Genomic DNA, 53,048 nt, shown 5'->3' with positions numbered 1-53,048 from the left:
GCAACGAGGCAACGAGGCAACGAGGCAACGAGGCAACGAGGCAACGAGGCAACGAGGCAACGAGGCAACGAGGCAACGAGGCAACGAGGCAACGATCGTCCGGCCACATCAGCCGCACAACACCACCCACGCCCCCACCGCGCCCGCCCTGCACGCCGACGCCGCGCACGTCGGCCCACCACTAACCCCGCCCCACCACATGCCCCGCCCACCACATGGCCCACCCAACCCAAGGGGGCCATCCCCGCTCCAGCCTACCAGCGGAAACGCGAAGTTGATCTTCGAACGCCCGGCCTGTGGACAACCGGCGACGGAGCGCGGGCTCTGTGGACAACGGCGGAAGGGCAACGACACAAGGCCGCCACCCAAGATAAGGTGGCGGCCCCGAGAAGGCCCTGAACTACAGCCGAACCGACACGAACTGCTTGCCGGCGGCGTTCTCCAACCGAACGGAGGCGATGTCCGCGGGATCGACCAACGCGCTGGCGTCCACGGTGGACTCCCCGGCGGTGACCTTCCACCCGGCGGCGATGGTCTGCCGCCCGTCCCGACCCACCAGCACCAACTCGCACTGGGTCCCGACGGGAACCCCACTCACGGCGGCGGAGATGTGCGACCACCCGGAGGTCTCGGCGAAGGACACGGCCAACGCGGCGCCGGTGCCGGCATCGGTGGCCTGAGCGCGAACGGGCCCGACGGAATCACCGGATCGTCCGACGGCCACACCGGTGGTGAGGGCGACACCGACGACAACGGCGGCGGCGGACGCCAGGAAGGCGCCGCGACGACGGCGTTTGGCGGCGGACTCGGTGCGGATCTGACGAAGGGCCCGCTGCAGCACCAGGTCGCCATCGGGCGGGGGACCGTTCAGCACGGTGTCGACGATGCGCTGGAACTCATGGAACTCGGCGACCTCGTCGCTGCACTGCAGGCACGTCTGGAGGTGCCGCTCCAGCAGCAACGATCGATCCTCGTCCAGGGTGCCGGCGAGGTAGCGCTCCACATCAGGGTTTTTCATGACACCGACCGTTCCAATCCCGCTTCGACCCCAGGGAGAAATCCGCGCAGCGCGCGAAGTGCGTGGTAGCACCGGGACTTCACGGTCCCGAGCGGAATGCCCAACGCCTGGGCGGCCTCGCTGGCCGTGCCGCCGAGCAGGTAGATCTGCTCCAGGACGTCACGGTGTTCGGCGGACAGCCGGCCCAGCGCGGCGCCGACGATCATGGTGTTGACGACGCCTTCGGCGTGGTCGCGGGAGACGGCGACGTCGACGGGCGGCTCGGCGACTTCCTGCGGCCGGGAGGCGCGGGCGCGAGCCTTGTCCGTCACGAGATTGCGCACCACGGTCAAGAGCCAGCCGCGAACGGACCCCTTGCCGTTGACCAGGCTGTCGGGATGCTGCCAGGCCCGCACCAACGCCTCCTGCACGACGTCCTCCGCCGCGGCGCGGTCCCCGGTCAGCCGATACGCGTACGCCACCATGGCCCCGCCGTGCTCGCGGTACAGCGAACGCAGCAACGCCTCGTCGGCCACGTCGTGGCGGGCGCGCCTGCTCAGCCCTGCCATCAGCACCACCTTCCGTGTCACCCCCGTGCACCGACCGGAAATCCCGATCGGGCTCATCGAGAAACACGGCCACCCGGCACGGTCGGCCGACCGCGGGGCGACTCCAACCGCCGACGGCTGCCCGATCGGACACACCGTCCACAGTGGAGGGCGGCCGGGTCCGTGCGACGCCCTGCACACCGCGCGGGCCCGGCCTACGTGACACACGAGCGAACCGCCGAACGGGTTCAACGGAATTTCGCCTTGAACCACCCGAGTCGCCCGACCGTGTTTGCGGCAACCCCACCCGACGACTCACGGAGTGCAGAGCCATGCGGCTGAGCAAGCTGATCCTCTCCTCGTCCCTCCTGGTCACGGCCATGATCACGATGACCGCGTGTGGTGTGCAGGGCACGCCGCAGGCCGTGGACATCAAGCCGGTTGAGAAGGTGGTGACGCTGCCGAACCCACCCGCGGTCCCACCGCCGACGGTGGCCAAGACGCAGAAACTGGTGCAGATCCTCAGCGGCGCGCCCGAGCAGCCGATGCAGCAGAACGCCAACGACATCGAGGTCAGGGCGACCACGTCCGAGCAGATCGGCACGTTCCTGACCGATGGCAACGGCATGACGCTGTACATGTTCACCAATGACGGCAACAAGAAGCCCACGTGTTACGGCGCGTGTGCGAAGACGTGGCCGCCGCTGCTGATCGCCTCGCCCGGCAAGATCTACCCGACCGGTGTCGACCCGCAGGCGATCGGTTACGTCGAACGGACCGAGGGCACCTGCCAGGTCACGGTCAACGGCCAGCCGGTGTACTACTTCTCCGGCGACAAGGCGCCCGGCGACATCAACGGCCAGGGCGTGAAGGGCACGTGGTTCGCGGTCAGCCCGACCGGCGGCCAGACTCCCCCGCTTCCGGGCAAGTAGATCAGCAGTGCCGGCCCGAGTTGATGCAGGCCACGACCGTGGCCATCAGCGAATCCGGCATGGCGTCGACGAACATCGCGTGATCGGTCACGGAGCTGTAGTGCTCCTCCGGGAAGGCGTCGATCGCGTAGTGCAGGCCGGGCGCCAGCGTGTAGGCCACCTCGATGTGCAGCTCCGGCACCGGGAAGGTGCCGACCCGGCAGCCGCCGCCGGGCTCCGGGAACACCAGGTGCCCGCGGTGGTCGGCGCTGTCGGTGCTGGTGCCGTTCCAACAGTTCGGGAAGTCGAACACGCGAATGGTCTGCTGCCCGGAGCCGCACTGCGGATAGTCCTTGGTGATCCGGTCCCGCGCCCCGGAGCAGGTCCACTGCACGTGTTCGGTGTTGGCGAGGCCTTCGGTGGTGCCATGCGGGTTTCCCGTGGTGCCACGCAGGAATCGGGGCATGGCGATGACACTGCTGACCGGGCTGCCGCGGTATTCGACCAGCACCGAGGTCGGCACGGCGATGGTGCTGTGGTTCATGGACATGCCGTCCATGCCGTCCATCTGCGTCAACGCCGACGGCAGCATCAGCACGGGCCAGTAGTAGGTGGACTTGTCGCCGAACTGGCACGTGGTCTCGCCCGCGGCCAGGCTGTCGTCGGTGGACAGCGCGTTGGTCGACTTGTTGCCCACGTAGTCGTGCACGTGGTGGGCGCCGCCGACGACACCGGGTTGGGCGACCAGATTGTCGGAGTTGTACATCCGCTCCTGGTTGCGCCCGCAGTCGACGTGCCAACTGCCGGGCGAGCCGGTCGAGGTGTACGCCACCGGCGTCGGTGCCGGGTTGGCGTCGGCGATGTCGATGTAGGTCGCCCCGGCCGGCGCGCTGAGCGCGCGATAGGTGACGACCCCGCCGGCGACCAGCGCCAGGCACAGCACGGGCAGCACCACCCGCCAGAGCCGCTTGCGCCCTCGAATCACGGTCGCAGCATCACAAACGGTCGTGCCGGCGGACAAATCAGGTCCATGAACGGGCAGACGTACGCGTCCGTTCGGCCGAATCAGATGTTGGCCGAAAGGAATTCGCGTAGCGGCGGGTTGACCGCGTCCGGGTCGGTGAGGCTGAGGAAGTGCGCGCCGCCCTCGACCAGCACGAGCGGCTCCGCCTTGGGCACCGCTCCGGCGCGGCGGAGCCGCCGACCTCGGGCTCAGCCGCGCCACGCTCTACCGGCGCATCGGCAACCACGATGAGCTCGTCGGCATGGTGCTGGCCGAACAGACCGAACACACCTTCCGGCGCTGCCTCGACGGCGTCTGCGCCGAGGGCCTCGATCGCGTGCGGGTGGTCTTCGAGCGCTTCATGTACGCCGTGATCGGCGCCGAGCCGTTGCGGGCGTTCATCGAGCGTGACCCGCTGCTGTTCACCGGATCGTGCTCGCCCCCGGCCTGGTCGAGCAGCGCGCGACCACGCTGTTCGCCAAGCTGTTGGTCGAGTCCGGCGTGTGCTTCGCGGTGCCGACGGGCGTGCTGGCACAGGCGATCGTCCGCATCGGCGACTCGTTCATGTACAGCCATCTGCTCGGCGGGCACGAGCCGGAGACCGACAATGTGATCTCGCTGGTCAACCTCCTGCTGGATTCGGCGTCGCGGTGAGGGCCTCCAGCGCGCTGGCCTGCGTGCGCCAGTCGACGGCGTTCGGGGCGCCGCCGGCCCAGCGCAGGCCGAGGTGGTTGAGCGGGTCGCGATCGTTGGCCCACAAGGAGTTCGCCTGGGTTTGCAGGTACGGCTGGTAGCCGACCTCGGCCAGGTAGCGGACGAGGATTCCCTTGAACTGCTTCTGGTTGTCGTCGCAGTTCGGCTCGCATGACTCGGTCAGCACACCCGGACCGACGGCGTTGCCCAGGCGCGTCGCCGCATCCAGCCAACGCCGGTCACCGGTGGCGCGGTAGAGCTCGTCGAAGCCGCCGATGGCCAGGCCTTGGTTGTACGTCCAGACGGTCTGTCCATTGTTGCGGCAGTCGGCGGTCAGGCCGTCGTTGACCTGGTTGTTCCCGTTGATCAGGCCGCTGCCCAGGTACCAGTTCCCTGCTGTCACGGCCCGCTGGCCCCAGACCGTGTCGCCGGGCGTGTCCACGTGCAGCGCGGCGGCCAGCCTCAGATAGAGGCCGCTCGTCACGGCGTTCTTGTACGTCCGCTCGCGGTTCCACCAGACGCCGCCTCCGCACGTCCCGGTGTCCCAGAAACCGTTGACGTAGTTGGCAATTGTCGTCGCCTCGGTCAGGTAACGGGAGTCGTGGGTGTAGTCGTAGGCGGCGATCCAGGCCAGGCCCCACCATGCCGAGTCGTCGATCGCCCGGCTGATGAAGTCGCCCTCGATCGGGTCACTCGATTTGACGCCGGCCGGGAACACGCCCTTGTTCACGTCGAAGGTGCGCCCGACAACCCAGTCGTAGTCGTGGTTTCCGGCCTGCCGGGCGTAGTCGATCAACGCCGTCAGCGTGGCCGCCGAGTTCCACCAGCTGCTGGGCCACCACGCCTGGTAGGCGTCGTAGGAGTACATCAGCGCATCGGCCGCCGCCCCGGCCCGTGTCGGCGCCGGGCGAGCCCATGCCGTGCAGCTTCCGTTGGTGTGACTGGCTTCCCGTCCACAAGCCCGTACAACACCGCCGTACAGCTTGGCTCTGGGATCCCGCGTGGCGAACATCGCGGTACGGCCCGATGTCGTGCGTCCGAGCGACGATCCGTCCGGCCAGCTCGCGCCTTCGTTCCAGCTGCGGTCCAGCCAGACCTCGTCGCCGGGCCCGTTGTTCTCGATCGTCGCCCACGCCATGTCGTTGGCATCGGTGTGCAGGCGGACCGTGCGGCCGTAGATCGTCGTCGGCGCGACCGGCTGCACGTCACCGTTCTGTTGGCTGCTGCCATCACAGGCTTTGTCGCAAACGTTGGGGTACAGCCAATCCGTGCAGGCCACCCCGTTCGCGTCGCCGCAGGCCCTGATCACGCCGCGGCGATGCCCCACCGGGTCGTAGACGTTGTACATCAGCGTTCTGGTGCCGGTCCAGCTGCTCGGTATGGCGGCCTTGCCCAGCAGCCCCTCCCACGTCCGGCCGCCGTCCCAGGACCGGTCCAGCCACACCGAGTCGCCCGTCGTGCCCAGATCGATGCTGGCCCAGGCCATCCCGTCCGGCTCCGACACGTGCAGCTGGACCTTGCGGCCGTTGATGTTCTTGTCCGGCAGGGGAAACGTCTCCCGCTGGGCCCTCGACGGGTCGAGGGTGTCGCAGGACGTGGCGCACACCGTCGTCGCCGCCGCGGCCGGAACCGGCGGCAGCGCCAGGACGATCAGGAGAAGCGGCAGGAGCCTGATCACCCTTCGCAGGGTGACAGCGCTCCCACCGTCCGGCCACCCCCACCCCCGATTCTGGCTCGAACCGGACAAGCACCCGACCTGTGTGAAAGGACCATTCCTCGCGTTGAACGAGAGGAATGGTCCTTTCCCAGCATCAGGCCCTTGACTAGCGGCCGGGCAGGCGGTAGTCCGGGCCCAGGGCGGCGCCGCGGTCGGGCTTGTACAGGTCGAAGCCCCGCGAGTCGCACTGGAGGCCGCCGTTGATACAGTGCTTGACCAGCGCGGCCAGCGTGGGCGGGTCCCAGGCGTTGAAGAAGTCGTAGTGCCAGGAGTAGCCGCGGCCGCTGGCCAGGTGCACCTGCGACATGTCGCCGCTGACCGGGAACGCGATCTTGAACTCCAGCATCGGCACCGGCACCGGGTGGTCGGCCGGGCAGGTCAGCGTGACCCGGTCCGGATAGGCCATGTGGCTCTTGTGATCCGCCGAGTCCAGGTGCACGCCGTCCCAGCAACTCGGGGCCTGGTAACGGATGTTGGCCTGGGTGCCGTCAGTGCAGTAGGACGGGAAGTCCCAGTTGTGGAAGCTGTCGCCGCACTCCCAGCCCTCGATGGCGCCGGGCGCGTGCTGGAACTGGTCCTGGGTGGCCATCATGTCGCCGACCACGAACTTCAGTCCCTGCGGGAAGGGCTGGACCTTGGTGTAGTCCAGGATCCCGGACTTGTAGTAGACGACCTGCGACCAGGTGGACAGGATCGGCTGGTTTCCGTTGTACAGCGTGGGGAACCAGTACGCGGACAGGTCGTCGGGCGCCAGGCACGTGGTGGCCCCGGTGCCGGCGGCCAGCAGCGAGTTCAGGGTGGTCGCCGCGTTGGTCGTGGTGTTGCCCAGGAACGTGTGGTCGTGCGACGCCCCCGGCTGGTTCGGGAAGACGATGGGATCGTCCGGCTGGTGGTGGGTGATCGTGCAGTCGGCCTGGAACTCGTGGTGGGTCACGACGTCGTCGGCCTGAGCGACCGACGCCAGCGCGACCACCAGTGCCGCGGCGAGGAGCAGGGCCTTGCGGGACACGGGCTTCTCCCTACTGGTAGATGCCGAACTCGAACAGCGAATAGCCGTACGCGGTGCCGCGCTGGGTGCCGGTCAGCCGGACGAACCGGCCGGAGCCGCTCACATCGAAGTCCTCGACGCCCCCAGCGCCCGTGGTGGTGCCGTGGATCGTGGTCCAGTTCGAGGTGCCGTCCGGCGACACCTGGATCGTGTACGCCTTGCCGTACGCGGACTCCCAGACCAGTTGGATGTGGTGGATCGCGGTCGTCTGGCCGAGGTCGACCTGGATCCACTGTGGATCGCTCCAGTCGGTGGCCCACCGCGTCCCGGTGTTGCCGTCGACGGCGTTGCTCGGCGGGAAGGGCGCGCCGTTTCCCGTTGCCTGGTAACTGGAAGCGGTCGTCGGCTTGCCCCGGGCCACGTTGACACCGTTGACCGGCGGCACCGTCACGTTGACCGACTTCGTCTCGACGGCGACGTTGCCATGGCCGTCATAAGCGTACACGTACACCTTCCAGACGCCGAGTTGGTTGGGCGCGGTGACGTTGAAGGAGTTCGTACCGGTCTGGGTGAAGTCGGCGTAGCGCAAGGTGGTGTTGTTGTCGACGTATTTGCTGCTGTACATGAGGTTGTAGCGCACTGACCCCGTCACGTTGACGCTCACGGCGAACTGCTTGCCGGCGCTGACGGTCTGTGGCACGGACATTTCCGTGATCACCGGGCCGGCCGGGGTCGCCGGCGAGCCGCCGTAGCTCTGGGCGACCTGGTAGTAGGTCGGGAACTTCCAGCCGCCCGGTTCAAGGTTGAACCAGATGCCGCCGAAGTCGTTCTCGTTGCCGTAGTTGAACAACGTGGCGCCCAGCGATACGCCGGTGTGGCCCTGGACGCAGTTCCAGGCGCTGGCATAGCCGGCGACCTTCTGCTGGTCGGACGGTTCGGTCGGCACCCCGTTGGCGTCGTTGGGAACCTCCCACTCGCCGGCCTCACCGGACTCGGTGACGATGTACGGCTTGGTGTAGCCACCGTTGATCCAGTCCTGCTTGACGTTGCAGACCGCGCCGTAGGAGTTGACCGCGTACAGGTCCAGCGACGGCGTGTTGGCCTTGTAGTACGGCCAAGCGCCGGTCCAGGCGTCGGTCGAGGTCACCGGGTGGTTCGGGTCGGCCGCGTGGATCGCCTGCGCCACCCGCTCGACGTAGCGGGCGTAGGCGTTGCGCTCCGCCTCCAGCTGCGTGCCGGAATAGGTGTTCTGCAACGTCAGCAGGACCTCGTTGCCGACGTCCCACATCAGCACGCCCGGATGGTTCTTGTAGGCGTTGACCTGCTGCACGATCGCGTTGAGCGTGCTGTCCTCGTACGCCGTGTCGTTGGCGAAATCGGTGCCCTGGTTGAGCCAGAACCCATTGATCACCTTGATGCCGTTGGCGGCAGCGCGATCCAGCAGCGGCTGACTCGAGGCATCGGTGCCCCAGGTCCGGACCGTGTTGACGCCGAGTTCCTTGAGATCCTGCATGTGCGCGTCGGCCGTCGCGCTCTGCGGGCCGAAGGTGACTCCCTTGATGTAGTACGGGTTTCCGTTCACCGACAGGCCCCAGTTGCCCTGGCCGCCGGTCACCTTGACCACGCTGCCGCCGTTCGGCACCGGCGGTGTCGTCAGCGGCGGCGGGGTGGCACCGGTGCTGGTGTAGACGCCGACGGAGCCGATGCTCAGCACGCCGCCCGACGACGTCTGCGGGCTCGGGGACGTGCAGCCGCACACCGTGTTCGGGTAGCCGCCGCCGATCGCCAGGTCGAACACGAGGTAGAACCCGTGATCGACGGCGGCCTGCCAGGTGCTGACCCCGACCTGGCTTTCCCTGACCTGCCAGACCTGTTGGCCGTCGATGGTGAACCGGATCTGCTCGTCGCTCAGCGTCCGGTCGATCACCTCGGCGTAGGTGTGGTACGCGGTCTGGCAGTCGCCGCACGTCCCGAGGCCGCTGGTCATGCCGTTGTACTCGCCGCAGTTGCCGCCCGGGACCGTGCCGCAGTGCAGGGTTTCCGACGACTGCGCGCGACCGTTGACGCCTTCCATGATGTCGGCCTCACCGACCGCCGGCCACGCACCGGGATTGCCGCGGTTGGCCGATCCGTAGGCGCGGAAGGCCGGCCAGTAGCCGAGCGCGTTGGACACGTTGGGCTGCTTGATGGAGGCCGTGATCATCAGCTGGCCGCCGGCCGGCGCGGCGAAGTCGGTGCGTTGCGACTCGATGCGGCCGGACGTCCAGTTGCCGCCGTTGTTCAGGGCGGTCAGGTTGACGTGGCCGTTGCCGTCGAGGGCGACGTTGGCCGGTGTGTTCGTCTCGACCTCGCCGCTGGACGGATTCGGGCCGTTGGCCGTGATCCAGTTCCCGGCGTTGGGCGCGCTACCGGCCGCGCCCGGGAAGTTGTCGGTCCAGACCGGGTTCCACTGCGGGCCGCCCGGCTGGTCCGTGCCCCCGCCGTAGACCTGGAACTCCCACAGCGAGAAGCCGTAGCCGCCGACCCGCTTGATGCCGTGCATCCGCACGTATCGGCCGGCGCCGCTCACGGGCAGCGTCTGCTGGCCGCCGGTTCCCGTTGTCGTCGAGTAGACGGCGTGCCAGCCGGTGGTGGCGTTGTCCGACACCAGGATCTCGAAGGAGGTCGCGTAGGCCGCTTCCCACTGCAGGGTCACCTGGCTGATCGCCTGGGACGAGCCGAGGTCGACCTGGAGCCACTGATCGTCGTTCCAGGCGCTGGCCCAGCGCGTGCCGGTGTTGCCGTCGACCGCGTTGGCGGCCGCGTAGCCGTCCCCCTCGGTCGACGAGGCCGTTGTCGGTCTTCCTTGGGACAGCAGCGTTGTCGCCGCATGGGCGGTGGGCGGGACGAGCACCGGTGCGCACAGGCCGAGCACGAGCAGCAGCGCACAGGAGAGAGCCTTCATCGGTTCTCCAGGGGTACGTCGTGGCAGCGGACCGAGTAGCCCCTCTGGCGGGAGAGCGCTCTCCGAACTGGTACGCAGTTTTACCCGAGGTTCACAGGCCCGTCAAGAGAGCGCTCTCCCGGTGCGGCGCCCAGCGTCGACCGCGTCCGGCGTCGGTCAGGAGGAGCCGCGGACCACCAGCGCCGGCTCGAAGATCACCGAGGTCACCCGCTGGCCTTCGCCGTCCATGCGCTCCAGCACCAGTCGGGCCATCTCGGCCGCCATGTCCTCCACCGGCTGCCGGATCGTGGTCAGCTGCGGCCGGCTGCTCAGCGCCGCGCCGCTGTCGTCGAAGCCGACCACCGAGACGTCTTCGGGTACGCGTTTGCCGTGCTTGCGCAGCACGTCGAGGGCACCCATGGCCATCAGGTCATTGGCCACGAACAGGCCGTCGAACCGCTGCTCGGCCAGCAGCTTCTCGGTGGCCCGCTCCCCGCCCGTCTGCGTGAAGTCGCCTTCCGCGCTGGGCACGAAGGCCTGGCCGTGCCGGGCCATCGTCGACCGGAAGCCGGCCAGCCGGTCCTGCCCCGCCGGCGTGTCCAGCGGGCCACTGATCGTCGCCACCTGCTTGCAGCCTCGGGCCATCAGGTGCTCCGCCGCCAGCCGGGCGCCGTCCTCGTGCGCCACGTCCACGTAGCTGATCGGCGTCGGCCGCACCGGCCGGGCGAACATCACCGTCGGCACGTCCGCGTCCGTCAGCTGACCCGGCAGCGGGTCCCTCGGGTCTATCGAGATCAGCAGCACCCCGTCGAACCGGTCCTGCCGCAGCCGGTTCATCAGCTGCGCCCGGGCCTTCTCCGAGTCCACCAGCATCAGCACCGGGCTCACGTCCATCGGGCCCAGCACCCTCAGCACTCCGCTGACCACCCGCCCGAAGAACGGGTCCGCGAACACCCCGCCCGGAAACGCGTCCGTGTGCTTGTTCGGCTCCGACACCACCAGCGCCACCGCGCCCGTCCTGCGCGTCACCAGCGACCGGGCCGCCCGGTTCGGCACGTACCCCGTCTGCTCGATCGCGCGCTCCACCGCCTCGCGCAGCTCCGGGTCCACGTTCCGGATGCCGTTCACCACCCTGGACACCGTCGCCCGCGACACCCCCGCCACCTTCGCCACATGCTCCAGCGTCGGCGGCGCCTGATCGGTGCTCATGCAGCATTTGTAGCACGCTCAGAGAGCGCTCTCCCTGCGAACAACCCGCCCCACCTGCGCTCGCACCTCTCCCACCCTCGCCGCCGGCCTCCGCCCACCCTCGCGGGCCTCCCCCGCGCCCCACCTCAGCCTTTCCCCAGTCACCCGCCGGCCTCCGCTCCGGTCCCATTCCCCGCCGCCGGCCCTGCCCCATTCCCCACACCCTTCCCCATTCCCCACTGCCCCAACGCAACCTTCCGGTTCTCGCCGCCGTCTCTACCTTCGACCAGGGCGCGTGGGTGGTCGGACGGGAGGTCGCAGTTGATTCGAGCGGACCGTGAACTGCTCGCCGAGCTCATGAGCGTCAACGACGCCGTGCCTGGGATAACACTGGCCATGCTCGACGGATCCTTCAGCCGCCAGCAGCATGCGGAGTTCGGCGCGCGACTGGTGGCCCTGGGCAACGCCCTTTCCGCCCGTGGCCATCAGCAGGCGGCCGTCGTGGTCGACGGCAGCGTCGTCTAGCGGCGGGAGCGGGCACCGCCATGCCCGCGAACACACCCTCGGCCGCGGTCGACACCGCGCGGAGGTGCGACGAATGCCGGTCCGTAGGTGCCGTCCTCGGTTGCCGGCCGCCGAAGGTCGCCCCGCACCGGTCTCCCCATGGGAGCATCGGTGGATGGGGAGCTTTCGGTCGCTCGACGGCCTCCGGCTGGCCGGGACCATCACCGTGCCATCGTCCGGCGAGCCTCGGCGGGCGGTTGTGCTGGCTCACAGCGAAGGGCTCGATCGGGACGAGAACGGCCTTTTTCCGCTGCTGGCCGAGGAATTGGCGGCCGAGGGTGTGGCGACGCTGCGGTTTGACCACCGCGGGCACGGGGCCAGCGAGGGCAGCCAGGAGGAACGGACCCTCACTGAGCATTTGAACGATCTTCGCGCCGCCGTCGAGCACGTCCGGACGGAGACCAGTGCCCGTCGAGTGTCGCTGCTGGGCACCCGGTTCAGCGGTGGACTAGCGGCTTTCTACGCGGCGCGACGCCCGACGGAGTTGGACCGTCTGGTGCTGCTGACGCCCCAACTGAACTTCAAGGGCGACTACATCGACCAGAACCCGAACTGGTCCGGCGGCCGCCTGGTGTCACCGCGGCTGGCCGACGTCGGCTACCTGGAACACGGGCCCGGCGTGCGGCACGGCCGGGCCTTCCTGAATGAGGCGTTCTGGGTGCGCCCCAGCTTCGTGTTCGGGGAGATCCTGCCGCCCACACTCATCGTGCACGGGACCAAGGACGCCCGGGTTCCCGTGGAGTCCTCCCGCGCCGCCGCGCGGCGGCTCAAGGCCGATGACGTGCTGGTGGAGATCGACGGCACGTGCGAGGAGAACGAGGATTTCGTGGCGGAGCGGGTGGTGGAGTGGATCACGTTCAGCGAGTGAACGGGACCAGCGACCTCGGCAGCAGCCGGGGCCGGGCGTGCTTGCCCCGGCGCGGCTTCAGCGCCACCTTGTTGATCACCTCGACCGTCGCCCGCACGGTCTGCCCGCGGTTCAGGCCCTCGGGCTTCGGCCGCACGAGTCCCACCAGCGCCGACCCGGCCACGGCCAGCAGGTACACCACCGCGGCCACGGTGATCACCACGGCGATCCCCACCGCCGTCAGCAGAAAAAAGACGATCATGAACGGCAGCAGTATCGGGTTGAGCGAGCGGTCCCGCCGGTAGTGGACGGAGTCTGCGTGCTTGTCGGCGCCCAGCTTCATGATTGCTCCCGGTGTGCGAATCAGATTCGGGTCTTGCTGGAGCAAATCGCAGGTAGTTTACATGAAAACCATCCACATCTCGCCGGTTCCGTTCCGTGTTCGACCATGCCTCCACTATCGACCTAGGAACGCCTCATGCAACGGGTCTCGTCGACACCGCCGGTAACCGCCCAGAGCGGTCACTTGATCATTCAACGAGCATCGCCCCAGCTCACCGCTACCTACACAATCCCCACGCCCGGCCACACCGCCGCCAACGTCACCCGCTTGGCGTAGTCAATATTGATGAAGCCACCCACAGTGCTCATCCCCGTGATCCACTTCCGCGACCACCCTCCGTGGGCGTCGAAGATCGCCCGGCAGCCGGCCGCGGCCGGTGGACGTCGCCCACACGCAGTCCACCCCGATCCACAGGCCGAAAAGCTCGACACCGATGCGACCGCAGCTCGAAATTCGCCGGATTCATCGCGACGAGCGATTTGTTCACCAGCCGGCGGGACGGAGATGCGGTAGCGATTGCGGGTGTTCCAGATCGAGCCGCGCGCCGATTTCCGCCGCAGCCGATCGGTGCTCACCAGCCTTGTGCATGTCAGCGTCGGCGAGCAATTCGGCGAGTTGGTGATGTGCCTGGGCCTGTTCATGGAGATGACCCGCGTGAACCGCGGCGGTGAGGCCCAGATCGCATTCCCGAACGGCCTCGGCAGTGCGGCCGAGAGCGGCGAGAGTTCGTCCGAGTTCGATCCGCGTGCGGGCCATGAGCCGGGTGCCCTCGCTGAGAATGGCCATCGCCGCGTGCAGTGATCCCAGAGCATCAGCGGCGTTCCCCGATACGAGTTGCGCCGTTCCGATGAGGATCAGCGTCTCGGCTTCGCCTTCCTGGTCGCCGATCCGCTGCCGCAGATCGAGGGCCTGGTTGAGGTGGACAAGCGCCTCGTCGGTGGCGCCGAGCGCGACAAGGCAACGGGCCAGCGCGGTGAGCACGTGGTCGTTCGGGCTGAGCTGGCCCAGTTCCTCGCAGCTGGTGTAGGCGGTCCGCAGATAGGCCAGCGCCGACTCGTGCTCGCCTTTCAGGTCGCGAACGACGCCGCGGGTCCAAAAGGTGATGATCTTGGCGTCGACGCCGAGCGGGGAAAGGCGCGCGAGTTCGGCGAGCTCGTCGAACGCGGCCTGCGCATGGCGGGCCGCCTGGGTGTGCTCGCCGCGTTGCAGGTGCATCAACCCGAGCAGGGCGAGCGTGTGTGCGTGGGTTTCGGTGTTCTCACGCTGTTTTGCCGATGCGGTCAGCAGATCGAAGGCACGCGAGGTGTGGCCGGCGGACCAGTGGGCCAGCGCCAGCAGGGTGCTCAGCAGACCCTCGCCGCCCTCGGCCGTCTCCCGCGCCGCGGCCAGGCCGTGCTCAAGCAGCTCGATCGGGTCGTCATCCGCGAGGTGGTGGCTCAGCACGTGCCAGAAGGAGATGGCCAACTGCCAGGCGTAGTTGCTGTGCCCCTCGGCCGCGGCACAGCGCGTCGCGGCCAACAGGTTGCCGCGCTCCGCCATCAGCCAGGCCCGAGCGGCCTCGGCCGACGGCCCGTCCTGTTCGAGGTGCTCAGCCGCTTCCGTCACGGCCGTCAGATAGTGGTCGAGCATCTTCTCGGTCATCCGGGGGTCGTCCGACAGGCCGCGGGCGTACTGCCGGAGCAGGTCGTGCTGGCGGTAGCGGCCGGGCACGGGTTCCTCGGCCAGGTGGACGTCGACCAGCCGCTGGAGGGCATCGTCGGCCGCGCCGAAGGGCAGGTCGGTCATCGCCGCGAGGACCGCGGTGTCGGCATCGGCGCCCGGATGCCGGGCCAGGGCGTAGAAGACCTGCTGATCGACCGGGGGCAGGTGCTCGTGCGACATCCGAAACGCCAGCGCCACCTCGCGGTCGGCGAACAGTTTCGGCAGCCGTCAGCGGGCGTCCGCGAGCTGCGCGGACAGGTGGGCGATGGGCCAGGTGGTCCGATGCGCGAGCCGGGCCCCGGACAGCCGCAGCGCGAGCGGCAGACCCGCGCACAGGCGAACGATGTGCGCCACGGCCGCGGGCTCGGCGGCCGCCCGATCCACGCCGACCAGGCGGGCGAAGAACGCCGTGGCCTCCTCATCCGGCAGGACGGCCAGCGACAGCGGGCGGGCCCCGGCGAGGTTGGGCAGCCGGGCCCGACTCGTCACGATCACGAGGCTGGGACCGGCCGGCACCAGCGGGGCCACCTGCGTCTCGTCCACCGCGTTGTCGAAGACGACCAGGAGCCGCAGCGCCGCAGCCTTGGCCCGCCACTGCGCCCTGGCGTCCCCGGTCGCCGCGATTCCCAGCTGTCCCAACAGAACGTCCTGGGCCTCGTCCGCGGTCAGCGGCGTCTTGCCCGCGCTGTGGCCCTGGAGATCGACGAACAGTGCACCGTCCGGAAACCGGTCGGCCAGCAGGTGGCCGGTGTGCACCGCGAAGGCGGTCTTGCCGACGCCGGCCATCCCGTCGACCGTGTAGACCGTGGCCCGGTCGTCGGCGGCGGCCACCAGGCGGGCGAGTTCGCTTTCCCGCCCGATGAAATCGGGAAGATCGCGGGGAAGGCAGTTGCGGCGCGTGGTCTCGCCCGTGTCGACGAACGACGCGGGCGGCAGGCGCGGCGCCACCCATCCAGCGGCGCTGGGCCGCACGTCGTCGGGCCAGTCGGCGAGGATTCGCCGGTGCACGTCCTGGAGCGCGGCGCCGGGTTCCGTGCCCAGTTCCTCGACCAGTCGGGCGCGGATCTGCCGGTAGCACTCCAGCGCGTCGGCGGCCCGCCCGGCCCGGTGCAGGGCGAGCATGTACTGACTCTGCACCCGCTCGTCCAGCGGGTGTTCCTCGGCCCGCCCGGCCAGTTCGACCACCAGCGTCTCGCCCTGCCCGGCGCGGAGACGGGCATCGACCAGATCGTGTTGCGCGGCCAGCCTTTCCCGTGCCAGTCGGGCGCGTTCGGCTTCGACCCACTCGCCGTCCAGGCCGGTCAACGCCTCCCCGCGCCACAGTTCCAGCGCCTGGGTCAGCAGCTCCGCGGCCCGTGTGTCGTCGGCGTCCCCTCGGGCGCGGTCACACAGGTCCCGGAACTCGTGCAGGTCCACCACCGGCGCCGCCGGGTCGGTCGTCAGGACATAGCCGCTCGACCGCCGCACGATGGCCATGGTGTGCACGCCGCCGAGTGCCCGTCGCAACCGGGAGATGTAGCTGTGCAACGTCGCCCGTCCCCGCGGCCGCGCGGCCGGGCCCCAGACTCGTTCCGCCAGGCGGTCGGTCGGCACCACCCGGCCGGCGTCCACCGCCAGCGCCGCCAGCATGCACCGTTGCCTCGCCGGGCCCAGTTCCACCGTCCGCCCGTCGACCTTGACGGCCACCTCCCCCAGCAGGCGCAACACGAACGGCAACCTCCTCCACGCGACAGCACCGGCGCGACTTGCCTCGTCTCCCTTGCTCACGGCAGGCCCTTTGACCAGTGTATTGCAGAAACTTTGCAAGCCCTCTGTCCATTCGTGAGCGCACCATTGTCGGCGCGCGCACAGCGCCTGTTCGGACGGCCTCCGCCGCATTCACAACGGCATCGATTCCCTTGGCGCACAACAACGAACCCCTCCGGCTAGCCCTGTGGGCCGCCCGGAGGGGTTCGTTGTCGTGTTCAGCCGGCCATCAACACGCGGCCGTCCAGCACTCGTGCCGCGGTCAGATCTTCTCCGACTTCCAGGGCGAGCAGCTGTCCGAGGTCGGCCAGGACTTGTCGACGCACACGCGCCAGATGATGGTGGTCCCGTCGCCCATGGGCAGGACACGGCTCACCGTCGCCCCGCACCCACTGGTGTTGTTGATCTTCTGGACATCGCCACCCTGGGTCTGCCACTGCGCGTAGACGGAGTCGTCGTCGCAGGCCGCATCCTTGACGTAGAGCGTGTTGCTGCTCGCGTACAGGGCCCCGTTGACGCCCGGCCACGACACCGCGCTGGCCGATGCGACCCCCGTGACGCCGAGCATCATGGCCGCCGAGGCCCCGACCGCCGCGACGATGGCTGCTTTGCGCATTGTTGTCCTCCCGTGTGCATTGAGATCCTGCTCAACGGCCCCCGAGCACCACTTCCCCCAGGACCGCTTCCCCACAATGCACACCCCACCCTGCACTCTTCTTGCACAAATCCTTGCCCCCCAGCCCCACACCCCCAACCCCACAAAATGCACCACCGATTAGCCCCCGTTGGAGGCCGCACCACTAAGCCCAGTCCGACGCAACCCCAATGGGGGGCGTGGGGGGCGAAGCCCTCCCACACCGGGGGTGTGGGGGTCGTCCCCCACAACAAAAGACGAGGGGCCTGCGTCCGCGCTTTCTGCGGACACAGGCCCCTCGATCCCGAGTGGAGCTGAGGGGAATCGAACCCCTGACCTTCTCGATGCGAACGAGACGCGCTACCAACTGTGCTACAGCCCCGTCGTACTTCGGCTTCCGCCTCGGTACGGGAAGAACTATAGCAGGAGGGTGGGGGGTGGTTTTGCCACCCCCCGGGTTCAGCCGGCGGCTCGGCGGTAGCCGCGGCGGTGGGGCAGGTCGAGGTCTTCGAAGGCCGGGTCCTCGTCGTCGATGTCGACGAGGGTGGTGCCGTTGAGGAGCGGTCCGGGGCGGTAGGGAGCCCGGGCGGGGGTGGAGCGCGGCGCTTCCTCGTACTCGGACAGGGCGGGTTCGACGGGGTCGGCGACGGGCGCGGGGGCCGGGTCGGCGGGGGCGTAGTCCTCGTCGACGTACTCGGCCTCGTCGTATTCGGTCTCGACGAATTCGGCTTCGTCGGCATCGCGGCCACGGATGCGGGCCTGCCGGCGTTCGCGGACTTCGGTCTCGATGCGGACCTGGCGGCGGAGGTAGGCGAGGTAGCCGACGAGCAGCAGGTCGACGCCGCCGTGGCCCCACCAGGCGATGGGCATGACGAGCCCGGCGAACAGGGCGCTGAGCACGGAGAGCACGAGCAGCAGCAGGACCATGCGCTGCCGGAAGGCGTACTTGGCCCGCGCGGTGCTGGCCGCGGCCTCGGGGTCGTAGCCGCCGCGGCCGGGTCGGTAGGCCCGTGGCGTGTCCTCGTAGTCGCGGTAGTCGTCGTCCGTGATCGCTGTCTCGGACTCGTCGACGCTCATGTCGATCTCCTCCTCAACATCCTCGGCTGCGCCGCCGTGCAGCACGCGGGCGGCCATCGCCGAGTCGGAGGTCTTGGCCACCTCCGCGCGCTTGCGCGCGATCATCGGGACAAGGACGACGAGCCATGCGACAACCAGGGCGACGATGATCAGTGAGCTGGGCATGTTCGTCACCTCCCCCGTCAGTTCGATGGGCGTGCGCTGTCCGCAGACGCCACGTTAGTCACAACAGTCACACGTGTCTCCGAGGCGCGCCGGGGATACACGGTTCCGCAAGTGTGGCGAAAAGCGCACGTTCGGGGGAACTCGATTACGCGCGCTGGGCGCGTCCGGCCGCGACCAAACGGTCTACCAGGCCATCCGTGACCTCTTCGGCCGTCAGGGCGAAGCAGATGTGGTCCCGCCAGCCGCCGGCCACGTCCAGATAGCGGCGGAACAGCCCTTCCTCGCGGAACCCGAGCTTGGTCAACACCCGGACGCTGGGGGTGTTCTCGGGACGCACGGTGGCCTCGATGCGGTGCAGGGCGGCGTGCCGGAAGCAGTGGTCGACGACGAGCGCGGTGGCGGCCGTGGCGACACCGCCGCCGGTGACCTCGCTGTCGACCCAGTAGCCGACCCATGCCGACCGCAGCGAGCCCCGCAGCACGTTGCCGACGGTGACCTGCCCGGCCAGCACGCCGTCAACCAGGATCATGAACGGCAGGGTCTGCCCCCGTCGGGCCAGGCCGCGCAGCGCGGACCACTGGCTGGGCCAGGCCAGCACGCCGTTGCGCTCCTCCCAGCTGCCGGGCGCGGTGGGCTCCCAGTTCTCCAGGTACGAGCGCTCGCGGATGCGGATACGGGACCAGGTGCTGGCGTCGAACAGCCGGGGCGGCCGCAGCTCGACGACGCCGGCCGGGACGGCCAGCGGACCTAGGCGCACCGGCCAGCCCGGGTGCCGACCGCCGCCGAATTCGGCGATCTCCATGGGCTCACCCACGCTGGGCGAGGAAGCACACCTGGATCTCCTCCCCGACGCCGACGTCGGTGACGTCCTCGTCGACGACGGCCAGGCAGTTGGCCTCGGCGAGCGACGCCAGCAGGTGCGAGCCGGACGTGCCCAGCGGTTGCAGCAGGAAGTCGTCGTTGTTGCTGTCGCGCAGCAGCTGCCCGCGCAGGAAGCCCCGGCGGCCCTTGGTGGACGTCAGCGGCGACAGCAGCCGCGCGGAGACCATCCGCCGGTACGGGTTGGCCTTGCCGAGCGCGGTGCGGATCAGCGGCCGCACGAACACCTCGAACACCACCAGGGCGCTCATCGGGTTGCTGGGCAGCAGGAAGGTCGGCACGGAGTCGGGTCCGAGCCGGCCGAAGCCCTGCGCGGAGCCGGGGTGCATGGCGACCCGGGTGGTGTCGAGGTCGCCGAGGTCGGCCAGGGCGGCCCGCACCTCGTCGCCGGTGCTGCCGCCGACCCCGCCGGCGATCACGACGATCTCGGACAGCAGCAGTCGTCCTTCGGCGATCTCACGCAGCCGTCGCGGGTCGCCGGGCACGATGCCGACCCGCGACACCTCGGCGCCGGCGTCCCGCGCGGCCGCGGCGAGCGCATAGGAGTTGACGTCGTAGACCTGGCCGGGGCCGGGCGTGCGGTCGACGTCGACCAGCTCATCGCCGACGCAGATGATCGACACCCGCGGCTTGGGGTGCACCAGCACCTTGTCCCGGCCCACGGCGGCCAGCAGGCCGACCTGGGCGGAGCCGATGGTGGTGCCGCTGCGCACGGCGACGTCGCCGGTCTGCACGTCCTCGCCGGTGCGCCGGACGAAGGCCGCCGACGGCACCGACATGGTCACGGTCACCTTGGCCGGGTGGCCGTCGGTGTAGCCGAGCGGAACCACGGCGTCGGCCAGGGTCGGCAGCGGCGCCCCGGTGGCGACCCGGACGGCCTGCCCGGGCTGCAGCCGGCGGGGCTGGCGGGATCCCGCGGGGATCTCCCCGACCACCGGCAGCGTGACCGGGTTGTCGTTGGCCGGCTGCACGTCGAGGCTGCGCACCGCGTAACCGTCGACCGCGGCCTGGTCGAAGCCGGGCAGGGCGCGTTCGGCCACGACCTCCTCGGCGCACAGCAGGCCCTGCGCCTCGGAGATCGCCACCCGAACGGGCGAGGGCCGGACCGCGGCCCCGAGTACCCGGGTGAGCTGCTCGTCTACTGACCTCATCGTGGTTCGCTCAAGCCTTCCCGATTCGACCCTCCAGCCAGGAGCGCAGGTCAGCGCCATACTCCGGGTGGTCGAGGGCGAAGTCCACCGCGGCACGCAGGAAACCACCCGGGTTTCCCAGGTCGTGCCGGCCGCCGCGGTGGACCACGACGTGCACGGGGTGACCTTCGTTGATCAGCATCGCGATCGCGTCGGTGATCTGCAACTCGCCGCCCGCGCCCGGGGCGATGCGCTTGATGGCGTCGAAAATCGCCCGGTCGAGCAGGTAGCGGCCGGCCGCGGCGAAGGTGGACGGGGCGTCCTGCGCCTGGGGCTTCTCCACCATTCCGACGACCTGCTTGACGTCGTCGTCGCCGGTGTCGCGCACGTCGAACACGCCGTAGGCGGAGATCTCCTCGCGGGGGATGTCGAACGCGCACAGCACGGTGCCGCCCAGCTTGGCCCGGACCTCGGACATCTTGGTCAGCACGCCGGTGGGCAGCACCAGGTCGTCGGGCAGCAGCACGGCGACGGCCTCGTCGGAGCCGTCGAGGTTGCCCTCGGCGCAGCCGATGGCGTGGCCGAGGCCGAGCGGCTTGTCCTGGATGGCGGTCTCGACGGTCAGCAGCTTGGTGGCCCGCTGCACCTTGGCCAGCAGCTCGGTCTTGCCGCGGGCCTCCAGCGTCTGCTCCAGCTCGGGCTGCGGCCGGAAGTAGTTGGCGACGGCGTCCTTGCCCGGCGACGTGACGATGACCAGCTTGGTGGCGCCCGCCTGCGCGGCCTCGGTGGCCACCAGCTCGATGCCGGGGGTGTCCACCACGGGCAGCAGTTCCTTGGGGACGGCCTTGGTCGTCGGCAGGAAGCGGGTGCCCAGGCCGGCAGCGGGCACGATGGCCGTGTGGAAGGCGCTTGGCGAGCTCATGGACGACAAGACTATCCGTCACTCTGCGAGGTGGGTCCGTGACACCGGTGGGGCGTGACTCAGAAAAGGATTCATGGCGGAAACGCCTGGTCAAAGCCCGTGCCGAGTTGTCAAGCGAGGTACGGGCGGCGGAGGCGCAAGCGCTTGCCGAGGCGATGTCGGCGGTGGGCTGGGCGGCCGCGACGGTGTGCGCCTATGTGCCGGTCGGCACCGAACCGGGCTCGGTGGCGTTGCTGGACGCGCTGCGGGCGGCGGGGCGGCGGGTGCTGCTGCCGATCGTCACGGGCAAGGAGCCGCTGGACTGGGGCGTCTACTTCGGGGCCGACCGCCTCGTGCCCGGCCCGTTCGGCCTGCGTGAGCCCACGGGGCTGCGGCTCGGGCCCGGCGCGATCGCCAACGCGGACGCGGTGCTGATCCCGGCGCTGGCGGTGGACCGGCGGGGCGTGCGGCTGGGGCGTGGCGCCGGGCACTACGACCGGTCGCTGGTCGGCGTCACGGCCCCGCGCATCGCGATCGTCCGGGAGGAGGAGTTCGTGGACCACCTGCCGGCGGAGCCCCATGACGTGCTGATGACAGCGGTCCTCACCCCATCGGGTGGTTTTGTGCGACTGTGACGATTCCCCTTGCTGTTTGCATGGTCACGCCGTCGTGTCGCATCATCGTCTTGGCACTCGCTGCACAGGAGTGCCAATACTGACTGCTCGCGGAGGAACCGTGCCGACCTACCAGTACGCGTGCACCGCATGTGGACACCGCTTCGACGCGGTTCAGTCCTTCAGCGACAGCGCGCTGTCCGAGTGCCCCGAGTGCGGCGGCAAGCTGCGCAAGCTGTTCGGCTCCGTGGGCGTGGTGTTCAAGGGCAGCGGCTTCTACCGCACCGACAGCCGCAACGGCTCGACCGCCACCTCGCCGGCCGCCGCCAGCAGCTCGGAGACGAAGTCCGAGACCAAGAGCGAGACCAAGTCGGAGTCGAAGCCGGCCGCGAAGGCGGCGGAGAGTACCTCATCCGCGCCGGCGAAGGCCGCCGCCAGCTGAGTTGTCCACAGGGAGCACCGGTTGTCCACAGGTCGTGGACAACCGGTGCTCTTGCTGTTCACGGCCACCTAGCGTGGATCGCATGGCCGTCAACCGCACAAGACTCCGCCGCCTGCTGACCACCTCCAGCTGGGCGCGCACCATCCTGTTCCGCCGCACCGCGGCGGTTCTGCTGGCCGTGCTGGCCGTCGTGCTGGCCGCGACGACGCTGCTGCACGGCCGTGAGAACACCGTCCCGGTGCTGGTCGCCGCCCGGGACGTGCCGTCGGGCGCCACGCTGACCCGTGACGACCTGCGAATACGCAGCCTGCCGGCGGCCTACGCGCCGGCGGGGGCCATCGGCGACGACGCGGCGGCCGTCGGGCGGGTGCTGGCCGGCGCGGCCAGGGCCGGCGAGACGATCACCGACGTACGGCTGGTCGGGCCGGAGAACACGCTGCTCGCCACCGGGAACCGGGATGCCGTCGCGGTTCCGGTGCGGCTGACCGACGCGGCCGTGGCCGACCTGTTGCGGCCCGGCAGCCGGGTGGACGTGGTGGGTGATCCGGGGGTGCTGGCGAACGACGCCGTTGTGGTTGTGGTCCGACCGAGCGAGGGTGTGTCGGCGAAGGGCCGCCTCGTGGTCGTGGCCCTGCCCCGACCGGTCGCGGCGAAGGTGGCGGCGGCGTCATTGACGCAACCGGTCACCGTTACCCTGCGCTGATCATTCGTCCCTCGGAGGAGTCGTCATGCTGAAGGGTTTCCGGGACTTCCTGTTCCGCGGCAACATCGTCGACCTCGCGGTCGCGGTGGTCATCGGCACCGCGTTCACCGCGCTGGTCACGGCGCTGGGCAGTGCCTTCATCAACCCGCTGGTCAAGGCCATCACCGGCGGCAAGATCGGTGGCACGTTCACCGTCGTCGGCGTGACCTTCGACTACGGCCTGTTTATCACCGCGCTGATCAACTTCATCATCGTGGCCGCGGTCGTGTACTTCCTGGTCGTGATTCCGGTGCAGCGCGTCACCAACCGCTTCAAGAAGCAGGAGGACGAGAAGCCGGCCGCGCCGACCGACATCGAGCTGCTGACCGAGATCCGCGACCTGCTCCGTTCCCAGCAGGGCCAGCGCTGAGAGCCGGCGCCGCCGGTCCTCCGGGGTGCGCTGGGGGACGCGCGCCGCTCGGGGCCGGCCGGTGCTAGCGATGGCGGTGACGGGGCGGCCGATGGTGGCGGTCCTCGTGGTGGGGCAGACGGCGATGGTGTTCCTCGCGATGGCCGGCCGGTGCCAGCGGTCCTGGCGTTGGGCAGACAGGTGTTCGCGGGCCTGGTGAAGGGGAAAGCGGTGCTGGCCGTCCGCACGGCGGCCGGCCGGCACTGGCGGACCTCGCGATGGCCGGCAGGTGCTCACGGACCTCGCGATGGCGTGGGCGTTGCTGGCGGATCTCACGCCGGCCATCCGGTCCTCGCGGACCAGGCGGTGTTAGGGGTCCTCGCAGGGCCGGGCAGTGCAAGAGGATCTCGCGATGGCAGCCGTTGCCGGCGGACCTCGCGGCGGCCACCCAGTCCTCGCGGCGGCCGGGCCGGGCTAGCGGTCCTCGTGGTGGGGCGGGCGGTTCTCCTCGTACCAGCGGTCGCCGCTGTCCGGGCGCGGCTCCGGGTCGCGCTCGTCGCTGGTGGTGTCGGGCAGGACGTCGCCGAAGACCTCGCCCAGGCGCTTCGGGTCGGGGCGGCGGGTGGGTTTGGGGTCTTCACGTGGCTGGCTCACCCGGACATCGTCCATCATGAACGGCAGAGGTTGTCAGCGAGCAGGAGACGGGGGCCGATGTGAGCTTCTTCGACAAGGCCAAGGACATGGCCAACGACCTGGCGGAAAAGGCCGCCCCGCTGCGGGACAAGGCCACTGAGGTGGTCAACGACCTGGCGGAGAAGGCGGAGCCGCTGCGCGAGAAGGCGGCGCCCTACCTGGAGCAGGCGGGCGAGGCGATCAACAAGGGCGCGGACGTCGCGGCGACCAAGATGGACGAGCTGACCGGCGGCAAGTTCAGCGAGGGCGTGCGCGCGGTCGGCGACAAGGTGGGCGAGCTGTTCAACGGCGACACCAAGAAGTGACCGGACGCGGTCGGGGCCCCGTGCACTGACGGGGCCCCGACCGGCCGGTGAAGCGCGGCGGGCCACCGACGCCCGCGTCGAGGAGGCGCGCGTCCGTGGCCCATAGGTTGACGTGACGGGCCCGCCGGACGGCGGACCCGGTCGGGTCAGTCGTCGAGGCTGGAGAGCTGCTCGATGACGTGCGGCACCAGCGCGGACAGGGTGGCCATGCCGTCGCGGACGGCGCCGCGGGAGCCGGCCAGGTTGACGACGAGGGTGCTGCCGGAGACGCCGACCAGGCCGCGGGAGATGCCGGCGTCCACGGCGCCGGCGGCGAGGCCGGACGAACGCAGGGCCTCGGCGATGCCCGAGATGGGGCGGTCCAGCACACCCTGGGTGGCGTCGGGCGTCTGGTCGCGCGGCGACACACCGGTGCCGCCGACCGTGACGACCAGGTCGACGCCGCCGATGACGGCGGTGTTGAGGGCGTTGCGGATGGCCACCACATCGCCGGACACCGCGACGACGCCGTCGACGATGAAGCCGGCCTCCTCCAACAGCTCGGTCACCAGCGGCCCGATGGTGTCCTCGTGCTCGCCGTGCACCACCGCGTCGTTGACGATCACGACGAGGGCACGGCCGAGACGCTGCGCACTGCGTTCCATGGCACCAACCTAGCGGTCGAGTGGATCTGACGGTTCTGTGACGTACCGGGTCGCGGACGACCGTGGCGGCGTCCGTGCCCATAACGTCGGGGACGTGCGAGTCCTCATCACCGGCGGGGCCGGCTTCATCGGTTCCCACGTCGCGGACGAACTGGCCGATCGCGGGCACGACGTCGTGCTGCTCGACGCGCTGCTGCCCAAGGCCCACGGCACGGCCGAGCCGCCGCTGTGGACGAAACGGCACGAGATCGTGCTGGGCGACGTGCGGGATGCCGAGCTGCTGGACAGCATGCTGTCCGGCGTGGACGTGGTGTGCCACCAGGCGGCGGTAGTCGGCCACGGCATCGATCCGTCCGACGCCCCGGAATACACCTCCCACAACGACTACGGCACCGCCGTGCTGCTCGCCGCCATGCACCGTGCGGGCCTGCGTCGATTGGTGCTGGCGTCGTCGATGGTCGTGTACGGCGAGGGCCGCTACGCCTGCCCCGAGCACGGCGTCGTGCGGCCGTTGCCGCGGCGGCAGTCCGATGTGGATGCCGGCAACTACGACCCGCGCTGCCCGTGCTGCGATGCCCTGCTGGATTGGCGCAAGGTGCCCGAAGAGGCGCCGCTGGACCCGCGCAGCACGTACGCCGCCACGAAGCTGGCGCAGGAGCATCTCGCCGCCGCGTGGGCCCGCCAGACCGGCGGCAACGTGTGGGCGCTGCGCTACCACAACGTCTACGGGCCGCGGATGCCGCGCGACACCCCGTACGCCGGCGTGGCCTCGCTGTTCCGGTCCGCGCTGCGCAACGGGCAGGCGCCGACCGTGCTGGAGGACGGCCGGCAGATGCGGGACTTCGTGCACGTCACCGATGTGGCGCTGATCAACGCCCTCGCCGTCGAGCAGCCGGCCCCGGACGGCGTGCTGGAGGCCGTCAACGTGTGCTCGGGCGACCCGCACACCGTGGGCGACCTCGCCACCGAGCTGGCCGCCGCCTGCGACGGCCCGGCGCCGCTGATCGTCGGCGGCGCCCGGCCGGCTGACGTGCGGCATGTCGTCGCCGATCCGGCGAAGGCGGCGGAGCTTCTCGGCTTCAAGGCCCAGGTGGCGTTCGCCGACGGCGTCGCCGACTTCGCCACCGCTCCCCTGCGCGACCCGGTGCGGAGTTAGCTCAGCCGGGCCAGCACGAGGACCGTCGTGCGGTGCACGCGCACTGCGCCGCCGAGGGTCTCGATGGCCGCGTGCACCTCGGACATCAGCGGCGCCAGGCGGTCGCCGAGACGCAGGTGGCTGCTGGTCGTGGCCGCGATGGCCACCCACTCGTCGGCGGTCCGCCGGGCGGACGACCGGTAGGTGCGCGTGCGCAACGGCATGAAGCCGCCCCGCACGAGTGGGTCGTCGTCGGGACGGACCGGAGTCCACGCGGCGGCCTGCCGCCAGGTCTGCGGATTCTCAGGGGCGAGCCGGCGGTAGACGCGGTCGAGGGCGTCGATCGCCTCGGGCTCCAGGACGTAGCTGTTCCAGAACCGGGCGACCTTGCCGCCGGGGCGGAGCAGCTCGGCGGCCCGCGGGACCGCGACGGCCGGGTCCACGAAATGCCAGGAGTCGGCGAAGGTCAGCAGGTCGAACCGCCGGTCACCGGCGTCCCAGGTCTCGAAGGCCCCGACCTCCACCTCGACGCCGTGGGCGCGCGCGACGGCCGCCATCCGCTCGTCGGATTCCAGGCCGAGCACGGTCAGGCCCCGTTCGGCCAGGGCCACCGTCGCCTTCCCGGTGCCGCAGCCGACGTCCAGCACCTCGCCGCCGAGGCGTTCGAGATCGTCGATCAGGTCCTCGGGCGGCGCGGGCCGATGGCGGTCGTACTCGGCGGCGACAGGCCCGAAAGGCAGGTCCCCCATGCCGGTCACGTTAGACGGCGATGGGCAGCTTCACCTCGAAGCGGCAGCCGGGGCCGTGGTTCTGGGCGGCGATCTCGCCACGGTGGGCCTCGACGAGCCCACGGGCGATGGCCAACCCGAGGCCCGCGCCGCCGTCGCCGGAGGGGGTGCGGGCGGCGCTGCCGCGGAAGGCGACGTCGAAGACGCGGTCAAGCTCGTGGTCGGGGATGCCGCCGCAGGCGTCGTCGACGCGGACCACTGCGTGGCCATCCTCGGCGTCGACGTGCACGGCGACGGTGCCGTCGACGGGGGTGTGGCGGATGGCGTTGGAGAGCAGGTTGCGGATCACCCGGGCCAGCTCGGGGTCGCTGCCCAGCACGACGGGCCACGTCTCGGCGTTGGCCTCCAGGCGCACGCCCTTGCGCGCGGCGACGGGGCCTTCGGCGGCGACGGCCTCGCTGATCACGTCGCCGAGCGGCACCGCGGACATGGTGAGACGCAGGGCGCCGGCGGTGATCTTGGAGAGCTCGAAGAGGTCGTCGACCATGCCGGACAGGCGCTGGGTCTCGGTGCTGATGCGGGAGGCATAGCCGGCGACGTCCTCGGGCGACGACACCACGCCGTCGGACAGGGCGTCGGCCATGGCGCGGATGCCGGCGAGTGGGGTGCGCAGGTCGTGGCTGATCCACGCGACCAGCTCCCGCCGGGACGCCTCGGCCGCCCGCTCACGGGACCGGGCCTCGCGCTCCCACACGGTCCGCTTGGCGATGCCCCGCCCGAGCAGTAAAGCGGCGGGCACGGTGACGATCGCGACCCACAGGAACACCAGCAGCGTGGTGTTGAGCATGGGCGTGAACATGAAACCGCTGACCCCGAGCACGCCGACGGCGGTGGCGGCCAGGGGCACCAGCACGAGAACGGTCATGGAGGTGGCCAGAGAGCGCTCTCCGAGCCACTGGAGCAGGACCAGGCCCAGCAGCGCGATCGGCAGCGTGAAGGCGATCGCGTAGGGGGCGATGTGCACGAGCTCGACCAGCATGGGCTACCTCATCCCGTCGAAGCGGTAGCCGACGCCCCACACCGTGACGATGCGCTTGGGGTTGGCCGGGTCCTCCTCGATCTTCTCGCGCAGCCGTCGCACGTGGACGGTCACGGTGGACTGGTCGCCGAAGTCCCAGCCCCACACCCGTTCCAGCAGCTGGGGTCGGCTGAAGGCCTGGCCCGGGCTGGCCATGAAGAACACCAGGAGGTCGAACTCCCGGGTGGTCAGGGCCAGCGGGGAGCCGTTCAGGGTGGCGCTGCGGGCGACCGTGTCCAGCCGCAGGCCGCCGTCCTCGATCACGCCCATCGCCGGCCCGGCCGACACACCCTTGGCCCGCCGCAGCACGGAGCCGACCCGCAGGGCCAGCTCGCGCGGGCTGAACGGCTTGGTCACGTAGTCGTCGGCGCCGAGCTGGAGGCCGACGACACGGTCCTCCTCCTCGCCGAGGGCGGTGAGCATGACGATCGGCACCGAATGCCGCTGCCGCAGCCGCCGGCACACCTCCAGGCCGTCGATGCCCGGCAGCATCAGGTCCAGCACGATGAGGTCCGGCAATCGCTTGGCCACCAGTTGGAGAGCGCTCTCTCCGTCCCCCGCGACCACGACTTCGTGCCCGTCGCGCTCCAGGTAGCGGCGCACCACGTCACGCACCGTCTCGTCGTCGTCGACGACCAGGACCAGTCCCGTCATGTCCTCACCAGTTCGTCAGCACCAGATGGTTGACCGCCAGCGCGGTCAACGCCTGCCCCGCCAGCCACCACCGGCGGGTCGACGCCGGCAGCAGCGCCGCCGCCGGCACCAGCCACACCGTGAACGGTAGCCAGATGCGTTCCACTTCCGCCTTGCTCAACCCGGTGACGTCGGCCAGCACGATGGCCAGCACGGCGGCGCCGGTGAGCAGCAGCAGCGGCGATCCTGGCAGCCGGCGCAGGCCGGCGATGGCCGCCGGGCCCGCCGCCAGCACCAATGCGGCCAGGTCGGCCCATACCCAGTAGGAGTACGGCCGCAGGGCCCCGATGCCCTGGTAGTAGCGCTCGACCACCAGGTGGTAGCCGTCGAACCACCAGAATCCGGCCGCCACGAAGGCGGCCATGACTGCGAGAGCCGCAACCAAAGCCACAACCAGTGCGGCCCAGCGCCGGGTCATGACCACTGCCGCCAGGGCTACGAGCCCGAACAGCAGCAGTCCGTACGACAGGAAAACGGAGTAGCCGAGCAGCAGGCCGCCGCCGACCCAGGCGGTCCAGTGCCGCTGCACCAGCAACGCGATGGCCATGGCGGTGACGCCGGCGAACAAGCCGTCGGCCGAGACGCCTACCCACACCGCGCCCGGCAGCAGGATGGAGAAAGGAACGACCGCGGCGGCCAGCTCGTGCTGGTCGAACGAGGCCTCGCGGCCGAGGAAACGCAGCGGTTCCCCGTGTCCCAGGGAGCGAATCGTCCACGGCACGGCGAGGGCGGTGAGGCTGCCGATGAGGATCACGGCGACGCCGGCCCATGCGCCGCCGCCCAGGCCGAGCCGGTCCAGCCACACGAAGATCAGCAGCGCGCCCGGCGGGTGCCCGGCGACGTGAGTGGTCCACGACTCGGGCTGGAAGTCGAGGATCCGTCCGCTGAACGACCGGAGCATCGCCCCGATGTCATGCACGCCCGGCACCTCGTGCAGGTACTCGTCCTGGGAGGTGAGCCGGTCGGCGATGCCGCGCTGCCAGCCGTCGACCAACGCGAGCGAGAAGGTCCAGGCGACCGCGAGCGGGTAGGCGAAGCGCAGCGGCGGTCGCCAGGCGATCACCGCGACGGCGACGATGATCGCCAACGGGGTGCCGATGCCGATGTGGGGCAGCCATTGCGCGAACAGCGGCGGTGCCGCCGAGAAGATGTTCGGCACGACGAGCCCGACCGCCGTGGCGATGCCCACGAACACCAGCGCCGCGCCGCCCACGACAAGATCAAGGCGCAAACCGATGCGTTGGGCCACGCCGGACACCGTAGCGCCTCGCGCGCGCCGAAACGCCCGTTCGAAAGAACTCCGTAAGACTTGGCGATCCGTCAGCTTTCGGTAATCACACAAGGGGTTCTGCCCGATCAGTCACGGACCTAACTTCGGCTGGGTGGATACCGTCGATGTGGTGCTGCCGTGTCTTGACGAGGCATTGGCGCTGCCGGCCGTGCTGAACGCGCTGCCGCCCGGATACCGCGCGATCGTCGTCGACAACGGGTCGTCGGACGGCTCGCCCGAGGTCGCGGCGGCGCACGGCGCCACTGTGGTGCGCGAGTCCCGGCGTGGTTACGGCGCCGCCGTGCACACCGGCCTTGAGCACGCGACCGCCGATATCGTCTGCTTTCTCGACGCCGATGGCTCCCTGGATCCCCAGCAGCTGCCGGAACTCGTGCACAAGGTGCGGGCCGGCAGCGCGGACATGGCCGTGGGACGGCGAATTCCGCAGGGGCGGGGCAGCTGGCCGTGGCACGCCCGGCTGGGCAACCGGATTCTCGCCGCGCTGATGCGGAAGAGAGGCCTGCCGGTGCGGGACATCGCGCCGATGCGTGCCGTGCGCCGCGAGCAGCTGCTGGCGTTGAACGTCGAGGACCGGGCCTTCGGCTATCCGCTCGAACTGCTCATCCGTGCCGCCGAGGCGAAGTGGCGGGTCGTCGAGTCCGACGTGACCTACCGGCCGCGGACCGCCGGCACGAAATCCAAGGTTTCCGGTTCGGTGCGCGGAACTCTGCGGGCCGTGCACGACATGGCTGGGGTGCTCCGATGACCGATCGCGCTTGTGTGCTGGTGGTGGCCAAGGCCCCGGTGCCGGGTCTGGCCAAGACTCGCCTGTTGCCGGCGGCGACGCCGGACCAGGCGGCCGAGGTGGCCGCCGCGTCGTTGCTGGACACGCTCGACGCGGTGTTGTCGGTGCCGCGCGTTCGCCGGGTTGTCGCGATGACCGGCGACCTCGAACAGGCGGCGCGGGCGGCCGAGCTGCGGCGGGTGCTGCGCTGGTTCGACGTGATTCCCCAGCGTGGCAACGACTTCGCCGAGCGGCTGGTGAACGCCCACGCTGACGTCGCCGAGCTGCCGGTGGTGCAGATCGGGATGGACACGCCGCAGGTGACGCCGTGGCTGCTCGGTTCGGCGATCGCCGCCACCTGCACCGGCGACGCCGCCCTCGGTCTGGCCGAGGATGGCGGCTGGTGGGCGCTCGGTCTGCGGGATCCGTTGCACGCCATGGTGCTTCGCCACGTTCCGATGTCGCAGCCGGACACCGGCAGCCGCACGCTGGACGCGTTGCACGACCTCGACCTGAACGTCTCGCCGCTGCCCGTGCTGTCCGATGTGGACACGGTCGACGACGCCCGGCGGGTGGCGGCTCTGGTGCCGGGCAGCAGGTTCGCGGCCGCGGTCGCCGCGATCAGCACGGCGGGGCAGCCCATCTCGTGACCACGACCGAGTTCGATCCCGGGCTGCTCGGCGAGCACTGCTGGCTGGAGTGCGCGAACGGGGAGCGAGTGATGTTGCCGGTGACCAGATGGCAGGAGTTGGACAGCTCGGACGAGTTACTGCTGGCGGCGTGCCTGGGCCCGACGCTCGACGTCGGCTGCGGGCCGGGCCGGTTGGTGGAGGCCCTGACCCGGCGCGGTGTCATCGCGCTGGGCGTGGACGTCTCGCCGGTGGCCGTCGACCTCACCCAGGCCCGGGGCGCCCCCGCGCTGTGCCGGGACGTGTTCGACCGCATCCCCGGTGAGGGCCGTTGGCGGCATGTCCTGCTGGCCGACGGCAACATCGGCATCGGCGGCGATCCCGTCGCCCTGCTGCGCCGGGCCCGCGAGCTGCTCCGGCCGGGCGGCAGCGTGCTGACGGAGCTCGACCCGCCCGGCACCGGGCTGCGCCGACAGCAGGTCCGTCTGTCCAGTGTGGACAGCAGCGGCGGTTGGTTCGACTGGGCCCGGCTCGGGCCCGACGGCTTGGAGCGCACGGCGACCGACGCCGGCATGGACATTCGATGGTTGGAAGAAAGGGGCGGACGGTGGTTCGCCGAGCTCCAACGGGCCTGACGAAGTTGCTGCGGGGCAGCAAAGACTCCTCGCCGGACGACGAGTCGCGGGGTGGGGTGGCCTTGCGGGAGGGGGCCCGCCCGCGTCTCCAGGATCGCGTGACCTCCCTACGGGAGCGGGTGTTTCGACCGGGAACTCGATTGGGGAACCTCAAGGACCGCGCGGACCGGTTGCAGGACAAGGCGTTCGGGCTGCTCAGGTTCAAGAGCCTTGTGCACGACCCGAAGGTCACCTCGCGGGTGGGGACGTGGCTGGGGATCGCCTTCACGATCTGCTTCGTCACCGGGGTGATCAGCCACTTCATCCAGCATCCGGCCGCCTGGTTCTACTGGCCGAGCCGGCCGATCAACCTGTACCGGATCACGCAGGGCGCGCACGTGATCTCCGGCGTGGCGGCGATTCCGCTGCTGATCGCCAAGCTGTGGACGGTGTACCCGAAGCTGTTCGAGCGGCCGGCGGTCAAGTCGGTGCTGCACGCCCTGGAGCGGATCTCCATCCTGGTGCTGGCCGGGGCGGCGTTCTTCGAGCTGGCGTCGGGCACGTTCAACGCGGCGCAGAACTACCCGTGGAGCTTCTTCTTCACCACGGCGCACTACGCGGTGGCGTGGATCGCCTTCGGGTCCCTGCTGGTGCACGTCGCGGTGAAGCTGCCGCTGATCCGGGAATCGCTGACGAAGGAGAAGCGCCGCGAGATCGACGTGAGCCGGCGGGCGTTCCTCCGGACGACCGGCCTGACCAGCGGCGTCGCCGTGCTGGTGTTCGGCGGCAGCACAATTCCCTTCCTGCGCAACGTTTCCGCGCTGTCGGAGCGGTCGAACGGCGGGCTGCAGGGTCTGCCGGTGAACCGGACGGCCAAGGAGGCCAACGTGCAGACCGTGGATTCGAGCTGGCGGCTGGAGGTCGTCGGGCCCAACGGCACCACGACCTTCTCCCGCGAACAGCTTCAGACGATGCGGCAGACCACCGCCGAGCTGCCGATCGCCTGCGTCGAGGGTTGGAGCCAGACCGCCACGTGGACCGGCGTGCCGGTGATGGACCTACTGGCCGCAGTGGGCGCGCCGGAGGGGTCGTCGCTGCGGGTCAGCTCGCTGGAGAAGGGTGGCCTGTACAACTCGACCACGTTGCCCGGCACCCACACGGCGGATCCGTTGACGCTGCTGGCCTTGCGCCTGGAGGGGCAGGTGCTCGACCTGGATCACGGCTACCCGTGCCGGATCATCGCGCCGAGCCGGCCGGGAGTGTTGCAGACCAAGTGGGTCAGGAAATTGGAAGTGATCGCGTGAAGACCACCAGGGCGATCTTGGGTCTGCTCGGGTTGGCCGCGCTGGTCTGGGGAGTGTGGATGGCCTACCCGATGGCCAAGGACATCTGGACGTGGTTCCTGGGGCCGCCGATCCTGGACGACGCCATCGTGTTGCCGATCGCCGGCCTGTTCAGCCTGGCGGTGGCCCGCCTGGCCGGCCCGACCTGGCGCTGGCCGCTGCACTTCGGCATCGGCGCCACGGCGGTCATCGTCTACCTGGCGATCACGGAGGCGTGGCGCCCGTACGGCTTTCCTCCCAAGCCTGGGCTGCACGACCGTGACTACGTCACCGGCACGCTGATCACCCTGGTCGTGTTGTGGGCAGTGGTCGTGCTGGCCGGCCTGCTGCGGGTGAGGGCGGCCCGGCTGCGATCTCGCCATGATCAAGGCGGAAATCCTCCACTCCGAGTGGAGGAAAGGTCCCTTCCGAACGCATAAGGCACGCAGAACGGGACCAGACGCTGTGGCCGGTGAGGGGGTGCCGGCATGGCGTCTGGTCCCGTTGGCCCGACCCGAGGGCGGTGGGTCGGGAGTTGTCCGGACGGGCGGGTCCCACCCCGATCGGGGACCGGCCCGTCCAGTTCTGGGATCTAGTTCTGCACGTCGATGGTCTTGCCGGTCAACGTGGCCTTGAGGGTGTTGCCGCCGGACAGCGTGATGGTGATGGTCTCGCCGGGGGCCGCGGCGTGCACGGCGGCGACGAGGCTGTCGGAGTCGGTGATCACACGGTCGTTGATCTTGGTGACCACGTCGTTCTTCTTCAGGCCGGCCTTCTCCGCGGCGCCGCCGGCGGTGACGTCGCCGATGACCGCGCCGCCCTGGCCGTTGGTCGGGTCGGTGACGCTGACGCCGAGCTGGGCCTGGGTGGCCTTGCCGGTCTGGATGATCTGCTGCGCGGTCCGCTTGGCCTGGTCGATCGGGATGGCGAAGCCGATGCCGACCGAGCCGCCCTGGCTCTGCGCGCTGGAGTTGGGGCTGGAGATGGCCGAGTTCATGCCGATGACCTGGCCCTGCATGTTCACCAGCGGGCCGCCGGAGTTGCCGGGGTTGATCGCGGCGTCGGTCTGGATGGCGTCGAGCACGGTGTCCTGCCGGACCTGCGGGGTCTGCTGCTGCTGTTGCTGCTGGCCACCGCCACCGAAGCCCGGGAAGCCGCCGCCACCGCCGAGCCCGCCGCCGCCCTGCCCCTGGCCCTGCTGCTGGCCCTCGTTGAGCTCGTCGCCGACGTTGACCGGCCGGTGCATCGAGGACACGATGCCCGTGGTCACGGTGCCGGCCAGGTCGAACGGCGAGCCGATGGCCACCACCTGCGAGCCGATCTGCAGGCCGTTGGACGTGCCGAGCTGCGCAGTGGGCAGCCCGGAGACGTTCTGGGCCTTGATCACGGCCACGTCGGTCGTGGGGTCCCGGCCGATGATCTTGGCGGTCGCCGTCTTGCCGTTCTGGAAGTCGACCTCGATCTGGCCGCCGCCGGCGGCCGAGGCGATGACGTGGTTGTTGGTGATGATCTGGCCGTCGGAGGAGACGATGAAGCCGGAGCCCTCGCCCTCCTGCGTCTTGATCTCGACGACGGTCGGCAGCACCTTGTTGGCCACGTCCGTCACCGAGCCCGGCGTCACGTTGGACGCGTTGGCGGCCGGCGGCGCGAACACGGAGTTGTAGCTGCCGGCGCCGCTGGAGGCGGTCAGGTAGCCGCCGAACGCGCCGGCGCCGCCTCCGACCAGCAGCGCAAGCACGGCCACACCCACCACCAGCTTGGTGCGGCCGGGCTTGCGCGGGGTGGTGTACACCCCGTGCGGCTGCTCGGCCGTCAGCACGTACGGGTTGGCCCCGGACGGCATCTGCGCGTACCCCGGCTGCGCGAACGCGGCCGTCTGTTGGGGGCCGCCGACGGGCTGCTGAGTGGCACCCTGCTGCCACGGCTGCCCGGCCGGCGGTTCCTGACCCGGCAGGCCCTGCTCCTGCGCGGGTCGCTCCTGGCCCTGGGGCGCCCACGGGCTCCACTCGGGCGTTCCCGGGGTGCTCGGATAAGGCTGAGCCTGCGGGCTCGCCTCGTGCTGGGCCGCCGGCTCGGCGGGCTGCTCGGGCCGCTCGGGCGTGGGCCCAGCGGCACCCGGGATGTTCTCCGTCATGGCAGTAACTGTGCCGGGTGACCCTGAGAACCGCCTGAGATGAGCCTTGGGGAGTCGTGAGGAATCGGCGTCAGATCGCCCGGAGCCTCTCAGCCACCTGTTCCGGTGTGGTGTCGTTGATCCACACGGCCATGCCCGACTCGGATCCGGCCAGGTACTTGAGCTTGTCGGCGGTGCGCAGGACCGAGAACACCTCGAGGTGCAGCCAGGCCAGGTCACGGCCGGTGCGCACCGGCGCCTGGTGCCAGGCGGCGATGTAGGGCAACGGCTTGTCGTAGAGGCCGTCCAGCCGCCGCAGCACCTCCAGGTACACCACGGCGAAGTCGTCCCGTTCCACATCGGACAAGGCCGGCAGATCGGGCACCTGACGGTGCGGCACCACGTGCACCTCGACCGGCCAGCGCGCGGCCGACGGCACGAAGGCCGTCCAGTGATCGGACGACGCGACGACCCGGGCACCGGCGGCCCGCTCGGCCGCCAGCACGTCGCCGAGAACGTGAGTGCCGTGCGCGGCAAGGTATTCGCCGGCGACCTCCAGCATGCGGGAGGTCTTGGGCGTGACGAACGGGTAGCCGTAGATCTGCCCGTGCGGGTGGCTCAGGGTGACGCCGATCTCCTCGCCGCGGTTCTCGAACGGGAAGACCTGCTCCACGCCGGGCAGCTTGGCGAACGCCTCGGTGCGGTCGGCCCACACGTCGACCACGGTGCGCACCCGGCGCGGGGTGAGCGCGCCGAAGGAGCTGTTGTGGTCGGAGGTGAAGCAGACGACCTCGCAGCGGCCACGGCCGGCGGCCCGCGCCACCATCGGCATGCCGTCCACAGTGGACGGAACCTCGGGCACCGACTCGGCGAACGACGGGAAGCGGTTCTCGAACACCACCACGTCGTAGCTGGACTCGGGCACCTCGGTCGGCCGGCCCGGCGAGCTGGGGCACAGCGGGCACAGGTCGGCCGGCGGCTTGTAGGTGCGGGTCTGCCGGTGCGCCGCGATGCCGACCCACTCGCCGGTCAGCGGGTCACGCCGGACCTCGCTGTGCGGCGCCTGCTCGGGCAGGTCACGGGTGTCGGCGGCGACCCGCTCGGGCACACCCGGCGTGTCGTCGAAGTAGATGATCTCGCGGCCGTCCGCCAACCTCCTTGACGTGCGCCGGATGCTGCTGGTGGATGCCTCGGTCACGCACCGACTCCCTGTTCGTCTGGCTGCTTCGCCTGCTCGGCCAGTCGGAGCTCGCCAACGCTCTCGCCCAACACCTGCCGAGCCTGTTCGGAAAGACCGCTGTCGCTCACTAACACGTCGGCCTCGTCGAGGTCGGCGATGGTGGAGATGCCGACGGTGCCCCACTTGGTGCTGTCGGCGACGACGACCACCCGGCCGGCGGCGTCCACCAGCGCGCGGTTGGTCTCGCTCTCGTTCAGGTTCGGGGTGGTGAAGCCGGCCCGCGGGGCCATGCCGTGCACGCCGAGGAAGACCACGTCCAGGTGCAGCGAGCGCAGGGCCTGCACGGCGACCGGGCCGACCAGCGCGTCCGAGGGCGTGCGCACGCCGCCGGTGAGCACCACGGTCCGGTCGGTGCGGCCGCGCTGCTGGAGCACGTCGGCGACGCGGATGGAGTTGGTGACCACGGTCAGGTCGGGCACGTCGTCGAGGAAGCGGGCCATGGTCCACGTGGTGGTGCCGGCGGACAGGCCGATGGCCGTGCCGGGACGGACCAGGTCGGCGGCCAGCCGCGCGATGGCCTCCTTCTCCGGCAGCTGCCGGACCGACTTGGCCTCGAAGCCGGGCTCGTCGGTACTGCGGCCGCCGACCGTCGTGGCGCCGCCGTAAACCTTTTCCAGCAGTCCCCGGCCGGCCAGCACGTCGAGGTCGCGCCGGACGGTCATGTCCGAGACCCCGAGCCGGACCACCAGGTCGCTGACCTTGACGGCGCCGATCCGCCGGATCTCCTCCAGGATCACCGCCTGCCGCTGCCGTGCGAGCACGTCGTCACACCTCCCGGACCACGGCGACCCCGCCCGCCGGGACCGGCAGACCGCCGGCCGTGTCGACACCGGAGATCAGTTCCACGCCTTCCACCGGCAGGACCACGTCCGCGCCGGTGTGGTTGATCGCCACCAGCCAGGATATCCGTTCCCCGCGTCGCCGCACGACTTCAACCCCCGGCGGGGCGGACACGGTCGGCGTGACACCGGCCCCCGCCAGCACGTCGGACAGCACCGTGACCGCGCTGTCGGCGTCGAGAGTCGTCGCCAGGTACCACGCCACACCCTCGCCGAATTCGTTGCGGGTCACCGCCGGCACGCCGTCCAGAGGACCGTCCACATAGGAAGACACGACCCCACAACCGTTGGCGTGCAGCAGTTCCGACCAGTACGAGGCCGACAGGCCGCCGGTCAGCCGCACGGTGTCGCCGTCGGCCAGCGGGAAGAACTCCTCCACCCTTACGCCGAGCAGGTCACGGAACGCGCCCGGATAACCACCCGGTCGGACGCGCGAGTTCTCGTCGGCGATGCCGGAGAACCACGTCACCAGGGCGTGGCCGCCGGCGCGCACATGGTCCTCCAGCCAGCGGGCCTCGTCGTCGGTGACCTGGTACAGCGCCGGCACCACGACCAGCCGGTAGCCGGTCAGGTCGGCCGACGGCGGCACCACGTCCACCGTGACGCCGAGCCGCCACAGCGCCTTGTACAGGCCGAGCACGGTGGCGTAGTAGTCGAACGCGACGGGATGGGCCGGTTGCTCGGCCGCCCAGGCCGACTCGAAGTCGTAGACCAGCGCCACCTGCGCGTCCACAGTGGACCCGACCAGCTCGGCCAGCCGGCCGTACTCCTCGCCCACCTGGGTGACCTCGCGGAACACCTTGGTGTCCTCGCCGGCGTGCGGCAGCATCGCGGAGTGGAAGCGCTCGGCGCCGGCCCGGGACTGCCGCCACTGGAAGAACAGCGTGCCGTCGGCCCCGCGGGCCAGGTGCGAGTACGAGTTGCGGCGCATCTCCCCGGCCAGCTTGGCGAAGTTGCGCGGCTGCCAGTTCACGGCCGAGGTGGACTGCTCCATCAGCAGCCACGGCTCGCCGCGGGACAGGCCCCGCACGAGGTCGGCCGACAGGGCCAGCTCGATGTGCCGCTCGGGGTCGTCGGCCCGGGTGTAGTGGTCGTTGGAGACGAAGTCGACCTCGGCCGCCCAGTGCCAGTAGTTGAGCGCGGAGAAGGTCCAGTTGGCCATGAAGTTGGTGGTCACCGGCACGTCCGGCGTGAGCTCCTTGAGCACGTCCCGCTCGGCGCAGAACAGATCCAACAGCGCGTCGGAGCAGAACCGAGCAAAGTCCAACACCTGGCCCGGATTCGGCAACGTCGGCGTCACCCGCGGCGGCAGCACCTGGTCCCACGACGAGTAGTGCTGGCTCCAGAAATCGGTGCCCCAGGCCCGGTTCAGGCCGTCGAGGTCGTAGCGGGCGCGCAGCCAGTCCCGGAACACGTCGGCGCAGCGGTCGCAGTAGCAGCGGCTCACGTGACAGCCGTACTCGTTGTTGACATGCCAGGCGGCCAGCGCCGGGTGCTCGCCGTAACGCAGCGCGATCTTTTCGGTCAGCGCGATCGCCCGGTCGCGGTACACCGGCGAGGTCGGGCAGTACTCCTGCCGGGACCCGTGCGACAGCCGCACGCCGTCGGCCCGCACCGGCAGCATGTCCGGGTTCGCGCCGGTCAGCCACGGTGGCGGCGACGCGGTGGCGTTGGCCAGGCACACCCGGATGCCGCCGTCGTGCAGCAGGTCGAGGACCTGGTCCAGCCAGCCGAAGTCGAACCGGTTGTCGGCGACCTCGAGCCGGGCCCAGGCGAAGATGCCGACGCTGACCAGGTTCACCCCGGCCCGCCGCATGAGCTCCACGTCCTGCTTCCAGACGTGCTCGGGCCACTGCTCGGGGTTGTAGTCACCGCCCCAGCTCGGGCTCGCCAGTCCGGTCGGCCATCCGGTCACGGCAGAAGCGTGGACTACACACCCACCAAACGTCAACACACTCAAACAGGCTACGACTTGATAACTGTTACCCCCGTCACCGGCCAATAACCCCTGAGCAGACTGTTCCGACTGGTCTACAGCGAGCAACCAGGCGAAACTGGGTCTTGACATCTGTTGTGACGGGTACAACATTGTGCGCAACTTTGTTTGACTCCGTTGGTTCACACTCAACACGGGAGGGGCCCGATGGCGCGCCCAAGACCAGGCCAACTGCCCACACTCGACCGGCGGTCGGTGCTCAAGGTGCTGCTCGCCGGCGCCGGTCTCGCGGCCGCACCCGGCCTCGTGGCCTGCGGCTCCGGCGGCTCGTCCGCGTCGGACCCCAACACGGTCTCGTTCGGCTCCAACGGCTCCGACGCCAAGCCGAAGCAGGCCTACCAGGCGGTCCTGGACGCCTTCGCCAAGCAGTCCGGCGGTCTCACCGCCAAGGCGAACGTGCAGGACCACCAGGCGTTCCAGCAGAACATCAACAGCTACCTGCAGGGCACCCCGGACGACGTGCTCACCTGGTTCGCCGGCTACCGGATGCAGTTCTTCGCCAACAAGAAGCTGCTGAGCCCGATCGACGACGTGTGGGACAAGATCGGCGCCAACTTCCCGCAGGCGGTCAAGGACCTGTCGAAGAACCCCACGGACGGGCACTACTACTTCGTGCCGATCTACAACTACCCGTGGGGCGTGTTCTACCGGAAGAGCCTGTTCCAGGAGAAGGGCTACACGGTCCCGAAGACGTTCGACGACTTCATCAACCTGGCCAAGAAGATGCAGGGCGACGGGCTGTCGCCGTTCGTGCAGGGCTTCGGCGGCGGCGAGAGCTGGATGCTGCTGGGCACGTTCGACTACCTGAACATGCGCACCAACGGCTACCAGTTCCACATGGACCTGATGCACGGCAAGGAGTCCTGGACCGACCCCAAGGTCAAGAGCGCCATGGACTCCTGGAAGCGCATGCTGCCGTACTACCAGGCGGGCGCCTCCAGCAAGAAGTGGGAGGACGCGTCGGCCGCGCTGGTGAACAAGACCGGCGGCATGATGGTGATCGGCATGTTCGTCGGCCAGTCCTTCACCGACAAGGCCGCGTACGACGACCTGGACTTCTTCGCCTTCCCGGAGATCAACTCGCAGTACGGCACCGACGCCGTCGAGGCGCCGATGGACGGCTTCCTGCTGTCGAAGAACCCGAAGAACCCGGACGGCGCCAAGAAGCTGCTGACCTACCTCGGCAGCGCGGAGGCGGAGGACACCTACCTGTCCATCGACGCCTCGAACCTGGCCGTCAACGAGAAGGCCGACACCAGCAAGTACGGGCCGTTGCAGCAGAAGGCGGTCAAGTTCGTCGCCGACGCCAAGCAGCTGTCGCAGTTCGGCGACCGGGACAGCGACCCGGGCTTCATCCAGAACGTGGTCGAGCCCGCGTTCGCGCAGTTCGTGCAGAGCCCCAACACCTCCGATTCGCTGCTGACCCAGATCCAGTCGCAGAAGTCGCAGTACTTCCAGTCCTGAGGTAGGCCATGACCGTCATCACCGACGCGGCCGAGAACGTGGCGGGAGCCGGCGTGTCCGGCTCCCGCCGCGTGCGCCGGCTCACCGGTAGGGACAAAATCGTGCTCGGCCTGATGGTCGGCATCCCCACCCTGTTGCACATCGTGCTGGTGTGGGTGCCGACCCTCGTGTCGCTGGTGTTGTCGTTCGCGCGCTGGGACGGCATCGGCGGGCTGGCCACGATCCAGTGGATCGGCGTGCAGAACTACATCACCATGTTCACCGTGTCGCCGACCTTCTGGCCGGCGGTCCAGCACAACGTGATCTGGCTGGTGTTCTTCGTGCTGCTGCCGACGCCGTTCGGCGTGTTCCTGGCCTACCAGCTGGACAAGAGCATCCGCTTCACCCGCTTTTACCAGACCGCGATCTTCCTGCCGGTGGTGATCTCCGCCGCGGTGACCGGGTTCATCTGGGAGACGATCTACGACCCGGACAACGGCCTGGTGAACAGCATTCTGGGCACCAACAAGCCCGGCGCGTCCTACATCGAGTGGCTCGGCGACTCCCACCTGAACCTGTGGGCGGTGCTGATCGCGGCCAGCTGGAAGCAGGCCGCGTACATCATGATCCTGTACCTGGCCGGGCTGAAGGGCTTCGACCCGTCGCTGCGCGAGGCGGCGGCGCTGGACGGCGCGACCGAGTGGCAGGCGTTCACCAGGGTCACGTTCCCGGCGCTCAAGCCGATCAACATCATCATCCTGGTGGTGACGATCATCGAGTCGCTGCGCGCCTTCGACCTGGTGTACGTGGTCGCCGGCAGCAACGGCACGAAACCGGGCCTTGAGCTGCTGTCCATCCTGATCGCCAACAACATTCTCGGCGAGTCCAGCCTGATCGGCTACGGCTCGGCGCTCGCGGCGGTGCTGCTGGTGATCTCGCTGGTGCCGATCCTGTCGTACGTGTTCCAGACCTTCCGCAAGGAGCAGCAGCCATGACGGCCGTCGCAGAAGTCCCGGCCGCGACGTCGTCGCGGCCGGCGCCCGCGCAACGGCGCAAGCGGGTCCGGCCGGCTCGCCTTGTGCTGCACGGGTTCCTGACCGTGACCGCGCTGGTGTGGCTGGTGCCGTTCCTCTGGGCCGTCTACACGTCGCTGCGCACCTTCGCGGACACCTCGCAGCACGGCTACTTCTCGATCGCCAGCGCGCTGACGTTCGAGAACTACGAGAACGCCTGGGAGCAGGCGGGCCTGCCGCACTACTTCCTCAACTCGGTGATCATCACCGTGCCGGCCGTGCTGGTGACGCTGCTGTGCTCCGCCTCGGTGGCGTTTTTCGTGTCCCGCTTCAACTTCAAGATCAACCTGGCGCTGCTGATGCTGTTCACGGCGGGCAACCTGTTGCCGCCGCAGGTGATCATCACGCCGTTGTTCCGGATGTACCTGCTCATCCCGCTGCCGGACTGGCTGTCCAACGGCTCCGGGCTGATGTACAACTCCTACCTCGGCGTGATCCTGATCCACGTCGCGTTCCAGAGCGGCTTCTGCACGTTCGTGCTCAGCAACTACATGAAGACGATCCCGCACGAGCTGACCGAGGCCGCGCTCGTCGACGGGGCGTCGGTGTTCCGGCAGTTCTGGCAGATCATCCTGCCGCTGTGCCGGCCCGCCTTCGCCGCGCTGGCCACGCTGCTGACCATCTGGATCTACAACGACTTCTTCTGGGGCCTGGTGCTGTTCGAGACCGGCTCGGACCGGCCGATCACGTCGGCGATCTCCAGTCTGCAGGGCCAGTACTTCAGCAACCAGAACCTGATCGCCGCCGGCGCGCTGCTGACCGCGATCCCCACCCTGGCCATCTACCTGGCGCTGCAGAAGCAGTTCGTCAGCGGCCTCACGCTCGGCGCCAACAAGGGCTGAGCTGGTGCTTGTGCCGCGCGTCGCGCGCGGAGCCGAGGTCGCGCCGGAGACCGGCGCGACCTCGCCCTGACTCACGGGATCATGCCGACCTGAAGTTCACCGTGCCGCACCAACAGGTCAAGGCGCCGCGAACCGATATCGTGGTCGGGAGCCGGGTGGTGTGATCATGCTGCGGATCGGACGTCTCGTCGGCTATGCCGTGGTGCTGGGCTTCATCGGCTACCAGCTGTGGTCCACGCGGGACGATCTGCTCGACAACATCGCCCGGACCGGGCCGGGCCGATGTGCGCTGGCGGTCGTGCTGGCGCTCGCCGGGTCGTTCGCCGGCATGCTGGGCTGGCGGGTTCTGCTGGCCGGCCTGGGCACCAGGCTGCCGGTGGTCACGGCGTCTCGGGTCTACTTCGTGGCCGGGCTCGGCAAGTACCTGCCGGGCGGGCTGTGGCCGGCGTTGGCCCACGCGGATCTCGCGCGCCGGCTGCGTGAGCCGCCCGGCCGGCTGGCCGCCGCTTTCCTCGGCAGCGTCACCCTTTCCACGGTGGCGGGGCTGATCGTGGGGCTGATCGCCGTACCGTCGCTGGCCCAGGGCAGCGGGCTGTGGTGGCTGCTGGTGCCGTTGCTGGCTCTGTGCCTGGTACCGGTGCTCTCGCCGCGGTTGCTGACCAGCTTGGTCGGATTCGGCTACCGGCTGCTCAGGCGTACGGGCGAGCCGCCGGCGCTGCCGTCCCGCGGCGTTGTTGTGCGGGCGGTGGCGTGGATGGCATTGGGCTGGTTGATCACCGGCGTGCACTTCGCCGTGCTGGTCTCGGCGTTCGCGACCGTGGACTGGGCGAGCGCTTCCGTTGCGGTGAGCGCCTTCGTGCTGGCGTCGGTGGCCGGCATCGTCGCGTTCGTGCTGCCGGCCGGGCTGGGCGCCCGTGAGCTCATTCTCGGTTTGTCCATTGGGTTTGCGCTGGACAAGCCGGCAGTGGTCACCGTGGTCGCACTGAGTCGAGTGCTGCTCACGTTGGCCGACCTGATCCTGGCGGCCGCCGCGCAGGTCGCGGACGGCCGCCGTACAGGAGTCAGCCGGCGCTCGGCCGACCAGGAAGCCTGATCGTCATCAGCGCGCCGCCCTCCGGCGCCCGGCCGGCGTAGGCCTTGCCGCCGTGGCGTTCCGCGGCCTGGGCCACGATGGCCAGGCCCAGCCCCGAACCCGGCAGGGTGCGGGCCTCGCTCGACCGGTAGAACCGCTCGAACACATGTGGCAGGTCCGCCTCGGCGATGCCCGGACCGCTGTCGGCCACCTCGATCAGCATCGTGCCGTCGCCGACCGGCTTCATCTCCAGCCGGACTATGCCGTCCGCGGGCGTGAACTTGACCGCGTTGTCGAGCAGGTTGAGCACGGCCCGTTCCAGGGCGTGCGCCTCGCCGAGCAGGTACCACGGCTGCACGCTCACCAGGAACTGCTGGCCCGCGGCCCGCCGACGGGCCCGGTCCAGCGCCCGCTCGACCAGCTCCACCATGTCCACCGGCTCGTGCACGGCCTGCGGGCCGTCCTCACGGGCCAGCTCGACCAGGTCGCCGATGAGGGTGGTCATCTCGGCGATCTGGGCCTGCACGTCGTCGTAGATCTCACGCCGGTCCTCGGCCGACAGATTCGGCGCGCCGGGTTTCTCCGACGCCAACAGCAGTTCGAGGTTGGTGCGCAACGAGGTCAGCGGCGTGCGCAGCTCGTGGCCGGCGTCGCCGACCAGCCGCCGCTGCCGTTCCTGCGATTCGGCCAGCGCGCCCAGCATCGTGTTGAAACTGGTCGTGAGCATGGCCAGCTCGTCGTCGCCGGTGACCGGGATCGGACGCAGGTCGCCCGTGGCCGTGACGTGATCGGTCGCCTGCCGCAGCCGGGTCACCGGTCGCAGACCACCTTGCGCCACAGCGGTTCCCGCCAGCGCCGCGACGAGCACGCCGCCGATGCCCACGAACACCAGCACCAGCGCCAACTTCTGTAGCAGCTGCTCGGTCGGCTTGAGCGACTGGGCCACCAGCAGCGCCACGCCCGGCGCCACGTTGCACACCATGACCTGGTTGTCGGTCGCCACGTCCTTGCGGACCGAGGTGCAGCCGTCCTGCTTCAGATAGGACTGCTCGTTGGTGGTCAGCTTGGGCAGCGGCAGGGTGTCGTTGTTGGTGCGCACCTGGCCGGTGATCGTGAACTCGGCGACGATCAGGTCCTTCGAGCCCACCGGCACCAGGGTGGTGTCGCTGCCCTGGTAGCGGTGGATCGTGTCCAGCGCGTTGTTGGCCGTGGACTGGATGGACAGCTCGACCTGGCTGTAGAGATTGCTGCTGACGACCATGAACGCGCCGACCGAGGCCAGCGCCACCGCGCCGGCGACACAGATGGCCGTGAGCAGGATCACCCGCGAGCGCAGCGAGACGTTCCGTCTGCCCTCGACGTGGGGCATCGTCACGGAGGGGTCTCCCTGAGCACGTAGCCAACTCCGCGCACCGTGTGCAGCAGCCGCGGCTCGCCGTCGGCCTCGGTCTTTCGCCGCAAGTAGCCGACGTAGACCTCCAGGGCGTTCCCGGAGGTCGGGAAGTCGTAGCCCCATACGTCCTCCAGGATCCGGCCCCGGGTGAGGACCTGCTTGGGGTGCGCGAGGAACAGTTCGAGCAGGCTGAACTCGGTGCGGGTGAGGCTGATCGACCGCTCCCCGCGGCGCACCTCCCTGGTCCCCGGGTCCAGCTCCAGATCGGCGAAGCGCATCGTCGCCGACGGGGCGTTGGCCGCCGCGTCGTCGGCCACCGCGCGGCGCAGCAGCGCCCGCAGCCGGGCCAGCAGCTCCTCCAGCGCGAACGGCTTGGGCAGGTAGTCGTCCGCCCCCGCGTCGAGGCCGGCCACCCGGTCCGACACGGCGTCACGGGCCGTGAGCACCAGGATCGGCAGGTCGTCGCCGGTGCCCCGCAGCCGCCGGCACACCTCCAGCCCGTCCAGCCTCGGCATCATGACGTCGAGGACCATCGCGTCGGGACGCTGCGCGGTGACGGCCTCCAGCGCCTGCTGGCCGTCGCCGGCCAACTCGACCTGGTAGCCGTTGAACTGCAGCGAGCGACGGAGCGACTCGCGCACGGCCCGGTCGTCGTCCACTACGAGGATGCGCATAAAGGAAGTGTTACCTGCGGTCCTGAGAGGTGCCTGAGAGGGAGCCAAGGACAGACACAATTTCACCGACCGGGTGATGTGCTCGCTTGACCACCCTCCGTGACCGCACGTGAGTGGCTCCCTTCGCATCCAGGCGCACCTGAGCCACTCAGGTGTCCCGCAAAACGCACGTGAGCCACTCACGTGCGGGCTTGACCTCTACCTAACGTGAGGTTCCATCATCGGCGTATGGAACTGCCCGACTTCGCCCGCCCGGACGTCGCGGGCATCGTCATCCGCACCTGGCGCACCGACGACCAGCTCCGCGCGGCCGACGCGGCCGTGAAGACCTGGCGGTCGCGGCCGTGGCCGTCGGACTGCCTGACCCGCAGCGTGCTGCTCGGCGAGGACGGCCGGCTGGTCATGCACTACGAGCAGTGGAACAGCCACCAGCTCGGCTACCGGCTGGTAGACGCGACCCCGGGCTGCTCGTCGGAGATCGTCATCGTGTCCTTCGGCGTCAGCAAGGTGGCCCGGCAGCGGCGGCTGGTCGACCTGATGCGTGCTCACGTCACGCCCGGGACCTACCTGCACGCCAGCACCGACGGCGCCGGCGTGGTGGCCTGGACGGGCCGTGACACGTGGTCCGAGCTCGACGAGCTGCCGTGGGTGGAACGCCTCAGCTCGCAGCGTTTTCGCCCGCACGCGGCACTGGCGCATTCCAGTGCCGCCACAGCGCGATCAGCCTGATCGCCACCACCAGCGCCGAGCCGATCACCGTGCCCCACAGGTCCGGAATCCTCAGGTAGGCCGCGATCGGCACCACCACCGCGCCGGCCAGCGCCGCCACCGCGTAGATCTCCTTGCGCAGCACCATCGGGATCTCCCGCAGCAGCACGTCCCGGATCGCACCGCCGCCGATGCCCACCGTCATGCCGATCAGGCAGGCCGTGTAGGCCGGAACCCCGTGCTGCATGGCCGTTGTCGTGCCGGCGGTGACGAACACGCCGAGGCCGACCGCGTCCGCCAGCAGCACCGCCCTGCGCAGACGGGCAACCTGCGGGTGGAAGAAGAACACCGCGATTCCCGTCACCGCCGCCGTGAGCAGGTAGGGCCAGCTACGCAACGTGGTCGGCGGGTGGATGCCCAGCAGCACGTCCCGAATGATGCCGCCGCCCAGCGCCGTCGTCAGACCCATGACGACCACGCCGAACACGTCCAGCCGGGCGCGCACCGCGGCGAGCGCGCCGGACGCCGCGAACGCGACTAGACCGATCAGCTCAATGACCACGGTTGCGCAGCGTACGGGTTTTACTATCCGTAGAGGCGGATGCTCCGGTTGGAGCCGACCGGAGAATGGGAAGCATGCGGATCATCCTGGTACGGCACGGGGAGAGCCTCGGCAACGTCGACGAGCTGGCGTACTGCCGGATCCCCGACCACGCGCTGCCGCTCACCCTCACCGGCGAACGGCAGGCCGCCGACACCGCGCCGGCCATCAGGGCCCTGATGGCGCCCGGGCCCGTCGCCGCCTACGTCAGCCCCTACCTGCGGACCCGGCAGACCTTCGAACTGCTCGGCGTGCGGGACCTGACCGAGCGCATGGTCGCCGAGCCGCGGCTGCGGGAGCAGGACTGGGGCAACCTCCAGGACCCCGTCGAGCAGGAGGTGCAGAAGCGCCTGCGGCACGAGTTCGGGCACTTCTTCTACCGGCTGCCCCACGGCGAGTCCGGCGCCGACGTCGACGACCGCGTCGCCAGCTTCCTGGCCGAGCTGGAGCTGCGCATGCTCCAGCAGGCCAACCACCCCGAAACCGTGCTCGTGGTGTCCCACGGCTTGGCCATGCGCCTGCTGTGCCGACGGCTGTTCTCGTGGAGCATCGAGCTGTTCGAGTCCCTGTCCAACCCCGGTCACTGCGAGTTCCGCGTGCTGGAGCGGAATCCCTCCGGGGAGTGGACCATCGACCGCCCCTTCGGCCAGTGGCGCCAGTCCCCCGACGGCTCCACCCAGAAAACCTCGGTGCGCTGAGGGCTTTCCGCCCTCGTGCCGCGCCGCCCGCCGAGCACCGCCCCTGGTCGCGTCGGAGGCTCCCAGCCTAGCCCCGAGCCCCCTCAGCCCCCTGTTTTCTGCCACGTGCGCTTCCCACTTGCGTCCAAGGCGCAAGTGGGAAGCGCATGTGGCAAGGCACGGCAACCGCCTGCTCGAACTCGTCCTAGCGGGTCCTCTTTCCGTAGCGGCGGTTGAACTTCTCGACGCGGCCGGCGGTGTCGACGAGACGCTGGGCGCCGGTCCAGAAGGGATGGGAGTCGGCGGTGATGTCGACCACGAGCAGCGGATAGGTGTTGCCGTCGGTCCACTCGACGGTGCGGTCCGAAGTGGCGGTCGACCGGGTCAGAAACGACGTCCCGGTCGAGGAGTCCTGGAACACCACGGGGTGGTAGTCAGGGTGGATGCCCTTTTTCATCGCAGTTCGTCCTCACGGTCGGTGAACAGGTACGGGTCGTGGTATCCGTCCCAAGCGGACAGTCCGGCCGCCAGCTCGGCGTCGGTGACGAGGGCCTCGTGCAGCGCGGCGGTGATCTCGGCGTGGTCGGCGCCGTCGGTGAGCACGACGAACTCCTGCCCACGGTCGCCGTAGTACGGATCCCAGTTCAGGGCGGCCATGGCGCGGCGGTCGTCGTCCACGCCGTCCCAGTCGTCGATGGCGGCCAGCCACGGACCGGCATGCCCGATCTGAAGGCCGCCGCCGGCCGACTCCAGCCACAGCGCGGTGTCCGGCCGGCTGGCGAGCCAGAAGCGGCCTCTGGTGCGCACAACGCCGTCAAGGAGCACATTGATTGCGGCGTGGAAGCGTTCCGGATGGAACGGTCGGCGCTCGCTGAACAGCAGCAGTTCGAAGCCGTCCTCGCGGTGCAGCGGCGGTTCGCCGCGCAGCAGCGGCCCGTGTGCGCTGTCGGGACGGCCACGGCGGGCGTTGGCCGGCAGCTTCCCGAGCCAGTCCGTGCCGCCCAGCGGCACACGCAGCGCGGTCGGTGCCAGCCGGCGGAACACGGCATCGAGTCGGCCGGCCGGGCCGGTGAGCACGAGCACGTCGGCGAACTCGGCCTGACCGACGGCGACCTGGGCGACGGTGCGCTCGTCGTCGGCGCTGCCACCGAGGCCGCGTTCGTGCATCGAGTCGTCACCGGTGGCGTCTTCGAGCCACTGCTCGTGGTCGACGGCGGTGACCACGGCCTGCACGCGTGACCGATCCAGCGCCCAGCAAATCGGCTCCGGCTCCATGCGCGGGTCGAGGTGCAGCACGATCCGGCTCACGTCGTCCCGCGCGGACAACCGCTCGACCAGCGGCAACAGGTCCTCGCGGAGCGTGCAGGACACGCAGCCGTGCCCCAGTTCGAGCACGGTCCAGGTGTCCTCGCCGCGGTGCCGCAGCCGTCGCCGCACCACACCCTCGGTCACGCGGCACAGGTCGTGGTGCACGACGGCCGTGCCGTCGCCGGCCAGTTCGTCGGCCACGCGCTCGGCCGCCGCCACCGCCAGGCCGCCGACCAGCACGATCGGTACGGACACGAGCCCTCCAGTTGAGAACGATTTCCATCTTCGGTAGCGGCCAGGCTACCCTGCCGAGGGAATTTTTGAAAACGAATGTCGTTACAAGGAGGTGCAGCATGGCCAAGCGCTGCCAGGTGACCGGGGCCCGCCCGGGCTACGGCAAGCAGGTGTCGCACTCGCACCGGCGGACGTCCCGCCGGTGGGAGCCCAACCTCCAGCGCCGCCGCTACTGGGTGCCGTCGCAGCGGCGCTGGGTGACGCTGCGACTGTCCGCCAAGGCGATCAAGACCATCGACCGCAAGGGGATCGACGCGGTCCTGGCCGGAATGGGTGTTCTAGCCCGGAAGGAGTCGTAATGGCTCGCAACGAGGTTCGACCGATCGTGAAGCTGCGTTCCACCGCGGGCACCGGCTTCACCTACGTGACGCGCAAGAACCGCCGCAACGACCCCGACCGCATGGTGCTGCGCAAGTTCGACCCGGTGGCCCGCAAGCACGTCGACTTCCGCGAGGAGCGCTGAATGGCGAAGAAGTCCAAGATCGCCAAGAACGAGCGCCGTCGGGAGACCGTCGCCCGCTACGCGCAGCGGCGGGCCCAGCTCAAGCTCGTCGCCTCCTCCCCGACGGCGACGTCGGAGGAACGCGAGGGCGCCGCGCTCGGTCTGCAGAAGCTGCCCCGCGACGCCAGTCCGACCCGGCTGCGCAACCGGGACGCGGTGGACGGCCGGCCGCGCGGCTTCTTCCGCAAGTTCGGACTGTCCCGGCTGCGGCTGCGTGAGGCGGCATACCGGGGCGAGCTGCCTGGCGTCAGCAAGTCGAGTTGGTGAGGGGACCCATGGCGAAGACCGATCGGCGCCCGCCCAAGCGCAAGGTGAACCTGCTGCGCCGCGAGGGTGTGACCCGAGTGGACTGGAAGGACGTGACGCTGCTGCGCAAGTTCATCTCCGACCGTGGCAAGATCCGTTCGCGCCGCGTGACCGGGCTGACCCCGCAGGAGCAGCGCGAGGTCGCCACCGCGATCAAGAACGCGCGTGAAATGGCCTTGTTGCCCTATCCGGGACCTTCGCAGCGCTGAGATACATCACACGCGCTTCCTGCTTGGCCGTATGCGTCAAGTAGGAAGCGCATGTGCATCCTCTCTATGACGTGCTCTACCGCAGGCGGGACACCCGCCGCGAGTTCACGGGCGAGCCGATCGACCCTGCCGTGCTGGAACGTGTGCTGCGGGCCGCCCACGCGGCGCCGAGTGTCGGGCTCTCCCAGCCGTGGGACTTCGTGCTCGTCTCGGACGAACGGGTCCGCCGCGAGTTCCGTGATCACGTGCTCGCCGAACGCGGTGTGTTCCAGGCCTCACTGGATCCCGAGCGAGCCACCGTGTTCGACCGCATCAAGATCGAGGGTGTGCTGGAGTCCAGCCTCGGCGTCGTCGTCTGCTACGACCCTTCACGTGGCTCGCCGGCGGTGCTCGGCCGGCACGCCATTGCCGACGCCGGCCTGTACTCGGTGTGCCTGGCCATCGAGAACCTGTGGCTGGCCGCGACCGCCGAGGGACTCGGCGTCGGCTGGGTCAGCTTCTACCGTGAGGACTTCCTGCGCCGGCTGCTCGGCGTGCCCGCCGGGGTGCGCCCGGTGGCCTGGCTGTGCCTCGGTGGCGTGCGCGACCTGCCCGAAGTTCCCGATCTGGAACGACACGGGTGGCGTGAACGGTTGCCACTCGATGACGTTGTCCACCATGAGCGGTACGGTCAACGGCCAGGCCGGTAGCCTGGCCCGAGCCGAACCGCATCGAAGAAGCAGGGGACGTCGAGGACCCAGTGGAGCAGGACGATTCGCTCGTAGGGGGACAGCTCCCGCAGCAGGATCAGCGTGTGCGCCTGCTGCTCAACGCTGGCCGCCTCGGCGAGGCGAACACCCTCTTCGAGCAGGTCGTCTCCCGAGGTCCGACCAGCTCGGACCGGTGGGGCCGGTCCTATCTGCTCGTGCACCGCGCGACCATGGCGTGGCGGCTGCGCCGCATCCCGCTCGCGTTGGAGCTGGCCGCCGAGGGCTGGACCGAGATGGACTCCGAGCGGCCCACCGGCGTGCTCGCGTGCCGTGCGCTCGGGCAGCTCGGCTACCTGCTGGAGGGCATCGGCCACCGGCGGGCCGCGTTGGACATGGTGCGGCTGGCGCTGCACGTGGCCCGTGAGGTCGGCGATCCCTCCGCGCTCGCGCAGTGCCTGCAGCGGCTCGGCGGCACGCTCAACTTCCGTGCCATCGACGGCAAACCCGTCAACGCGCACGAGATCTTCGGTGAGGCGCGGCAGCATCTGGGCGAGGGGCTGACGCTCGTCGGCAAGGACGATGTGAGCTACTGGCCGCTGCTCGGCGCCTACTCCCGTTCCCTGGCCGGCACCGGCGATCTGGAGCTGGCCGCGCGGCATGCCGCCGAGGTGCTCGATCACGGCCTGGAGATCGACGACCTGTGGACGGTCGCCGTCGGGAACTGGGTTCTCGGCTGCGTGCACAGTGGTCTCGGCGAGCTCGTGCAGGCGCGGACCCTGGCCAGCCGGGCCGTCAGCGCCGCCAACAAGATCAATGACAACTCCCTGCTGCTGCGGTTCTCCCTCGACCTCGCCGACGTCTGCGCGGCCATGGAGGACGAGGTCGGCGAGGCCGCCGCATTGCGGTGCAGCGTGGCCGCCAGCCGGATCGCCACCGAGACCTTGCAGGAGGGGCTCGGGCAGGCGTTGGAGCAGCGGCGGCTGGCCGTGCAGGCGCAGAAGCTCGCCATGGCCGCGCAGGAGGCCGCCGCCCGGGATCCCCTGACCGGCTTGGCCAACCGGCTCGGTCTGGAGCGCTCCGCCCAGCAGCTGTTGGAGGGCACCGCTTCCCAGGGCAAGGTGCCGTGGCTCGTGCTCGTCGACGTCGACTGGTTCAAGGACGTCAACGACGACGCCGGTCACGCCGCCGGCGACGCCGCCCTGCGGGAGATCGCCCGGCTGCTGCGCCGTGAGTGCCGTGCCGCCGACCTGGTCGCCCGCTGGGCCGGCGACGAGTTCGTTGTCCTGCTTGGCGACGCCGGCCCCGGCACCGACGTCGGCCCCGCCGTCGCCGAGCGCATCCGCGCCGCCGTCGACCAGCACGACTGGCGCATCGTGCTCGGCACCGCCCGCCGCCCCACCGTCTCCATCGGCGTCGCCGGCGGCCCCGCCAAGCTCGACCAGCTCTTCGCCGCCGCCGACATCGCCCTGTACCGCGCCAAACGCCAGGGCCGCAACCGCGTCGAGGTCCACGAGACCATGGCCCGTCTCGGCGAGCTCTCGGAGAGCTGACCCGGTTCGCACCGGCCTTATCCCGCGTTGACACTCCACTTGCAACTTGCACTCCGCAAATCTCCCCCTGTTATCCACACCCCCCACCGCATTCGCCGTTCGTCCACAGGCGACTCGTCACCAAGATCCACCAGCGGCCGGCGTGGGTAGGATGGGTTCGGGGACGCCCCCCGGGATGGGTGGTTTCTAGCGGTCGTTGCAACACTGCTGCTAGCCGGTGCTGGTGAGCAATGCTGTCATGCGTTCGGCCGGGCTGTCCCATCCCAACGTCATACGGGGTCGGTCGTTGAGTTCGGCCGCGACCGCGTCCAGATGCTCGGCGGTGTGGACCGACAGGTCGGTGCCCTTGGGGAAATACTGGCGTAGCAGGCCGTTGGTGTTCTCGTTGGAGCCGCGTTGCCACGGCGAGTGCGGGTCGCAGAAGTACACCGGCATCCCCGTGGCGGCGGTGAACTGGCCGTGCAGGTGCATCTCGCTGCCCTGATCCCACGTCAACGACCTGCGTAGCTGCGCCGGCAGGGT

58 protein-coding genes and 1 tRNA gene are annotated in these 53,048 nt (G+C 69.9%); 27 read left to right on the top strand and 32 right to left on the bottom strand.

Annotated elements, in window-relative coordinates; translation table 11 throughout:
• Nucleotides 1-400 precede the first annotated feature (400 nt).
• Both AB0M73_RS34775 and AB0M73_RS34770 read right to left on the bottom strand, forming a co-directional pair.
• Nucleotides 401-1,018: a hypothetical protein gene (locus AB0M73_RS34775; protein ID WP_063753552.1), complete on the bottom strand. Its 618-nt coding sequence runs from the start codon at nucleotides 1,016-1,018 to the stop codon at nucleotides 401-403.
• Entirely contained in the window at nucleotides 1,015-1,566 is a 552-nt protein-coding gene (locus AB0M73_RS34770) for a sigma-70 family RNA polymerase sigma factor (protein ID WP_363899943.1), read from the bottom strand. Before AB0M73_RS34770 ends, AB0M73_RS34775 begins: the two co-directional genes overlap by 4 nt.
• A 311-nt stretch (nucleotides 1,567-1,877) precedes the next feature.
• Here AB0M73_RS34770 and AB0M73_RS34765 point away from each other — a divergent pair, with 311 nt between their 5' ends.
• Entirely contained in the window at nucleotides 1,878-2,477 is a 600-nt protein-coding gene (locus tag AB0M73_RS34765) for a hypothetical protein (protein ID WP_363899940.1), read from the top strand.
• 1 nt (nucleotide 2,478) lies between these two features.
• Here the strand turns inward: AB0M73_RS34765 and AB0M73_RS34760 are convergent, their stop codons facing one another.
• Nucleotides 2,479-3,441 (bottom strand): DUF1996 domain-containing protein, encoded by a 963-nt coding sequence (locus tag AB0M73_RS34760; RefSeq protein ID WP_363899937.1) that lies wholly within the window; start codon nucleotides 3,439-3,441, stop codon nucleotides 2,479-2,481.
• A gap of 450 nt (nucleotides 3,442-3,891) precedes the next feature.
• Here AB0M73_RS34760 and AB0M73_RS34755 point away from each other — a divergent pair, with 450 nt between their 5' ends.
• Nucleotides 3,892-4,113 (top strand): QsdR family transcriptional regulator, encoded by a 222-nt coding sequence (locus tag AB0M73_RS34755; RefSeq protein ID WP_363899934.1) that lies wholly within the window; start codon nucleotides 3,892-3,894, stop codon nucleotides 4,111-4,113.
• On the opposite strand, the gene AB0M73_RS34750 is transcribed toward AB0M73_RS34755, so the two are convergent.
• The 4 genes from AB0M73_RS34750 to AB0M73_RS34735 all read right to left on the bottom strand — a co-directional run bounded on the left by AB0M73_RS34750 (nucleotide 4,082) and on the right by AB0M73_RS34735 (nucleotide 10,989).
• Nucleotides 4,082-5,830, bottom strand: a complete 1,749-nt coding sequence (locus tag AB0M73_RS34750; protein WP_363899931.1) for a glycoside hydrolase family 76 protein — start codon at nucleotides 5,828-5,830, stop codon at nucleotides 4,082-4,084. The two genes, AB0M73_RS34755 and AB0M73_RS34750, sit on opposite strands and share 32 nt — an antisense overlap.
• A gap of 145 nt (nucleotides 5,831-5,975) precedes the next feature.
• Nucleotides 5,976-6,878 carry a DUF1996 domain-containing protein gene (locus tag AB0M73_RS34745; RefSeq protein ID WP_363899928.1) on the bottom strand — a complete coding sequence of 301 codons (903 nt, stop codon included), beginning with the start codon at nucleotides 6,876-6,878 and terminating at the stop codon, nucleotides 5,976-5,978.
• Between the two features lie 10 nt (nucleotides 6,879-6,888).
• Nucleotides 6,889-9,801 (bottom strand): discoidin domain-containing protein, encoded by a 2,913-nt coding sequence (locus tag AB0M73_RS34740; protein ID WP_363899925.1) that lies wholly within the window; start codon nucleotides 9,799-9,801, stop codon nucleotides 6,889-6,891.
• A 156-nt stretch (nucleotides 9,802-9,957) separates the two neighbouring features.
• Nucleotides 9,958-10,989, bottom strand: a complete 1,032-nt coding sequence (locus AB0M73_RS34735) for a LacI family DNA-binding transcriptional regulator (protein ID WP_363899923.1) — start codon at nucleotides 10,987-10,989, stop codon at nucleotides 9,958-9,960.
• Between the two features lie 300 nt (nucleotides 10,990-11,289).
• Here AB0M73_RS34735 and AB0M73_RS34730 point away from each other — a divergent pair, with 300 nt between their 5' ends.
• Entirely contained in the window at nucleotides 11,290-11,493 is a 204-nt protein-coding gene (locus AB0M73_RS34730; protein WP_363899920.1) for a hypothetical protein, read from the top strand.
• A gap of 154 nt (nucleotides 11,494-11,647) precedes the next feature.
• Nucleotides 11,648-12,400 (top strand): alpha/beta fold hydrolase, encoded by a 753-nt coding sequence (locus tag AB0M73_RS34725; RefSeq protein ID WP_363899917.1) that lies wholly within the window; start codon nucleotides 11,648-11,650, stop codon nucleotides 12,398-12,400.
• Here the strand turns inward: AB0M73_RS34725 and AB0M73_RS34720 are convergent.
• The 9 genes from AB0M73_RS34720 to AB0M73_RS34680 all read right to left on the bottom strand — a co-directional run bounded on the left by AB0M73_RS34720 (nucleotide 12,390) and on the right by AB0M73_RS34680 (nucleotide 20,976).
• Nucleotides 12,390-12,722, bottom strand: a complete 333-nt coding sequence (locus AB0M73_RS34720) for a hypothetical protein (RefSeq protein ID WP_363899914.1) — start codon at nucleotides 12,720-12,722, stop codon at nucleotides 12,390-12,392. The genes AB0M73_RS34725 and AB0M73_RS34720 overlap by 11 nt on opposite strands.
• A 483-nt stretch (nucleotides 12,723-13,205) precedes the next feature.
• A complete protein-coding gene (locus AB0M73_RS34715; protein ID WP_363899911.1) occupies nucleotides 13,206-14,621 on the bottom strand; it encodes a hypothetical protein in 1,416 nt (471 codons plus the stop codon).
• Between the two features lie 30 nt (nucleotides 14,622-14,651).
• The gene (locus tag AB0M73_RS34710) at nucleotides 14,652-16,130 is read right to left on the bottom strand and encodes a BTAD domain-containing putative transcriptional regulator (protein ID WP_363899909.1); all 1,479 of its coding nucleotides are present in this window, start codon (nucleotides 16,128-16,130) and stop codon (nucleotides 14,652-14,654) included.
• Nucleotides 16,131-16,431: 301 nt separating this feature from the next.
• Entirely contained in the window at nucleotides 16,432-16,785 is a 354-nt protein-coding gene (locus tag AB0M73_RS34705) for a hypothetical protein (RefSeq protein ID WP_363899906.1), read from the bottom strand.
• 327 nt (nucleotides 16,786-17,112) lie between these two features.
• A tRNA-Ala gene (locus tag AB0M73_RS34700) sits at nucleotides 17,113-17,185 on the bottom strand.
• Between the two features lie 77 nt (nucleotides 17,186-17,262).
• Nucleotides 17,263-18,045, bottom strand: coding sequence for a gephyrin-like molybdotransferase receptor GlpR (gene glpR / locus AB0M73_RS34695; protein WP_363899903.1), 783 nt, complete (start codon nucleotides 18,043-18,045; stop codon nucleotides 17,263-17,265).
• Between the two features lie 145 nt (nucleotides 18,046-18,190).
• Nucleotides 18,191-18,847 (bottom strand): GNAT family protein, encoded by a 657-nt coding sequence (locus tag AB0M73_RS34690; protein ID WP_043719385.1) that lies wholly within the window; start codon nucleotides 18,845-18,847, stop codon nucleotides 18,191-18,193.
• A gap of 4 nt (nucleotides 18,848-18,851) precedes the next feature.
• Nucleotides 18,852-20,075, bottom strand: a complete 1,224-nt coding sequence (glp, locus tag AB0M73_RS34685) for a gephyrin-like molybdotransferase Glp (RefSeq protein WP_363899900.1) — start codon at nucleotides 20,073-20,075, stop codon at nucleotides 18,852-18,854.
• Between the two features lie 10 nt (nucleotides 20,076-20,085).
• Nucleotides 20,086-20,976: a UTP--glucose-1-phosphate uridylyltransferase gene (locus tag AB0M73_RS34680; RefSeq protein ID WP_363899897.1), complete on the bottom strand. Its 891-nt coding sequence runs from the start codon at nucleotides 20,974-20,976 to the stop codon at nucleotides 20,086-20,088.
• Nucleotides 20,977-21,014: 38 nt separating this feature from the next.
• Between AB0M73_RS34680 and AB0M73_RS34675 the strand changes: the two genes are divergently transcribed.
• From AB0M73_RS34675 to mscL, 4 genes are all read left to right on the top strand, one after another.
• Entirely contained in the window at nucleotides 21,015-21,590 is a 576-nt protein-coding gene (locus AB0M73_RS34675) for a 5-formyltetrahydrofolate cyclo-ligase (RefSeq protein WP_363899894.1), read from the top strand.
• A gap of 100 nt (nucleotides 21,591-21,690) precedes the next feature.
• A complete protein-coding gene (locus AB0M73_RS34670) occupies nucleotides 21,691-22,011 on the top strand; it encodes an FmdB family zinc ribbon protein (RefSeq protein ID WP_363899892.1) in 321 nt (106 codons plus the stop codon).
• Between the two features lie 82 nt (nucleotides 22,012-22,093).
• The gene (cpaB, locus tag AB0M73_RS34665; protein ID WP_363899889.1) at nucleotides 22,094-22,714 is read left to right on the top strand and encodes a Flp pilus assembly protein CpaB; all 621 of its coding nucleotides are present in this window, start codon (nucleotides 22,094-22,096) and stop codon (nucleotides 22,712-22,714) included.
• 25 nt (nucleotides 22,715-22,739) lie between these two features.
• On the top strand, nucleotides 22,740-23,123 hold the full coding sequence (gene mscL / locus AB0M73_RS34660; protein ID WP_363899886.1) for a large conductance mechanosensitive channel protein MscL: 384 nt from the start codon (nucleotides 22,740-22,742) through the stop codon (nucleotides 23,121-23,123).
• Between the two features lie 453 nt (nucleotides 23,124-23,576).
• Here mscL and AB0M73_RS34655 read toward each other — a convergent pair whose 3' ends face one another.
• Nucleotides 23,577-23,756, bottom strand: coding sequence for a hypothetical protein (locus tag AB0M73_RS34655; protein WP_363899883.1), 180 nt, complete (start codon nucleotides 23,754-23,756; stop codon nucleotides 23,577-23,579).
• Nucleotides 23,757-23,815: 59 nt separating this feature from the next.
• Between AB0M73_RS34655 and AB0M73_RS34650 the strand changes: the two genes are divergently transcribed.
• Nucleotides 23,816-24,100, top strand: a complete 285-nt coding sequence (locus AB0M73_RS34650) for an Rv0909 family putative TA system antitoxin (protein ID WP_043719401.1) — start codon at nucleotides 23,816-23,818, stop codon at nucleotides 24,098-24,100.
• Between the two features lie 146 nt (nucleotides 24,101-24,246).
• Here the strand turns inward: AB0M73_RS34650 and AB0M73_RS34645 are convergent, their stop codons facing one another.
• Entirely contained in the window at nucleotides 24,247-24,744 is a 498-nt protein-coding gene (locus tag AB0M73_RS34645) for a MogA/MoaB family molybdenum cofactor biosynthesis protein (RefSeq protein WP_043719403.1), read from the bottom strand.
• 94 nt (nucleotides 24,745-24,838) lie between these two features.
• On the opposite strand from AB0M73_RS34645, the gene AB0M73_RS34640 reads away from it, so the two are divergent.
• Nucleotides 24,839-25,900: an NAD-dependent epimerase/dehydratase family protein gene (locus AB0M73_RS34640; RefSeq protein WP_363899879.1), complete on the top strand. Its 1,062-nt coding sequence runs from the start codon at nucleotides 24,839-24,841 to the stop codon at nucleotides 25,898-25,900.
• Here the strand turns inward: AB0M73_RS34640 and AB0M73_RS34635 are convergent.
• From AB0M73_RS34635 to AB0M73_RS34620, 4 genes are read right to left on the bottom strand one after another with little or no spacing between them, the layout of a single operon-like run.
• A complete protein-coding gene (locus tag AB0M73_RS34635; protein ID WP_363899876.1) occupies nucleotides 25,897-26,628 on the bottom strand; it encodes a class I SAM-dependent methyltransferase in 732 nt (243 codons plus the stop codon). The two genes, AB0M73_RS34640 and AB0M73_RS34635, sit on opposite strands and share 4 nt — an antisense overlap.
• 10 nt (nucleotides 26,629-26,638) lie before the next feature.
• A complete protein-coding gene (locus AB0M73_RS34630; protein WP_363899873.1) occupies nucleotides 26,639-27,646 on the bottom strand; it encodes a HAMP domain-containing sensor histidine kinase in 1,008 nt (335 codons plus the stop codon).
• A 3-nt stretch (nucleotides 27,647-27,649) separates the two neighbouring features.
• Nucleotides 27,650-28,339 (bottom strand): response regulator transcription factor, encoded by a 690-nt coding sequence (locus AB0M73_RS34625; RefSeq protein WP_043719406.1) that lies wholly within the window; start codon nucleotides 28,337-28,339, stop codon nucleotides 27,650-27,652.
• Nucleotides 28,340-28,343: 4 nt separating this feature from the next.
• The gene (locus AB0M73_RS34620; RefSeq protein ID WP_363899869.1) at nucleotides 28,344-29,627 is read right to left on the bottom strand and encodes a hypothetical protein; all 1,284 of its coding nucleotides are present in this window, start codon (nucleotides 29,625-29,627) and stop codon (nucleotides 28,344-28,346) included.
• A gap of 133 nt (nucleotides 29,628-29,760) precedes the next feature.
• On the opposite strand from AB0M73_RS34620, the gene AB0M73_RS34615 reads away from it, so the two are divergent.
• The 5 genes from AB0M73_RS34615 (at nucleotide 29,761) to AB0M73_RS34595 (ending at nucleotide 33,437) form a co-directional block, all read left to right on the top strand.
• Complete coding sequence (locus AB0M73_RS34615) at nucleotides 29,761-30,414, top strand: glycosyltransferase family 2 protein (protein ID WP_363899866.1); 654 nt, start codon at nucleotides 29,761-29,763, stop codon at nucleotides 30,412-30,414.
• Nucleotides 30,411-31,082 (top strand): DUF2064 domain-containing protein, encoded by a 672-nt coding sequence (locus tag AB0M73_RS34610; RefSeq protein WP_363899863.1) that lies wholly within the window; start codon nucleotides 30,411-30,413, stop codon nucleotides 31,080-31,082. Before AB0M73_RS34615 ends, AB0M73_RS34610 begins: the two co-directional genes overlap by 4 nt.
• Nucleotides 31,079-31,696 (top strand): class I SAM-dependent methyltransferase, encoded by a 618-nt coding sequence (locus tag AB0M73_RS34605; protein ID WP_363899860.1) that lies wholly within the window; start codon nucleotides 31,079-31,081, stop codon nucleotides 31,694-31,696. Before AB0M73_RS34610 ends, AB0M73_RS34605 begins: the two co-directional genes overlap by 4 nt.
• A gap of 212 nt (nucleotides 31,697-31,908) precedes the next feature.
• The gene (locus tag AB0M73_RS34600; protein WP_363899979.1) at nucleotides 31,909-32,979 is read left to right on the top strand and encodes a molybdopterin-dependent oxidoreductase; all 1,071 of its coding nucleotides are present in this window, start codon (nucleotides 31,909-31,911) and stop codon (nucleotides 32,977-32,979) included.
• Nucleotides 32,976-33,437, top strand: a complete 462-nt coding sequence (locus AB0M73_RS34595) for a hypothetical protein (protein ID WP_363899857.1) — start codon at nucleotides 32,976-32,978, stop codon at nucleotides 33,435-33,437. Before AB0M73_RS34600 ends, AB0M73_RS34595 begins: the two co-directional genes overlap by 4 nt.
• 152 nt (nucleotides 33,438-33,589) lie before the next feature.
• Here AB0M73_RS34595 and AB0M73_RS34590 read toward each other — a convergent pair whose 3' ends face one another.
• The 4 genes from AB0M73_RS34590 to AB0M73_RS34575 all read right to left on the bottom strand — a co-directional run bounded on the left by AB0M73_RS34590 (nucleotide 33,590) and on the right by AB0M73_RS34575 (nucleotide 39,104).
• Entirely contained in the window at nucleotides 33,590-35,131 is a 1,542-nt protein-coding gene (locus AB0M73_RS34590; RefSeq protein WP_363899854.1) for a trypsin-like peptidase domain-containing protein, read from the bottom strand.
• A 70-nt stretch (nucleotides 35,132-35,201) separates the two neighbouring features.
• Nucleotides 35,202-36,284, bottom strand: coding sequence for a galactose-1-phosphate uridylyltransferase (gene galT, locus AB0M73_RS34585; RefSeq protein WP_043730317.1), 1,083 nt, complete (start codon nucleotides 36,282-36,284; stop codon nucleotides 35,202-35,204).
• Between the two features lie 20 nt (nucleotides 36,285-36,304).
• Nucleotides 36,305-37,111: a DeoR/GlpR family DNA-binding transcription regulator gene (locus AB0M73_RS34580; protein WP_043719415.1), complete on the bottom strand. Its 807-nt coding sequence runs from the start codon at nucleotides 37,109-37,111 to the stop codon at nucleotides 36,305-36,307.
• A gap of 4 nt (nucleotides 37,112-37,115) precedes the next feature.
• Nucleotides 37,116-39,104 carry a beta-galactosidase gene (locus tag AB0M73_RS34575; protein ID WP_363899850.1) on the bottom strand — a complete coding sequence of 663 codons (1,989 nt, stop codon included), beginning with the start codon at nucleotides 39,102-39,104 and terminating at the stop codon, nucleotides 37,116-37,118.
• 228 nt (nucleotides 39,105-39,332) lie between these two features.
• Between AB0M73_RS34575 and AB0M73_RS34570 the strand changes: the two genes are divergently transcribed.
• From AB0M73_RS34570 to AB0M73_RS34555, 4 genes are all read left to right on the top strand, one after another.
• The gene (locus AB0M73_RS34570) at nucleotides 39,333-40,649 is read left to right on the top strand and encodes an ABC transporter substrate-binding protein (protein ID WP_043719418.1); all 1,317 of its coding nucleotides are present in this window, start codon (nucleotides 39,333-39,335) and stop codon (nucleotides 40,647-40,649) included.
• An 8-nt stretch (nucleotides 40,650-40,657) separates the two neighbouring features.
• Nucleotides 40,658-41,623, top strand: a complete 966-nt coding sequence (locus tag AB0M73_RS34565; RefSeq protein WP_363899846.1) for a sugar ABC transporter permease — start codon at nucleotides 40,658-40,660, stop codon at nucleotides 41,621-41,623.
• The gene (locus AB0M73_RS34560) at nucleotides 41,620-42,543 is read left to right on the top strand and encodes a carbohydrate ABC transporter permease (protein WP_363899843.1); all 924 of its coding nucleotides are present in this window, start codon (nucleotides 41,620-41,622) and stop codon (nucleotides 42,541-42,543) included. The genes AB0M73_RS34565 and AB0M73_RS34560 overlap by 4 nt, the downstream gene beginning before the upstream one ends.
• A 166-nt stretch (nucleotides 42,544-42,709) precedes the next feature.
• Nucleotides 42,710-43,636: a hypothetical protein gene (locus AB0M73_RS34555; RefSeq protein ID WP_363899840.1), complete on the top strand. Its 927-nt coding sequence runs from the start codon at nucleotides 42,710-42,712 to the stop codon at nucleotides 43,634-43,636.
• Here AB0M73_RS34555 and AB0M73_RS34550 read toward each other — a convergent pair.
• Both AB0M73_RS34550 and AB0M73_RS34545 read right to left on the bottom strand, forming a co-directional pair.
• On the bottom strand, nucleotides 43,605-44,984 hold the full coding sequence (locus AB0M73_RS34550) for a HAMP domain-containing sensor histidine kinase (protein ID WP_363899976.1): 1,380 nt from the start codon (nucleotides 44,982-44,984) through the stop codon (nucleotides 43,605-43,607). The genes AB0M73_RS34555 and AB0M73_RS34550 overlap by 32 nt on opposite strands.
• A gap of 2 nt (nucleotides 44,985-44,986) precedes the next feature.
• Nucleotides 44,987-45,682 (bottom strand): response regulator transcription factor, encoded by a 696-nt coding sequence (locus AB0M73_RS34545; protein ID WP_043719423.1) that lies wholly within the window; start codon nucleotides 45,680-45,682, stop codon nucleotides 44,987-44,989.
• Between the two features lie 228 nt (nucleotides 45,683-45,910).
• Here AB0M73_RS34545 and AB0M73_RS34540 point away from each other — a divergent pair, with 228 nt between their 5' ends.
• The gene (locus tag AB0M73_RS34540; RefSeq protein ID WP_363899836.1) at nucleotides 45,911-46,411 is read left to right on the top strand and encodes a hypothetical protein; all 501 of its coding nucleotides are present in this window, start codon (nucleotides 45,911-45,913) and stop codon (nucleotides 46,409-46,411) included.
• On the opposite strand, the gene AB0M73_RS34535 is transcribed toward AB0M73_RS34540, so the two are convergent.
• On the bottom strand, nucleotides 46,341-46,952 hold the full coding sequence (locus AB0M73_RS34535) for a trimeric intracellular cation channel family protein (protein WP_363899833.1): 612 nt from the start codon (nucleotides 46,950-46,952) through the stop codon (nucleotides 46,341-46,343). The two genes, AB0M73_RS34540 and AB0M73_RS34535, sit on opposite strands and share 71 nt — an antisense overlap.
• A 74-nt stretch (nucleotides 46,953-47,026) precedes the next feature.
• On the opposite strand from AB0M73_RS34535, the gene AB0M73_RS34530 reads away from it, so the two are divergent.
• Nucleotides 47,027-47,689: a histidine phosphatase family protein gene (locus AB0M73_RS34530; RefSeq protein WP_363899830.1), complete on the top strand. Its 663-nt coding sequence runs from the start codon at nucleotides 47,027-47,029 to the stop codon at nucleotides 47,687-47,689.
• 184 nt (nucleotides 47,690-47,873) lie between these two features.
• On the opposite strand, the gene AB0M73_RS34525 is transcribed toward AB0M73_RS34530, so the two are convergent.
• A complete protein-coding gene (locus AB0M73_RS34525) occupies nucleotides 47,874-48,125 on the bottom strand; it encodes a type B 50S ribosomal protein L31 (RefSeq protein WP_363899827.1) in 252 nt (83 codons plus the stop codon).
• On the bottom strand, nucleotides 48,122-49,231 hold the full coding sequence (locus tag AB0M73_RS34520) for a GTP-binding protein (RefSeq protein WP_363899824.1): 1,110 nt from the start codon (nucleotides 49,229-49,231) through the stop codon (nucleotides 48,122-48,124). Before AB0M73_RS34520 ends, AB0M73_RS34525 begins: the two co-directional genes overlap by 4 nt.
• Nucleotides 49,232-49,329: 98 nt before the next feature.
• On the opposite strand from AB0M73_RS34520, the gene rpmB reads away from it, so the two are divergent.
• From rpmB to AB0M73_RS34490, 6 genes are all read left to right on the top strand, one after another.
• Nucleotides 49,330-49,569, top strand: coding sequence for a 50S ribosomal protein L28 (gene rpmB, locus AB0M73_RS34515; protein WP_363899821.1), 240 nt, complete (start codon nucleotides 49,330-49,332; stop codon nucleotides 49,567-49,569).
• Complete coding sequence (rpmG, locus tag AB0M73_RS34510; protein WP_043719439.1) at nucleotides 49,569-49,733, top strand: 50S ribosomal protein L33; 165 nt, start codon at nucleotides 49,569-49,571, stop codon at nucleotides 49,731-49,733. Before rpmB ends, rpmG begins: the two co-directional genes overlap by 1 nt.
• Nucleotides 49,734-50,039 carry a 30S ribosomal protein S14 gene (rpsN, locus tag AB0M73_RS34505; RefSeq protein ID WP_363899817.1) on the top strand — a complete coding sequence of 102 codons (306 nt, stop codon included), beginning with the start codon at nucleotides 49,734-49,736 and terminating at the stop codon, nucleotides 50,037-50,039. It abuts the gene before it with no gap.
• Nucleotides 50,040-50,047: 8 nt separating this feature from the next.
• The gene (gene rpsR, locus AB0M73_RS34500; RefSeq protein ID WP_043719443.1) at nucleotides 50,048-50,287 is read left to right on the top strand and encodes a 30S ribosomal protein S18; all 240 of its coding nucleotides are present in this window, start codon (nucleotides 50,048-50,050) and stop codon (nucleotides 50,285-50,287) included.
• A gap of 53 nt (nucleotides 50,288-50,340) precedes the next feature.
• Nucleotides 50,341-50,976, top strand: a complete 636-nt coding sequence (bluB, locus tag AB0M73_RS34495; protein WP_363899813.1) for a 5,6-dimethylbenzimidazole synthase — start codon at nucleotides 50,341-50,343, stop codon at nucleotides 50,974-50,976.
• 104 nt (nucleotides 50,977-51,080) lie between these two features.
• Nucleotides 51,081-52,526 carry a GGDEF domain-containing protein gene (locus AB0M73_RS34490; RefSeq protein ID WP_363899811.1) on the top strand — a complete coding sequence of 482 codons (1,446 nt, stop codon included), beginning with the start codon at nucleotides 51,081-51,083 and terminating at the stop codon, nucleotides 52,524-52,526.
• Nucleotides 52,527-52,736: 210 nt separating this feature from the next.
• On the opposite strand, the gene AB0M73_RS34485 is transcribed toward AB0M73_RS34490, so the two are convergent.
• Nucleotides 52,737-53,048, bottom strand: a 312-nt coding sequence (locus tag AB0M73_RS34485) for an IS30 family transposase (protein WP_363899808.1), incomplete at its 5' end; no start/stop codon positions are given.

Origin of the sequence: Kutzneria sp. NPDC051319, from assembly GCF_040682195.1 — a bacterium.
Classification (GTDB): domain Bacteria; phylum Actinomycetota; class Actinomycetes; order Mycobacteriales; family Pseudonocardiaceae; genus Kutzneria.
The sequence above is the reverse complement of the archived record's forward strand: the minus strand, read 5'-3'. Positions and strand labels throughout refer to the sequence as shown.

Excerpts from the sequence above, each read along its gene's own strand:
- AB0M73_RS34630 (WP_363899873.1), bottom strand. The coding sequence starts at position 27,646 with ATGCTGGTCGAGCTCGTGCACATCGCCCCCTACGCGATCGCCTTCACG.
- AB0M73_RS34570 (WP_043719418.1), top strand. The coding sequence starts at position 39,333 with ATGGCGCGCCCAAGACCAGGCCAACTGCCCACACTCGACCGGCGGTCG.
- AB0M73_RS34735 (WP_363899923.1), bottom strand. The coding sequence starts at position 10,989 with ATGAGCACCGATCAGGCGCCGCCGACGCTGGAGCATGTGGCGAAGGTG.
- AB0M73_RS34545 (WP_043719423.1), bottom strand. The coding sequence starts at position 45,682 with ATGCGCATCCTCGTAGTGGACGACGACCGGGCCGTGCGCGAGTCGCTC.
- AB0M73_RS34550 (WP_363899976.1), bottom strand. The coding sequence starts at position 44,984 with ATGCCCCACGTCGAGGGCAGACGGAACGTCTCGCTGCGCTCGCGGGTG.
- AB0M73_RS34590 (WP_363899854.1), bottom strand. The coding sequence starts at position 35,131 with ATGACGGAGAACATCCCGGGTGCCGCTGGGCCCACGCCCGAGCGGCCC.
- glpR (WP_363899903.1), bottom strand. The coding sequence starts at position 18,045 with ATGCCCAGCTCACTGATCATCGTCGCCCTGGTTGTCGCATGGCTCGTC.
- cpaB (WP_363899889.1), top strand. The coding sequence starts at position 22,094 with ATGGCCGTCAACCGCACAAGACTCCGCCGCCTGCTGACCACCTCCAGC.
- AB0M73_RS34560 (WP_363899843.1), top strand. The coding sequence starts at position 41,620 with ATGACGGCCGTCGCAGAAGTCCCGGCCGCGACGTCGTCGCGGCCGGCG.
- AB0M73_RS34690 (WP_043719385.1), bottom strand. The coding sequence starts at position 18,847 with ATGGAGATCGCCGAATTCGGCGGCGGTCGGCACCCGGGCTGGCCGGTG.
- AB0M73_RS34775 (WP_063753552.1), bottom strand. The coding sequence starts at position 1,018 with ATGAAAAACCCTGATGTGGAGCGCTACCTCGCCGGCACCCTGGACGAG.
- AB0M73_RS34555 (WP_363899840.1), top strand. The coding sequence starts at position 42,710 with ATGCTGCGGATCGGACGTCTCGTCGGCTATGCCGTGGTGCTGGGCTTC.
- AB0M73_RS34635 (WP_363899876.1), bottom strand. The coding sequence starts at position 26,628 with ATGGGGGACCTGCCTTTCGGGCCTGTCGCCGCCGAGTACGACCGCCAT.
- rpsR (WP_043719443.1), top strand. The coding sequence starts at position 50,048 with ATGGCGAAGACCGATCGGCGCCCGCCCAAGCGCAAGGTGAACCTGCTG.
- AB0M73_RS34530 (WP_363899830.1), top strand. The coding sequence starts at position 47,027 with ATGCGGATCATCCTGGTACGGCACGGGGAGAGCCTCGGCAACGTCGAC.
- glp (WP_363899900.1), bottom strand. The coding sequence starts at position 20,075 with ATGAGGTCAGTAGACGAGCAGCTCACCCGGGTACTCGGGGCCGCGGTC.
- AB0M73_RS34740 (WP_363899925.1), bottom strand. The coding sequence starts at position 9,801 with ATGAAGGCTCTCTCCTGTGCGCTGCTGCTCGTGCTCGGCCTGTGCGCA.
- AB0M73_RS34565 (WP_363899846.1), top strand. The coding sequence starts at position 40,658 with ATGACCGTCATCACCGACGCGGCCGAGAACGTGGCGGGAGCCGGCGTG.
- AB0M73_RS34610 (WP_363899863.1), top strand. The coding sequence starts at position 30,411 with ATGACCGATCGCGCTTGTGTGCTGGTGGTGGCCAAGGCCCCGGTGCCG.
- AB0M73_RS34765 (WP_363899940.1), top strand. The coding sequence starts at position 1,878 with ATGCGGCTGAGCAAGCTGATCCTCTCCTCGTCCCTCCTGGTCACGGCC.
- AB0M73_RS34525 (WP_363899827.1), bottom strand. The coding sequence starts at position 48,125 with ATGAAAAAGGGCATCCACCCTGACTACCACCCCGTGGTGTTCCAGGAC.
- AB0M73_RS34720 (WP_363899914.1), bottom strand. The coding sequence starts at position 12,722 with ATGAAGCTGGGCGCCGACAAGCACGCAGACTCCGTCCACTACCGGCGG.
- AB0M73_RS34705 (WP_363899906.1), bottom strand. The coding sequence starts at position 16,785 with ATGCGCAAAGCAGCCATCGTCGCGGCGGTCGGGGCCTCGGCGGCCATG.
- rpsN (WP_363899817.1), top strand. The coding sequence starts at position 49,734 with ATGGCGAAGAAGTCCAAGATCGCCAAGAACGAGCGCCGTCGGGAGACC.
- AB0M73_RS34540 (WP_363899836.1), top strand. The coding sequence starts at position 45,911 with ATGGAACTGCCCGACTTCGCCCGCCCGGACGTCGCGGGCATCGTCATC.
- mscL (WP_363899886.1), top strand. The coding sequence starts at position 22,740 with ATGCTGAAGGGTTTCCGGGACTTCCTGTTCCGCGGCAACATCGTCGAC.
- AB0M73_RS34625 (WP_043719406.1), bottom strand. The coding sequence starts at position 28,339 with ATGACGGGACTGGTCCTGGTCGTCGACGACGACGAGACGGTGCGTGAC.
- rpmG (WP_043719439.1), top strand. The coding sequence starts at position 49,569 with ATGGCTCGCAACGAGGTTCGACCGATCGTGAAGCTGCGTTCCACCGCG.
- AB0M73_RS34725 (WP_363899917.1), top strand. The coding sequence starts at position 11,648 with ATGGGGAGCTTTCGGTCGCTCGACGGCCTCCGGCTGGCCGGGACCATC.
- AB0M73_RS34770 (WP_363899943.1), bottom strand. The coding sequence starts at position 1,566 with ATGGCAGGGCTGAGCAGGCGCGCCCGCCACGACGTGGCCGACGAGGCG.
- AB0M73_RS34645 (WP_043719403.1), bottom strand. The coding sequence starts at position 24,744 with ATGGAACGCAGTGCGCAGCGTCTCGGCCGTGCCCTCGTCGTGATCGTC.
- rpmB (WP_363899821.1), top strand. The coding sequence starts at position 49,330 with ATGGCCAAGCGCTGCCAGGTGACCGGGGCCCGCCCGGGCTACGGCAAG.
- AB0M73_RS34680 (WP_363899897.1), bottom strand. The coding sequence starts at position 20,976 with ATGAGCTCGCCAAGCGCCTTCCACACGGCCATCGTGCCCGCTGCCGGC.